We start from the raw sequence: 57,671 nt of genomic DNA, 5'->3' as shown, positions 1-57,671 counted from the left end.
CCGGCTGAGGTTGTATATCAACGGGGTTGATTAGAACTTCTGGGCGTAGTCGATGTAGTAGACGCGACCGTCGATGCCGTAGAGGTATTCATCGTAAGTGAAACCATCGTTGGACAGGGAAGGCCCGCGGTTGAACATGTTCTTCACACCGGTCTGGATCTTGGCATTCCAGCTGGTATCGACCGCTACGTTCAGGTTCCAGATGGTGTTGGAAGCGATATGGCCCTCTTCCTTGTCATCCACATAGTCCTGGCTCTGGGAGTCGATATAGTTGGTGCTCAGGTAGGTATCCAGATTCCACAGCTGCGGGAAGTTGGCACCGATCCCGGAGTTGAAACGGAAGTCGGGTTTGCCATTCCAGCCCTTCTTGTCGACCATTGGGCCGCCAGCGAACAGACCTTCCTCATATTTCAGGATGTAAGTACTGCCAAAGTCGTAACGCAGAGTGAAGGAGTTGAAGTCGTACTTGTAGTCCGCCTTGAAGTCGATACCGCTGGTCTTGAGTTGCCCTAGGTTGACCATGCCGGCATAGACCATCTCGACATCCCCGTTGGCGTCACGAATGACGTTCGGGTTACTGCCGGTGTTGAGCTCCTGGTAGAACTGGGTCTGGGTGGTGGCCAGCTGGATCACGTCATCAATCTTGATGTAGTAGTAATCGAGCGACAGGTTCAGGTTGTCCAGCGGGTTGTAAGCAGTACCGATAGTGAAGGTATTAGCCGTCTCTTCCTTCAGATTCTTGTTGGATTGACGGGTGGTCATGTACTGATCTTCGGAACAGTTGGCAACACCATTGGCCTGGCAGTAGACATAGTCCTTGGCAAAGTCCGCTGACTGGGCATCCGCTGCATAGAGATCATTAAGACCCGGCGCGCGGAACGATTGGGACCAGGAGGTGCGGAACATCAGCTGGTCGAGCGGCTGATAACGCAGGCTCGCTTTGGGCGAGAAGGCGCTGCCAAAGTCGCTGTACTTGTCGTAACGACCCGCCAGGTTCAGCTCGATCTGCTCGGTGATGGGGATCAGGCTCTCGATGTAGGTGGCAAACACATCGCGCACACCACCACCTGAGTTGCCAGATGAACCCAGCACGTTGCCCGCTTCGGACTGGCTGTCATAGGTATCGGAGTAAACCCAATCGTTATACTCGGCCCCCAGATACCAGCTGACCGGGCCAGCTGGCAGTTCGCCCATCTCCCAACCCACACCGCCGTACCACTGGAAGAAGTCCATCTTGGAGTTGCGGCTGGTGGTATAGGAGAGATCCTTGGTGGCCGCGTCAGAGAAACTGCCATTGACGAACTTGCCGTTGTTGACTTGAGTTTCCACGGCGGGTGCCAGAACATAACCATTACCGGTGCTCTGGTTGTCCGTTTTGGAATACATGTAACCGGCGTTCCACTCCAGATCGCCTACCGCTTCGGTCGGTACCACACCTTCAAAACCCAGGTTCAGGGTACCGGTCAAGTCAGTCACATCGTTGTCACGGGGACCCACGTTGTTGAAGCGGTAGTAAACGGTTGCGGCCTTGGCGGTGCTGAAGTTGTTAGCAGACAGGACTGCGGCACTGTCGGGAGTGGAACCATCCACGGTGAAGGCACCGGCAGCTGGCGCGAAGCGGCCAAAACTGGTGACGCGGGAACCAATCATCTGTGGCACGAAATCCACATTGTCATTGATATGGTAGCGACCATTCACATAGACGGTATCGCGAGTACGAGAGGCAGTCTTGGCGGCGACCTTGGCAAAGTCGAAGCGGCAAGCCGTGCCCTTGGTGACGAAACCGGTTCCGGTACTTTCACAGTCGACCCCATTCAGGGTACGGGTAACTGTCTTACCGGTGGTGGCATCCACCCCTTTGATATTGCGGCCATAGAGACTCGGCGCCGTGGCCCCCTCTTTCGCCAGATAGTCGCGATCCTTGTAGTAGATCTCGTCTTTCACATCGTGCTCATAAACCATCATCAGGGAGCCTTTCTCACCCGAGATGCCACTGACGATGGAACCACTCTGCTCGTCACCACCCTCCTCGGTCGGTGAACCGACGCGCCCCTGGAAGGTCAAGCCTTCAAAACCCTCTTTGAGGATCACGTTGATGACGCCGCCGATGGCATCAGAACCATAGAGGGCGGAGCCGCCATCCAGGTTCACTTCCACCCGCTCAACGGCTGCCATGGGGATGGTGTTGAGGTTGATGGCAGTACCGCCCATGGAGGGAGAACCGGCGATCCGCTTGCCATTGAGCAACACCAGGGTGCGATCTTCACCAAGGCCACGTAACCCTACAGTGGCCTGTGACTGGGCAGAGCTGCCCGAAGATGGGGAAAAACCACCAAAGGAGTTGTAGGAGGCCTGTTTCAGATAATCCGCCACAGTCTGCTGACCAGACTGTTCGATCTGAACCTTGCTGACAGAGACAACCGGAGTGGCCCCCTCAACTTCAACACGGGAGATACGGGAGCCAGTGACTTTGATTTTCTGCAGTTTTTCGACGTTCTGCCCTTCTTCGGCAGATACGGATGGGGCCGCCGCAAGGCTCGCCAAGGCGAACGCAATCGCAGCAGAGATTCTGCTCTTCCTAAGCATCGCTTATATCCTTCCTGGTTGTTTATTGTTTGCTTCCTGATACCGCCCTCTTTGGAGCGATGTGTAAGGCTTATCAATCTTTGACTAGCGACGTCAATGGAGCAGGGGGGTGGCGAGGTCAGGCGTAGAATAAGCGGAGTGTATTAATTTTGACCGACATAGTTAGTGAATAATTCTGCCAAAAACAACCAGCGCAATGTAAAAACATTGTTAAATGGCGTAAATGGCGCTGAATTAAAATTTGATGAACTTATTAGTTAACGTGCTGTCCGTTTATATCTTATTTTGATTTACCGGCATTAATAAGAATAAAACACTAACTTCATGAGGGTTGCACCTGACCGCTCTCATGGGGATAACAGATAAAATTGTCGAGATGACATCGTTTTCCCTCAATTTCACAGACCGAACAAAAATATTATAAATCAACAAGTTAAAGACATTCAAAACTCAAGCAAACAGCTGTTCATATTTTTTAAAATAATGTTGATCAGTAGCGTTTTGTTTTGATTTTCACTTTTCAGATAAAAAACGTCATTTTTCGGTGCTTTTGGTCTCAGCGGGTCATTTGTCCCAGTTTTCCATTTCCTTGTACTTGATTTTTGTTGCAGAGCTTTTACAGTGGCCAAGCGGATTGTCTGCTGTTTGGCAACCAATCCAGCGCGTAATGCCAGGAAGGACAGGCCCGTCACCGGATTTGACTGGCCGCAAAAAAGAACAACAAGGACGAGGTTCCACCATGCTGTCGTATTTCCTACGCCGGATGATTTTGATCATCCCGACGTTTCTCGGTATCACCCTGCTCGTCTTCACCATCACCCGTTTCGTGCCGGGCGGACCGGTCGAACGCATGCTGCTGCAAGCCCAGGTTTCCCAGAATGAATCTGGCCGCTCCAGCGGCAGCAAGGGGGCGCAGGCCCTCTCCGATGAACAGATCGAGGAGCTCAAGGCCTTCTATGGCCTCGACAAGCCGATGCTGATCGCCTATTGGGAGTGGCTGCAAAAACTGGCGGTGCTGGATCTCGGCGAATCGACCCGCTACTACGAACCGGTATGGGATCTCATCAAAGACAAGCTCCCCGTCACCGCCTTCTTCGGGCTGGCGACCTTTGTACTGAGCTATGCGGTCTCCATCCCGCTCGGGGTGGCCAAGGCGCTCAGGCACAACAGCCGCTTCGACTCGTTAAGCTCCATGCTTATCTACATGGCCTATGCCCTGCCCGCCTACGTGGTGGGGATCTTCCTCATCACCGTCTTCGCCTTCCATCTGGAGTGGCTGCCGATGGGCGGTTTTCCGGGAGACGACTTTGAGTACATGGAGAGCAGCTGGGATCAGATCCGCACAGTCTTTGCCCACGCCCTGCTGCCGCTTATCGCCTACGCCATCGGCGATTTCGCCGTCCTCACCATGACCATGAAAAACAGCCTGATGGAGAACCTGTCGGCCGATTACGTGCGTACCGCTGTGGCCAAGGGGTTGCCGTTTCGCAAGGCGGTCACCGACCATGCCATGCGCAACAGCCTGATCCCCATCGCCAGCCACCTGGGGTCTGTGCTCACCGTTTTCTTTGGCGGCTCCTTCCTCATCGAAACCATCTTCAACATCGACGGTATCGGCCTGCTCGGTTATGAGGCGATCGTCGAGCGGGATTACCCCACCGTCATGGGCATTCTGGCCATCACCTCCATGCTGATGCTGATTGGCAATATCGTCTCCGATATCTGCGTTGCCCTTGTTGATCCCCGCGTGCGGTTTGGAGAGTGAGCATGAACCAGACCTCTATTGCCATGCTGATGCTGATATCACGCCATATCGTCTCCGATATCTGCGTTGCACCTCCTGTTGATCCCCGCGTGCGGTTTGGAGAGTGACCATGAAGCTCAATCCGGTTACCTTGAAAAAACTCAAACGCTTCAAATCGATCAAGCGCGGCTACTACTCCTTCCTCATCTTCACCACCCTGGTGCTGCTCTCCCTGCTGGCAGAGCTGCTGGTCAACAGCCGGGCGCTGATGGTGAGCTATCAGGGCCAGCTGCACTTCCCCACCTATGGCGATGTGATCCCCGGTCAGCAGTTCGGGCTCGACTACGAATACGAAACCAACTATCGCCAGCTCAAGGCCAAATTTGCCGCAGAGGGCCAGGGTGACTGGGTGCTGCTGCCGCCGGTACCCTGGAACCCCTACGAGCAGGATTTCAAGGAGGATGCCTACCCGCCCTACGCCCCCAGTCTGGCTGAGCGCCACTTCCTCGGCACCGACACCAGTGGCCGCGACGTGCTGGCGCGGCTGGTCTACGGCTTTCGCATCGCCATCGGCTTTGCCTTTATCGCGCTGGCGGCCAGTTATGCCATCGGGGTCACCATCGGCTGCCTGATGGGCTTTCTTGGCGGCCGCTTTGACCTCATCCTGCAACGCTTTATCGAGATCTGGTCCCAGGTGCCGTTTCTCTACGTCATCATGATCCTGGTGTCGCTGGCCAAGCCCAACTTCGGCCTCTTTGTCGGCATCAACGTGCTGTTCGGCTGGATGGGGATCACCTGGTATATGCGCACCCTCACCTACAAGGAGCGGGCGCGGGACTATGTGATGGCAGCGCGGGCGCAAGGGGCGAGCACCAAACGGATCATCTTCAACCACATCCTGCCCAATACCCTGATGATGATCGTTACCCTGGCGCCGTTTGCCGTGGTGGGCAATATCTCCACCCTGACGGCGCTCGACTATCTGGGCTTCGGGCTGGCACCGCCGACCCCGAGCTGGGGGGAGCTGCTCTCCCAGGGCATCAACAATCTGGATGCCATCTGGATCGTCAGCTCGGTCGTCGCGGCGGTGAGCCTGGTGTTGATCATGGTCTCCTTCATCGGCGAGGCGATCCGCGAGGCGTTCGACCCGCGCAAATTTACCCGTTATCAGTGACACGCGGCATGCTTCATCGCCGTGTGTATCCAACCCTTAATTGAGAAGCCCCCAGTGCAGGGGCCAGACCTGGAAGTCAAACATGAAAAATAAAATCAAATGGATAGGTGCTCTCTTTGTGCTGGTGAACGGATCCTGGGTGTGGGCGGCCAGCCTGCCTGCGGATCTCAAATGGGAGACCAACGACACGGATCCCGTGTTCGCCTCCCCCAAAGCGCTGCCGGGCGGCAGCCTCAACATGTTTGTCGACAGCTTTCCGCTGACGTTCCGCACCGTGGGGCCCGACTCCAACGGTGCATTCCGCTCCTTTATTCAGGACAACCAGTTGCGGCTCATCAGCTTCCACCCCAATACCGGCAACCCCATACCCTCGCTGGCCACCCACTGGGCCATAGCGCCAGACAATCAGACCGTCTACTTCAAGCTGGATCCGCGGGCCAAATGGTCCGACGGCAAGCCGGTCAATGCCGACGACTACACCTTCGGCTACGAGATGATGCGCTCAAAAGAAATCCGCGCCCCTTGGTACAACAACTACTACACCACCGAAGTGGTGGCGGTAGAGAAGATCGATGACCACACCATTCTGGTCAAAACGGGCAACCGCAAGGCCAAGCTGGATCTGCTCAACACCACAGAGCTGTACCCTCAGCCCAAGCACTACTACAAGCTGACCCCCAACTGGGTGAAGCAGTACAACTGGGCTATAGCACCCACCACTGGCCCCTATGTGATCAGCGACGTCAAGAAGGGCAAGTCGGTCACCTTCAGCAAGCAGCAGGGTTGGTGGGCAAAGGACGATCGCTACAACCAGCACAGATTCAACCTCGACACCATCAAGGTGCAGGTGATCCGCGACCACAACATCGCCTTCCGTCACTTCCTGAAAGGGGAGCTCGATACCTTCGAGATGATACTGCCCAACTGGTGGCATGAAAAAGCGGTCACCCCGGAGTACAAGAAGGGGTACGTGCAGAAGGTGATGGCCATGACAGACACCAAGCAGGGAGGTCAGGGGCTGCACCTCAATGTGGCCAATCCCAAGCTGGCTGACCTCAACGTGCGGCTCGGCATCCAGCACGCCTTCAACATCGACAAGATGATCGAAACCGTGCTGCGTGGCGACTATGACAGAGCCACCACATTCGGCTCGGGTTTTGGCGAGTTCACCGACATCCAGCTGCCGGAGCGGGCCTATGACATCGGCAAGGCGCGGGAGTACTTTGCCAAGGGCGGCTACGCCAAGCCGGGGCCGGACGGCATTTTGCAAAATGACAAGGGCGAGCGACTGACGCTGGCGCTCACCTACACCAGTCAGGAGCACTCCAAGCGACTGACCGTGCTGAAAGAGGAGGCCAAGAAAGCGGGGCTGGATCTGGAGCTTAACCTAGTGGATGGCGCCACCGGCTTCAAGGTGATGCTGGAGAAGAAACACGAGGCGGCCTGGATGGGCTGGGCTGGCGGTGGTCTCTACCCACAGTATTGGGAGTCGTTCCACTCCGCCAACGCCAACAAGCCGCAGACCAACAACCTGTTCAACGTGGCGGACAAGGAGCTGGACGCGCTGATCGACGCCTACAACGTCGAATTCGACATGGACACGCGGGCCAAACTCTCACAACAGATCCAGCAGCGGATCTATGATCTCGCCATCTTCGTGCCCGGGGTGCAGCTCAACTACGTGCGGGCCAGCAGCTGGCGCCATGTGATGCTGCCCGAGGTGCCCGCCACCAAGAACACGCCGGATCTGCTCTACTGGCCCATGGATGGCTATCCCCACAGTAGCGGCGGTCTGCTCTGGCTCGATCCCAAGGTGAAGGAAGCGACCTTGAAAGCCAAGGACGCGGACGAGGCGCTGGCGCCCATCACCCTGCTCGACAAGACCTATGCACATCATTGATGCCATTGAGCAGGGAGCAGCAGTCATGTCCAACACACAGGCCCCCATTCTTGACGTACCGGATAACGGGGGGGAGTTCGCCGTTGATAACGGCCAGAACCAGGCCTCGATTCTTGAGGTAAGCGATCTCGAGGTGGAGTTTGCCGTTGACGACGGCAAGATCAAGGTGCTCGACGGGGTCAGCTTCAAGGTGGCCCCGGGCCAGACCCTGGGTATCGTCGGCGAGTCCGGCTGCGGCAAGAGCGTCACCTCGCTCGCCATCATGGGGCTGCTGCCCAAGCCCCACGGTCAGGTGGTGGCTGGCTCCATCCGCTTTCAGGGAGAGGATCTGCTCACCCTGGCGCCGGATCAGATGTACAAGGTGCGCGGCAACCGTATCTCCATGATCTTTCAGGAGCCGATGACGGCGCTCAACCCGGTGCAGACGGTGGGCGATCAGCTGATGGAGGTGTTTCGCCTCCATCGCCCCGAGTATGACAAGGCCCAACGCAAAGCCGCGGCCATCGCCATGCTGCAGAAGGTGGGGATCCCGGAACCGGCCCAGCGCTTTGCGGTCTATCCCCACAACCTCTCCGGCGGTATGCGCCAACGGGTGATGATCGCCATGGCGCTCTCCTGCGAGCCAGACCTGCTTATCTGCGACGAGCCGACCACGGCGCTGGATGTCACCATTCAGGCCCAGATCCTCGAACTGATGAAAGAGCTGCAGACCCAGACCGGGATGGCCATCATCTTCATCACTCACGACCTAGGTGTGGTGGCCGAACTCTGTGACGAGGTGGTGGTGATGTACGCCGGCCGGGCGGTGGAGCAGGCCGACGTGTTCGAGCTGTTTGACCACCCCCGTCACCCCTATACCCACGGCTTGATGAGCTCGATCCCGCGCCTTGAGGATGAGCCCAAGAGCCTGCTCAAGACCATCAAGGGACAGGTGCCAGCCCTGCACGAGATGCCCGCTGGCTGCCGCTTCTCCAACCGCTGCCCCCACGCGACCGATCTCTGTATCAGCGCCATTCCTGCGGTAGAGCAACTCAATCCGAGCCACCATGTCGCCTGTCACTACTGGAAGGAGTTGACCGTATGAGCACTCTGTTATCGGTCAGGGATCTGAAACAGCACTTCCGGCTGGGAGGCGGCTTCCTGCGCAAGCAATATACGGTTCACGCGGTGGATGGCATCAGCTTCGACCTGAAACAGGGAGAAACGCTGGGGCTGGTGGGTGAGTCGGGCTGCGGCAAGTCCACCCTCGGGCGCAGCCTGCTCAAGCTGTTCGAGCCGACCGCGGGTACCATCACCTTCGAGGGGCGCGATATCACCGCCCTCAGCCCGAAGGAGATGCGCTCCCTGCGCCAAGAGATGCAGATGGTGTTTCAGGATCCTGCAGAATCCCTCAACAGCCGCCACACCGTGGGCCAGATTTTGGAGGAGCCCTTTATCATCCACGGTAAAGGCAACACTGAGCAGCGCCGCAGCTGGGTGCAGGAGCTGCTGGCAAAAGTGGGCCTGCCAGGCAGTGCGGTGGATCGCTACCCCCACGAGTTTTCCGGCGGTCAGCGCCAGCGCATCGGCATCGCCCGCGCCATCGCCCTCAAGCCCAAGCTGCTGGTGTGCGACGAGGCGGTCTCGGCCCTCGATGTCTCGGTGCAGTCGCAAATCGTCAACCTGCTGCTCAGCCTGCAGCGGGAGATGAACCTCTCCATCATCTTCATCGCCCACGATCTGTCGGTAGTCAAACACATCTCGGATCGGATTGCGGTGATGTATCTGGGACGGATCGTCGAACTGGCGGATGCCCAGTCGCTCTATCTGGCACCGCGCCACCCCTATACCCTGGCGCTGATCTCCGCCATTCCGGTGCCGGATCCGCGCAGGCGCAGCCAGCGCATTCTGCTGACCGGCGATGTGCCCTCCCCCATCTCGCCGCCGAGCGGCTGCCACTTCCACCAGCGCTGCCCCTATGCTACCGAGCTGTGCAAGAGCAAGGTGCCGAGGCTTGAGGTGTGCGATGAGGCCCATCATCAGGTGGCCTGCCACACCCCGCTCGCCGTTAGCGGTCACGCCATCAGCGGCCGCGCCATCAGTAGCAACGCTATGAGTGGCGACAGCAGGCTGGAGCAGGCAAGCTAGGCGCAGCGAACAAACGCCAGGATAGAAACAGACGAGGCGGCCATCAGGCCGCCTCGTGCTATCGGGTCACTCTTGTCTTATCGAGTCACGGCTGCCGCTCGTCAGGCGGCAATACCCCCGAGAATTTCGGATGTTAATAAGTAGTTAAACACCGTATTTGTAATGCCATACTTATGACGCGCTCAAAAAACATGGTATTCAGATGCACAAAGTCATTGCGTTATTAGTACTGGTGTTCAGCCTGGCTCCGAGTGCAAAGCCGCTTCGCTTTGTTGTACAACACTTTCCCCCTTACACCTTCAGTGACAATAACAATCAGCTCACTGGCGCATATGTCGAAATGGTGGAAGCTGCCTGCAAAGAATGGCCAGACGGATGCGACATCATTCAGTTGCCCAATCTGCGCGCTCGCAAGATGCTGCAAAAAGGCTTGGTTGATGGCATGTTTCCCTTGGCCAAAAACCAAGAACGCGCTCAAGAACTCTGGTTTAGCCGTCCCCTGAGTAGGGCTGCCTGGGGATTTTTTTCCCATGCAGATAACCCACAGACAAACCTGACCTTCAACGCTCTTTCCGGTGCCCGCGTTGGCGTGACAAAAAACTCATTTAGCGAATATTTGCTGCTAAAGCTTGATGAGCAACTCCAACTAAACGGGTCCAAACCATTGCGCATCGACGGAAACGTCACTGACTCGATGCGCAGTCTGGAAAAATTGCTGCGAAGCTCACGCTACCAGTTCTATTTTTCCAATATCGATGTAGCCCTCCACTATATGGAGCAAAGCGGTAACCACCAGCTCAAGTTATTGAAAATAAGTCACGTTGGTAACTACTACATAGCTTTCAATAAGCAGATGGTTAACCAGGAACAGCTGATGGCATTTAACAAGATCCTGGAGCGACTGGAAAAAGAAGGTGTCTTGCTTACGTGTAGAGTGCGCTGGGGAATATCATCTCCAATTAAAGATGACCATATGTCCCCCCTGTTCCACTGATATAAAGCCCGTCAGGCAATCTGGTAGCGGCCCGGCTTGTGGTTGAGTGTCAACACCAGATTACAGATAACCGCCGCCACGATGGAGAGCGCCAGGATCCAGGGCTGCACCACGAAAAACGAGGCGACAACAATGGCACAATCGAGCCCCATCTGCAGCTTGCCCGCCCGAATGCCAAAGCGATCCTGAATAAATAGCGCCAGAATGTTGAAGCCCCCCAGACTCGACTTGTGACGGAACATGATGAGCAGACCCATGCCGATCAGGGTGCCGCCGATCAGCGCCGCATAGAGCGGCTCTATCTTGCCGATCTGCAGTACGCCGTTGAGGTGATCGGTCATGTAGGAGACCGCTGCCACCGAGACGAAGGTGTTGAAGGTAAAACGTGGCCCCATCCGCAGCCATGCCAGCGCATAGAAGGGCAGGTTGATGCCGAAAAACAGCAGGCCGAAGCTGATACCGGTCACCTTTTGCAGCAGCAGCGCCAGCCCGGCAGTACCGCCAGTGAGCAGGCCAACCTGATGAAACAGAAAGATGCCGAGGGAAACAAAGCCGGCCGCCGTCAGCAGGGCCAGCACATCCTCATAAATAGGATGGGCAGTGCGAATCGAGGTGTTGTCCATAACCTGTATCCAAGCGAAGTAAAGAGAGAGTGTCTGTCACCTGCCGTTGCGGGCGGGCTGCGAGCCCTGTCCACAGGGCTTCGTTATGGGGTCCAGTCTATTTTTTGTGAAAAGGATCACAACAGGCAGGCTGAACGCCCCATTCTGGTGCCTGTCATCTGGCATTGACACCCGCTGCACCAAGATGCAGCATGCCGCGGTTTAAGCGCGCCATCCTCCCATTCACAGCACGAGGCACTTTTCATGAAGGTCACCATTTTTGGCACAGGCTATGTCGGGCTGGTGCAGGCCGCCGTTCTGGCCGAGGTGGGCCATCAGGTCTGCTGCGTGGATGTGGATGACGAGCGGATCGCCGCCCTCAGGCAGGGGCTGATCCCCTTCTACGAACCGGGGCTGGCACCGCTGTTCGAGAGCCATCTGGCCAGCGGCCGCCTGAGCTTTACGGTCGATCCCGCCATTGCCGTGGCACACGCCGATCTGCTGCTGATCGCCGTCGGCACCCCGGCTGACGAGGATGGCTCAGCCGATCTGCAACATGTGCTGACGGTGGCCGACACCATAGGCCGACTGATGAGCAGCCCCAAGCTGGTGGTGACCAAGAGCACTGTGCCGGTCGGTACAACGCAGCAAGTAAGAGAACACATTGAGCAGCAGTTGGCTGAGCGTGGGCTGGACCTCGCCTGCGAGGTGGCGGCCAACCCCGAGTTTCTCAAGGAGGGGGCGGCGGTCAACGACTGCATGCGACCGGATCGCATCATCATCGGCTGTGACAGTGAGCGGGCACTTGAGCAGTTGCGCGCCCTCTACGCCCCCTTCAACCGCAATCACGACCGGATCGTGGTGATGGATCTGCGCAGTGCCGAGCTCACCAAGTACGCCGCCAACGCCATGCTGGCCACCAAGATCTCCTTTATGAACGAGATGGCTGCCCTCGCCGAGCAGTTGGGGGCCGATATCGAGGCGGTGCGGCAAGGGATGGGGGCAGATCCACGCATCGGCTACCACTTTATCTACCCGGGCTGCGGCTACGGCGGCTCATGCTTCCCCAAAGATATCAAGTCGTTGCGTCATACCGCGGCGAGTGTCGGGTGCGACGCCCCGCTGCTGGCGGCGGTCGAGCAGGTCAACCAGCGCCAGCAACAGAAGATGGCGCAAACCCTGCTGAACCGCTTCGGGCCGGATCTGCGCGGCCGTACCTTCGCCCTGTGGGGACTGGCGTTCAAACCCGGCACCGACGACATGCGCGATGCGCCTAGCCGCCCGCTGCTGGCCGCTATCTGGGCTGCCGGTGGCCGGGTGCAGTCCTTTGATCCCAAGGCGATGGAGCGTGCCCGCCAGATCTACGGCCAGCGGCCGGATCTACTGCTCTGCCCGACTCAGGAAGCGGCACTGGAAGGGGCCGATGCCCTGCTGATCTGCACCGAGTGGCAGGCGTTTCGCGCCCCCGATTTCCAACAGTTGAAGGCCCTGCTCAACCAGCCTGTCATCATCGATGGCCGCAACCTTTATGACCCGCGCCAGCTCAGCGAGATCGGGTTTGACTATCACGCCATCGGGCGACCACATCTTCCCGCCAAAAAGCAGCCTGCCAACACCAGCTGCAACCCGGAGACTCAACCGTGATCTATCTGGTCACCGGCGTCGCCGGTTTTATCGGTTTTCATGTAGCCAGCCAGCTCTGTGCCGCAGGTCATCGGGTGGTGGGCATCGACAACCTCAACGACTACTACGAGGTGAGCCTCAAAGAGGCGCGGCTGGCCCAGCTAGCCAGTTTCACCAATTTTCACTTCGAGCGGCTGGATCTGGCGGAGCGTGAGGCGATGGCAACCCTGTTTGCCAGCCACGGTTTCGAGCGGGTGATCCATCTGGGGGCGCAGGCGGGGGTACGTTACTCCATCGACAATCCGTTCGCCTATGCCGACAGCAACCTCACCGGCATGCTGACGGTGCTGGAGGGGTGCCGCCACCACGGTATCCAGCACCTCATCTACGCCTCCTCCAGCTCGGTCTATGGCATGGGGGATCAGATGCCCTACTCCACCGCGCAGCAGGTGGATCACCCGGTCTCCCTCTACGCCGCCACCAAGAAGAGCGGCGAGCTGATGGCCCACGCCTACTCGGCGCTCTATGGCCTGCCCACCACCGGGCTGCGCTTTTTCACCGTCTACGGCCCCTGGGGTCGGCCCGACATGGCCATCATCAAGTTCACCCGTGCCATTCTGGCGGGGGAGCCCATCGACGTGTACAACCACGGCGATCTCAGCCGCGACTTCACCTACATAGACGATATTGTCGCGGGGATCCTCGCCGTGGCCGATCAGCCTCCCCGCCCCAACCCTCACTGGCATGCCAGCGAGCAGAGCCCGGCCGAGAGCGCCGCCCCTTACCGCATCCTTAATATCGGCAACGGCCAGCCGGTACGGCTGCTCGATTTTATCGAGGCGCTGGAAGAGGCCATCGGCAAGCCCGCCATCAAGCGGATGCTGCCGATGCAGGCGGGCGATATGCACACCACCTGGGCCGACAGCGAGCCCCTCCACACCCTCACCGGTCTGCGCCCCGCCACGCCCCTCAAGCAGGGGGTTACCGAGTTCGTGCGCTGGTATCTCGACTACTACCGGCCAGCCTCCTGACGAGATCGGGGCCGCCCAAAGAACCGAAATGACGACGACAAGTGTGATGACACCACGGATCGGCAGTGGCGTTGCGCGATATACTCGCCTCGTGCCACCCGGGAGCGACGCCCGACATCAGGCAAGCGATTCGTAGCCACGCCCCCCCATGACCACAAGGAGCCACCCATGATCCGAACCCTGCTTTTGACCGGTGCCGCCATCGCAGCCTATGCCCTGCAACAGAGCCACGCTCTGCTGCCCCTGCTCAGCCTGCTGGCCCTGCTCTCGCTCTGGGTCGTGAGCGAAGTTGGCCAATTCTACCGTGACCTCCCCGATGCCAACACCGATGCCAACGCCGATGAGCAGGAGTATCACCACGACTTCTAACCGGATGAAAAAGGGTGTGAAACTATCGAGATGCCGTTAGTTCCATACCATTTTGCTCTCTGAAATCCCCGGGCTATAACAACAGGATCCACTGGGTTTGTGGCGATAGCAGCCATGTTCCTCTATATCTTCTGTACTCAAACAGGAGATAACCCATGCGGGACATCAGCGAAAACGGACTGTTTTTGCTGCTTTTTTTGTCGTTGTTACTGGCAGGTACGCCGCGGGCGATGGCACAAGGCAGGGATTTCAGACAGGCCCCCAAGGCGCTGACGGCGCTCAAGCAGGGCCAGAACGCCCAACACAACGGCAACCTGCAAAAGGCCATCGCCCTCTACTGTGTCGCCGCCAGCACCGGCAACCCTGAGGGGTATTTCCGGATCGGTCGCCTGCTCGCTACCGGCCCCGCCTCGGTGCGCAGTGCCAAACTGGCCAACAGCTACCTCGCCATGGCGATGCGCCTGGGCAACCAACAGGCCGCCCGTTACTACAATGCCCGTATCGGCAATGCGCCGATGGGGGATCAGTGCGGCATCGGGATCCGTGGCGGTCAGGGTGGTTATCTGGCACAGATCCCTTCCACCCCCTTCAATGTCGACTCCTGGGTTGCCCGCCAGCCCCCCGCCAAGCAAAAACTGGTCACCATGCTGCGCCACGCCGCCAAACACCATAAGGTGGATGCACGGCTGGTACTGGCGATTGCCATCGCCGAATCCAATCTCAACAGCCGCGCCGTTTCACCGAAGAATGCTCAGGGGCTGATGCAGCTTATTCCCGAAACCCAGCAACGGTTCGGCGTCACCCGGCCGTTCGATCCGGCCCAGAACATCAAGGGCGGCGTCACCTATCTCAAGTGGCTGGATCGCCGCTTCGATGGCGACTGGGTGCTGATCTCGGCGGCCTACAACGCAGGGGAAAAAGCGGTGGAGCGCTATGGCGGGATCCCGCCCTATGACGAAACCCGGCAGTATGTGAAACGGGTGCTCTATTTCGCCGGCCACAAGTAACCCTGATGCAGTTATCGCCACCGGGGGAGTCAGACAAATCACTCTAATCACAAAATGATTAATAAATTTGCGCAATCGTTTTCCCGCAAGTAGAATCCGGCGCTTTCCCGCAGCCCTGACAGGTAAAACATGAATTTCTTTAAATCCTTGGCGTGTCTGATCGCTCTGGTGAGCGCACCACTATTTGCCGCCAATACGCCAAACACCCCTGCCGCACCCATTCTGATCCAGGGGGCCATGGAGGTGGAAGTGGAAGTGGACACCATGATCGCCGCCCTGCAAGAGAAGCAGGAGCTGACTGTCGGCGCATGGACCTTCTGGCAGGGCACGCTGGCGGGCTATCCGGTGGTTATCTCCCGCACCGAAGTCGGTCTGGCCAATGCAGCGGCAGCCACTACGCTGGCCATCGAACGCTTCAAGCCGCGCCTCATCATCAATCAGGGCACCTCAGGCGGTCATGACCCGGCGCTCCATCGCGGCGATATCGTCATCGGTACCAAGAGCTTCAACATGGGGGCCTATCGCAGTGACTTTACCCCGGCAGATCAAGGGATTGACTCGCGTAAATGGCACAACTTCGATGTGACCATGCGGCTGCGCGACAACGGCAAACTGGTAGAACACACCTCGTTTGCTGGCGACCCCGAGCTGGTTGGCCGCGCCCTGGGTATGGCTGACCGTTATCAGCACGGTCGCGTGGTGGCAGGTATCATCGGCACTGCCGATGAGTGGAACCGCCAGGTGGCGCGAATCAACTGGCTGCACCAGACCTACAACACCGCCACAGAGGAGATGGAAACCTCTGCTGCCGCACTGGTCGCCGAAGCCTACAAGGTCCCCTTTGTCGGGATCCGGGTGCTCTCCAACACCGACCTCCATGGTGAGGAGTTCGATCCGAAAACGGCTATCCACTGCCAGCAATTCGTCATCGACTACACCAAGGCCCTGATCAACAGCTTTAACAAGGCTTGATAGTGCCAGAGAGGCCGCCGCAATGGCGGCCTCTCTCTCTTGTCCCTCCCAGCCTCAACCAGATCGCCATCCTCCATACGCCTCTCAAGTCAGTCAGCAACCATCATCAACAGACAGCCACCTTGCGCCCGTAGTGGCGGTAGTAACCCACCAGATTGCTGACCAGAAACAGCCCCTCCATCAGCGCTGCCACCGGTGAGCCCACCAGCAGGTTGTTGGCCAACCAACAGAGAGTGCCGAGCAGCATCCAGCGCCGCAGCAGGCGATCATCCTGGCAGAAAGCCGCCCGGGTTTGCAGCAGACTGCCCAACAGGCCAAGCAGCGCCAGCGGCCCCTGATAGGTCGCCAGCACGGCCGCACAGGCCAACCCCATGAAAAACCACATCAAAATGCTGCGAACCAACCAGATGCTGACCAGAAAGCGCACGCTGGCCAACAGCAACAGGCTGGCGGCTGACCACTGCCCGAGCAGGGCAAAGTGACCGGCATTGAGCACGCAGGAGAGGGCCAAACAGGCCAATATCCCCCGACGATCCCGCAATTGAAAAGAGGCCAGGTCAAGCAGCAGCGCCACACTCACCACCAGTTGCGACCACAGAAACAGCGACATCATCCACACCTCATCCTTCGTTTGGATGGCGCAGCATGAAGTGGCAACCAGCAGACGGCATTAACCCGTGTTAATGCGGCGGCGGATCCGCGACAGGGTGACCGGGCTGATACCGATGTAATTGGCGAGCTGCACCTGAGTGAGCCGCGCAGGCCAGTGGGGGAAGGTGTGGCAGAGCTCCCGATAGCGCTCCTCGGGGGAGTGGAGCAGCAAAAAAGCCTCCTTGCGCTCCTTGTAACCCAGCTGCTGGCGCAACAGGGCCATGCAGACCGGCTGCCAGGCGGGCTCATCCAGAAGGGCGAGCGGCACCCGCACCACTTGCAGTTCCGTCAGCGCCTCCAGCTGATAGCGAGCTGGCGACCCCGTGAGCCAGCTGTCATAGAGCAGGCAAAGCTCCCCTTCGAAGTAGAACTCCTTGCAGCGCTCCTGGCCATCCCGGGTGTAGTGGCAGGCACGGGCGATGCCCGCTTCGATATAGAAAGCCGCATCCTGCTCCGCCCCTTGCGCCAGTAAAACCTGACCGGCGCGCAACGTCAGCCGTGGCAAGCGCTGGCAGAGGGATGCGCTCAGCGCGGCATCCAATCCCATGGCACTGAGAAAGGTGGTCAGAGTGGGTACCTGAGGGGATGGGGTCATGATGGCTCCAGGACAAAACAGCAGGCCACATCATGCCAAGATTGTCCGGCTGATGCAGCAAGACGTGACCGCGGCGGCAAAGGGGAGCGCCAACCGGGCGCCGCCTTTGCCCACCCCTGTCCATTGGTTTACAATCGACGGGTTTTTTGGAACCGGGTTGACGGCGTGTCGACCTGGCCCCACCACGACATCAGTCTGTTAGTGCCAAGACATTAACCTGCTGAAAAGGAAGAGAATTAGCCAATGGCTCAATTTATTTACACCATGAACAGGGTTGGCAAGGTTGTGCCGCCCAAGCGTCATATCCTCAAGAACATCTCCTTGAGCTTCTTCCCGGGTGCCAAAATCGGCGTACTGGGTCTCAACGGTGCCGGTAAGTCCACCCTGCTGCGCATCATGGCGGGCATCGACACCGATATTGAAGGGGAAGCCCGTCCGCAACCCGGCATCAAGATCGGCTACCTGCCCCAGGAGCCCAAGCTGGATCCGGAGCAGACCGTGCGCGAAGCGGTCGAAGAGGCGATCGGCGAGGTGAAGCGCGCCATGGCCCGTCTCGACGAGGTCTATGCGGCCTACGCCGATCCGAATGCGGATTTTGACAAACTGGCCCGCGAACAGGGCGAGCTGGAAGCCATCATCCAGGCTCAGGGTGGCCATAACATGGAAAACCAGCTGGAGCGTGCGGCCGATGCCCTGCGCCTGCCAGCCTGGGACGCCAAGATCCAGCACCTCTCCGGTGGTGAGCGCCGCCGTGTGGCACTGTGCCGTCTGCTGCTGGAAAAGCCGGACATGCTGCTGCTGGACGAACCGACCAACCACCTGGATGCGGAATCCGTGGCCTGGCTGGAGCGCTTCCTGCACGACTACGAAGGCACTGTGGTCGCCATCACCCACGACCGTTACTTCCTCGACAACGTAGCGGGCTGGATCCTGGAGCTGGACCGCGGCGAGGGTATCCCGTGGGAAGGCAACTACTCCTCCTGGCTGGAGCAGAAGGACGCCCGTCTGGCGCAGGAAGCAAGTTCCGAAGCGGCCCGTCGCAAGTCCATCGAGAAAGAGCTGGAGTGGGTGCGTCAAAACCCGAAAGGCCGTCAGGCCAAGTCCAAGGCCCGTATGGCTCGCTTCGAAGAGCTCAACACCAACGACTACCAGAAGCGCAACGAGACCAACGAGCTGTTCATTCCGCCCGGACCGCGCCTCGGTGACAAGGTGCTGGAAGTGGCCAACCTGCGCAAATCCTACGGTGATCGGGTGCTGATCGACGATCTGTCGTTTGCCATTCCGAAAGGTGCCATCGTCGGCATCATCGGCCCGAACGGTGCCGGTAAATCGACCCTGTTCCGCATGATGTCAGGTCAGGAGCAGCCGGATTCCGGCGCCATCACCCTGGGTGAAACCGTGGTGCTGGCTTCCGTGGATCAGTTCCGCGACAGCATGGATGACAAGAAGACGGTATTCGAAGAGGTCGCTGACGGTCAGGATATCCTGCGCATCGGCAACTACGAGTTCCCGAGCCGGGCCTATATCGGCCGCTTCAACTTCAAGGGTTCCGACCAGCAGAAGCGGGTTGGCGAGCTCTCCGGTGGTGAACGTGGTCGTCTGCATCTGGCCAAGCTGCTGCAGACCGGCGGCAACGTACTGCTGCTGGATGAACCGACCAACGATCTGGATATCGAAACCCTGCGCGCCCTCGAGAACGCCCTGCTGGAGTTCCCGGGTTGCGCCATGGTCATCTCCCACGACCGCTGGTTCCTCGACCGTATTGCCACTCACATTCTGGATTATCAGGACGAGGGTAATATTGCCTTCTTCGAAGGTAACTTTACCGAATACGAAGAGTGGAAGAAGAAGACCTACGGCGCCGAGGCGATCCAGCCCCATCGCGCCAAGTACAAGCGCATCACCAAATAAGGCTGACTGCGTCGTGTTAAGGGGAGCTTCGGCTCCCCTTTCTATTTCCTTTTAGCTTACAATCCAAGACGGATGCCTTTGCATGGATGTAGCAAGATGACGACCCCAATAGAGAAAAAACTGACCATCCAGATCCGGGTTGAACCGGGTTGCCTCGGGCCGGATGGCAAGGAGCACATAGAGACCTTCTGTGCCGCTGCCGCCAAGATTTTTGCCGCCGTGGATCCCGAGCTGGTGAGCTGGGTGCTGATCCCCCGCTACGACAAGCAGCTGCCGGAGCAGGAGTTCTTTATCGAGGGGCGCAAGCTGACCGAAGAGCAGGCCAGCCTGTTTCTGCGCCGCTTCGGCCGCGAACTCGGTGAGGTACAAGACCGACTCGACTCGGTGCTGGCCCAACTGGTGGAGCGCTACTTCAAAACCCTCTAATTCCCGGCCTTGGCTTCCGATAAACATTCTCGATAGCAAGTTGTCGATAAAAGGTTCTCTGGTGAGAACCTTTTTTGCTGCTCAAAAAGCAAACGTTTTAATTTTTACCCTATTCATTGATCTGCCTCGCAGATCCAGGGTTTGTAAACGGCGCCGCCTGTGTAAAAATGTGCGCACTGTCACGGTATCAGGACGAGTTTGGTTACTTAACCACCAAGATCAGGGCAATTTACCCCGCATGGATGGAATAGCCCGGTCCCCTGCTGCTTATTTCACGTCACCTATTGGAATCCAACATGAACCAACAACACCAAGCTGCCAACCAGGCCGCCGGGCAAGGATTGCTTGAGCGCCTGTTTGCCCTGCAAGGCCATGGCACCAATGCCCGCACCGAAGTGATCGCCGGCATCACCACCTTTCTGACCATGGTCTACATAGTGTTCGTCAACCCGCAGATCCTCTCTGCTGCGGGCATGGACACCCAGGCGGTGTTCGTCACCACATGCCTGATCGCCGGTATCGGCAGCATCCTGATGGGCCTGTTGGCCAACCTGCCCATCGCCCTGGCCCCCGCCATGGGCCTCAACGCCTTCTTCGCCTTCGTGGTCGTCGCCGGTATGGGTTACTCCTGGCAAGTGGGCATGGGCACCATCTTCTGGGGTGCCATGGGTCTGCTGATCCTCACCCTGCTGCGGGTGCGCTACTGGCTGATCGGCAACATCCCGCTCACCCTGCGGGTCGGCATCACCGCCGGTATCGGTCTGCTGATCGCCCTGCTCGGCCTGCACAACGCCGGGATCGTGGTCGCTAGCCCCGCAACTATGGTGACCGTGGGCAACCTTACCTCCCTGCCCTGCCTGCTGGGGCTGCTTGGCTTCTTTATCATCTGTATCTTCTCCGCCCGTGGCGTCCACTCCGCCGTGTTGATCGCCATCGTGGTCACCACAGGTCTGGGCTGGCTGTTTGGCGATGTTACCTTCAAGGGCTTCGTCTCCATGCCCCCCAGCATAGAGCCGGTGTTCGGCCAGCTGGATCTGATGGGATCGCTGGATATCAGCCTCGCCGGGATCATCTTCTCCTTTATGCTGGTCAACCTGTTCGACTCCTCCGGCACTCTGATTGGCGTCACCAACCGCGCCAAGCTGGCCGATGATCGCGGCCACTTCCCGCGCATGAAGCAGGCATTGATGGTCGATAGCGTCAGCTCCGTCGGCGGCGCTTTCATGGGTACCTCCTCGGTCACTGCCTTTATCGAGAGCAGCTCCGGCGTCGCCGTCGGCGGTCGCACCGGCCTGACCGCTATCGTGGCTGGCGTCCTGTTCCTGCTGGCGATCTTCTTCTCCCCGGTTGCCGCCATGGTGCCGGCCTATGCCGCCGCTGGCGCCCTCATCTATGTGGGCGTGCTGATGTGCTCCGAGCTGACCCGGGTCAAGTGGGAAGATCTGACCGAAGCGGTACCGGCCTTCATGACCGCCGTGATGATGCCGTTCAGCTTCTCCATCACCGAGGGGATCGCCATCGGCTTTATCTCCTACTGCGTGATGAAGGCTGGCACCGGCCGCTGGCGCGAGATCAACCCCTGCGTGCTGGTGGTCGCCCTGCTGTTCGTGCTCAAGTTCGTCTGGGTCGACAGCCACTAAGCTGCTGTTCCACCAATAAAATGGGCCTCCGATATCGGGGGCCCATTTTTATAACCGGGGTTAAAAAGGGTGGCCGCGCAACGCTCACCCCGTCAGGCAAAACTGTTAACATGGCTGTCGATAGCCCGAAAATATCCATCACCATCCAGCAAGGAGCCAGGATGCAGAACAGAGAAGAGCAGTTTCAATTCGAGATCAGTGACGACAAGGGGCGGCTCGATGTGCCGCTGATCCACCGCTTTTTATCGGAAGAGGCCTACTGGTGCCGGGGTATTCCCCACAGCACTGTGGTGCGGGCCATCAACCACTCCCTCTGCGTTGGCGGCTATGTCGACGGTCAGCAGGTCGCCTTCGCCCGGGTCATCACCGACAAAGCCACCTTCGGCTATCTGGCCGATGTGTTTGTGCTGCCTGAGTATCGCGGCCGCGGCTACAGCAAGGCGCTGATGGCGGCCATTGTCGACCATCCCGAGCTGCAGGGATTGCGGCGTCTCACCCTCGCCACCTCCGATGCCCACGGCCTCTATGCCGGTTTTGGCTTTGCGCCGCCCGCCAACCCGGACAGTCTGATGGAGATCTACAACCCCGCCATCTACCAGCGCACCTGAATGACTGACCGCTGATAATTCCCGCCAGATCATGCTTCTCGCCCCTGCGCTGTGACGCGGGGGCCTGACAGTGCTAGATTGGCAGCCACCATTTTGAACCGGCAGTTTCGTTAACCCCGTGTCGTTAACCACCTGTCGTGAACCACAAGGACGGCAACCGTGGCCCAGCATTTTGCTTCTCCCTCAGCATCAATCTCCGCATCAATCTCCCCATCTATCACCGCTTTCCCGCCCTTGCTGCAAGATCAGGCCGAACGCCAGTGGCAGCGGCTGGTCGAGCTGGCACCCGACTATGGCGACCTGCCCGAATCGGTTCGCCACACCCTGCTGACCCTGCTTGGCCTCTCCGATTTTGTCGCCGACTCCCTCTTCAAGCAGCCCGAGCTGCTGACCCAGATCCTCGCCTCCGGGGATCTCCAGCAGGCCGAACGCTGGCCCGCCTACCAGCAGGATTTGACCGCCCTGCTCGCCGAGGTGAGTGATGAAGAGGCGCTCAAGCGCATCCTGCGCCAGTTCCGCCGCAGCCGCATGCTGGTGATCGCCTGGCGCGAGCTGCTGGGCCATTCCGCGGTGGAAGAGAGCTTTATCCACCTCACCAAGCTGGCGGATGCCCTCATCTGCTCTGCCCGCGACTGGCTCTACGCCAAACAGTGCAGCGAGCTGGGCACCCCGATGGATGGCGACGGCAACCCGCAGCCGCTGCTCATTCTCGGCATGGGCAAGCTCGGCGGTGGCGAGCTCAACTTCTCATCGGACATCGACCTTATCTTCACCTTCCCCGAGAACGGCTACACGGTCGGCGGACGGCGCGAGCTGGCCAACCAGCCCTTCTTTATCAAGCTGGGCCAGCGCATCATCAACGCCCTCCACCAGCCCACTCAGGATGGTCAGGTGTTCCGGGTCGATATGCGCTTACGCCCCTTTGGCGATGCGGGGCCGCTCGCCATCTCCTTTGCCGCCATGGAGGATTACTACCAGCACCACGGCCGCAACTGGGAGCGCTACGCCATGGTCAAGGCGCGGGTGCTGGGGCCCCAGTGCGAGCACGCAGTGGAGCTGGCCGAAATGCTGCGCCCCTTCGTGTTTCGCCGCTATATCGACTTCGGCGTTATCGACGGCCTGCGCCAGATGAAGGCGATGATCGCCGCCGAGGTGCGCCGCAAGGGGCTGGAGGGCAACATCAAGCTGGGCGCCGGTGGCATTCGCGAGGTAGAGTTTATCGCCCAGGCGCTGCAGCTCATTCGCGGCGGGCGCGAACCGGCGCTGCGGGTGCGCCACCTGCCGGAGGCGCTGGCCGCCATCGCCCATTGCGGCGCCCTCGAATCCGCCCATTGCGACCGCCTGCTGGCGGCCTATCGCTTCCTGCGCCGGGTGGAGAACATCCTGCAGGAGATCGGCGATCAACAGACCCAGACCCTGCCCACCGAGGAGCGGGATCGCCAGCGGCTGATCGCGGCTCTGGGTTTTGCCGACTGGGGCGCCTTTATGGCTCATCTGGATGAGGAGATGGCGGCCGTCCATCAGGAGTTCGCCGCCGTGGTGGGGGAAGAAAAAGAGGCCCCCGCCCATCTGGAGCAGCTCTGGCTCGATCTGTGGCGTACCGAGCTCGATGCCGCCGAGCTGGAAAAGCTGCTGACCGCACAGGGGGTGGCCGAGTCCGCCCCGCTCTGCGCCGCCCTGCTGCGCTTCAAAGAAGAGTACAAGCGCCGTCAGGTGGGCCCGCAGGGGCGCATCGCGCTGGACTGGCTGATGCCGGAGCTGCTGCGACTGGTGGTCGCCAGTGAGCAACCCGCCCGCCTGTTCGAGCGGGTCTGCGAACTGCTGACCCGCATCTTCACCCGCAGCGCCTATCTGCAACTGCTGGCGGAAAACCCGGCTGCATTGCGCCAACTGGTGCGGCTGTGTGACGCCAGCCATCTGGTGAGCGAACAGCTGGCCCGCTACCCCATCCTGCTGGATGAGCTGCTCGATCCCCAGCACCTCTATCACCCCACCCCGCTCGATCAGTACAAGCCCCAGCTGCGCCAGTTCCTGCTGCGCATCCCCGAAGAGGATGTGGAGCAGCAGATGGAGGCGCTGCGCCAGTTCAAGCAGGTGCAGCTGCTGCGCATCGTGGCGGCCGACATCGCCGGCGCCCTGCCGCTGATGAAGGTGAGCGACCACCTCACCTGGCTGGCGGAGGCGATCACCGAGGAGGTGGTCAATCAGGCCTGGGCCCAGATGAGCGAACGCTACGGGGTACCGCCCGAGGTGGCGGTGAGCGGCCAGCGCGGTTTCGCGGTGGTGGCCTATGGCAAGCTGGGCGGCATCGAGCTGGGCTACGGCTCGGATCTCGATCTGGTATTCCTGCACGGTGGCGACCCCAACAGCTACACCGACGGCCGCAAGCCCATCGACAGCCGCCAGTTCTACCTGCGTCTGGCCCAGCGGATCCTGCACCTGTTCAGCACCCGCACCCCCTCCGGTATCCTCTACGAGATCGATATGCGGCTGCGTCCCTCCGGCGACTCCGGCCTGCTGGTGTCGTCGCTGTCGGCCTACGAGTTGTATCAGCAAAACGAGGCGTGGACCTGGGAGCATCAGGCGCTGGTGCGGGCCCGCCCCATCTATGGCGACGATGCCATCGTTGCCGAATTTTCCCGTATCCGCCGCGATGTGCTGGCCAAGGAGCGGGAGCTGCCGACCCTGGCCCGCGAGGTGCGCGAGATGCGCCACAAGATGCGGGATCACCTGCTGAAAGCGGGGGCTGGCGAGTTCGACCTCAAGCAGTCCCCCGGCGGCATGGTGGATATCGAGTTTATCGCCCAGTATCTGGTGCTGGCCCACGCCTGCGGCGAGCCCGATGCCCTCACCCGCTGGTCCGATAACGTGCGCATCTTCGATGAGTGCGTCATGGCGGGGGTGCTCACCCTGGAGCAGGCGGAGGGGCTGAAACAGGCCTATCTGGAGATCCGCAACCGGGGCCATCGCCTCAACCTCTCGGAGATCTCCCGCAAGGTGGGTGACGACCAGCTGCTGCCCGAGCGCGGCCATGTGCTGGCGGTCTGGCAACGGCTGTTAGCGGAGTGAAGCAAGGCTTGGCCGTAGCAATGAAAAGGGGCACTTCAGCGCCCCTTTTCAATATGAATGTCAGCCCCTGGCCCAGTTTTCTTTCATATAACACTCAATAGCGGTGAGCTGGATCCTGTTTCAGGCATGCCAACCTTGGCATCGTATGGCACTTTGCTGAATATAAGCAGAGATAACCTGTGTCTATGTCATCACCCTGTTTCTGCCCCGATATGACGGGGATGAATATCGACTCAACAGTGCCAGCCCCAGTCTCCATGCAGAGAGGAAAAAATGGATTTTTCAGAACAGCTACAGAGTCTCGCCAAAAAGATTGCTCAACAGTCATCGATGATCACCACTGAAGAAGCAACCAAGAACGCGTTTGTCATGCCATTTCTCAACCGTGTACTCGGTTATGATGTGTTTGATCCCACGGAAGTGATTCCGGAATTCACCGCAGATACGGGAATCAAAAAAGGGGAGAAAGTTGACTACGCCATTCTCAAAGATGGACAGGTGCAAATACTGGTTGAGTGCAAAAAATATAGTGAAAAGCTGTCAGCCAAGCACTCGGGTCAACTCTTTCGCTATTTTTCAGTCACCAATGCTCGGATCGGCATTCTGACCAATGGTGCACAATATGAGTTCTATACCGATCTTGATGCGCCAAACAAAATGGATGAAAAACCATTTTTAACGCTGGATCTGGAAGATATCGATGAACACATAGTGCCTGAGGTATTGAAGCTGACGAAGACCTCCTTCGATGTGGAATCTGTGGTCGATGCAGCAGGAGAGCTAAAATATCTCAGCCAGATCAAGAGACTGCTAGCCGAGCAGTTTGGCTCGCCAGAAGAGGATTTTGTTAAGTTCTTTGCATCCCGGATCTATGACGGCGTACTTACCGCAAGGGTAAAACAGTCCTTTACCGATATCACCAAGAAGGCTCTTAGCCAATTCCTCAATGACAGCATCAATGCCAGATTGAAATCTGCGATTGGTAGCAGTGTCAGTGCCTCGGCCATTCAACCTGCATTTGATAGTGCCACATCAAGCGATAACAATGAGCCTGAGACGAATAATGAAGAAAAATCGAAGATAGATACCAGCATTGAGGAAGTAGAAGGCTTCAACGTCGTCAAAGCTATCCTGAGACAACAATTTGATGTAACCAGGATCGCGGCAAGAGACACCCAGAGCTATTTTGGCATCCTGCTCGACGATAATAACCGCAAGCCGCTTTGCCGGTTACATTTCAATTCGAAGCAGAAATATCTTGGATTATTTGATGCCGATAAAAAAGAAACCCGGCATCCCATCGGCTCAATCGATGAAATATTCACCTTTGCCGACCAGTTACTGACGGCCACTGCCGTCTACGAATAATCTTGGTTTGGGGGCGGATTAATTCCGCCCCCCTCAACCAAGTCTGCACCAGATGCTTATCGCCCTCCGGCAAGATCGATAAAGGTGCCGGTGGCGTAGGAGGCTTCATCCGACAGCAGCCAGGCAATGGCGGCGGCCACCTCGGCTGGTTGACCGCCCCGCTGCAGCGGGATCTGGTTTTTCACCCTCTCCACCCGGTCGGGTTCACCGCCGTCGGCATGCATCTCCGTGTAGATAAAACCCGGACGCACCCCGTTAACCCGGATCCCTTGCGCCGCCACCTCCAGCGACAAGCCTTTGGTCAGCACGTCTATGGCCCCCTTGGAGGCGGCATAGTCCACGTATTCACCCGCCGAGCCGAGGCGAGCGGCGGCCGAGGAGACGTTGACGATGGCGCAGCCCACCGTCATGCGGCGCACCGCCTCACGGCAGCAGAGAAAATAGCCGGTCACATTGGTGGTCAGTGTCTTGTTGATGCGCTCGGCGCTCATCTCCAGCACCTTCATCTGGGGCTGCAAGATGCCGGCGTTGTTGACCAGATGGGTGATCACCCCGAGCCGCGCGTCCATCTCCTCGAACAGGCGCACCACCTCGGCCTCGACGCTGATATCTGCCTGCACCGCTATGCAGGCGACTGGATAGCGGGCCCGGATCTGCGCCACCAGCGCCTCGGCAGCCTGCCGATCACGCCGATAGTTGATGCAGAGGTGATAACCCTGCCCCGCCAGATGGCGGGCTGTGGCTGCCCCAATCCCCCGGCTGCCACCCGTGATCAGCACATTCCTGTTCATTGAACCTCCTTGTTCTTCACCCTGGTTGCCGGTCTCCGATACTAGCCGATAGCGGGCAAGCCAGGATGCCGGTCAGGCAGTCACGCCATGATCCATCACCCACGCCACCAGCATCCGGTTGAACTGCTGGTACTCAGCGGGGTTGATGGGATTTGGGTAGCTCAACACCCTTAGCGCATGACCTTGATAGTCGGGCTGATAGGGCGGGTGCACATGAGCATAATCGTTGAGGCAAAAGCCCAACCCCTGATAGAAACGCAAGCGGCGAATGGCAATCTCATCCTCTGGCGGATCGATCTCGAGAATGACGGTTTTTCCCGCCCGTTCGCAAAATTCGGCCAGCAGACGGCTGCCGTAGTTGCGGCCACGCAGCGCCGGGTTGATGGCCAGATGTTCGATATAGATCTGCTCACCGCAGGCCCACCAGAAGATGAAGCCGAGCAGCTGGCCGTCCTGATAAAAGATCTGGCAGTGATAGCGAGGATCCCGCATCTTCTGCGACTGATGCTGTGACTGGCGCTGCTCGTAGCGGGGAAAACTCTCCCCATAGATCTGCCAGACCAGCGACCACGCCGGATGGTTTATCTCCCTAATCACTTCACTTTCAATCATCAGAACTACCTCTTGTTCATTTATCGGAATCTTCATCTATACATGAAAAGTTATGCCACATCATCCTCTGAGTAAATAACAGCCAGGATCCCGGATTAACGGGCGCCATCAGCTTGCGAAACAAACTGCAGCTGCGTGCCATCGGGTAGCAGTGCCAGCACGCTATGAGCGGTCAGTTTTATCCCTGCCAACTCGGTGGCCGGGCCGAAGTTGGCTATCAGCCGGGTGCCATCGGCAAATTCGCTCTGCTGCACCTCTCCCTTCTTGTCGAGCCAGCGAAAACCGGTGAGCGGCTGGTTGTAGAGCCGTTGGTGTAGCGGGCGGAAGAAGGCATCGAGCCCCTTGAGGTAGGGAATGCGTGCACTGACACTATCCAGACTGAGGTTGAGCAGGGGCGGCACGTTGTAGAGCTGCTGCAACAGCTCGGTGACCTGACGGCTCTCCTTGAACTTGAGGCTGTCCATCGTCCAGTGGTGGGTGGTCACTATGCTGTCGTGAAAGACGCTCTGGAACAGCGGCAGCCGCAGCGCCGGATCGAAGTAGAGCGCCTGATACCCGGGCTTGAGGCGGCTCTGGCGAAAGAAGTAATCGGGCTGAAACTCGGGATACCAGGCCCCCAGATAGTAGGGGGAGCGCTTGTTGCGGCGCATATCGGGATCCTGCCAGCCAAAGCCGCTGGTCTGGGGGCCGTGGGCAAAGGCCGCGGTGCGGTTGGCTACCGCGCCGCCCTCCTCGGAGCCCACCAGCACACCCTGACTCTTGGCAATCCACGCCATCCCGGCCATCCGGTTTTGCGCATCCTGCGCCTGAGTGGTCGACTTGGCCGGGTCGAAGTCGTCAAACACCATGCCGGTCGCCGCCACATCGAGGAACCAGCTGTTGTAGTGACTCGCCTGCTGCAATTTGGGCACTCGCTGCTCCATCACCGGGCGCACGCAGGCCTGATTGGTGTAGACGCCGCGGTTTTGAAAGCCGCTCTTGCGCCGTCCGTTCTCCTGCATGATGCCGCAGCGCAGGTAGATATCCTGCCCCATCTGGGCGGTGAGCCAGCTCTGCTGACGATTCCCCTCCGGCAGCGCGGTATCGTAGGAGTCGTAAGGTGCGATGAGATAGCCCGCCGCTTTGGCAAGTTCAATCCCCTCTGGCGCAGCAAAACCGGCGGTCCACTGGGGCAGCCCCAGCCAGAGTTTTGGTAGTCCAGCCTGCTTGAGAGCGGCGATTATCTTGGCCGAGCTGCCATCGCCCCAGCTTTGCGGCTCGTTGAGCGCAGCCCCCAGTTGCCTGGCCGCCAGTGCGCGCCGGGCAGTGAAATCGGCCGGTTGCTGACCCGGATGGCGCACCGCCAACGCCTGTTCCACCCCGGCCAGCACCCGGTTTTGCAGATAGCGGTTGCGCTCGAGATCCGCAGCTTGCAGCGCGGCCTTCACCTCCCCTTTGAGCCAGTCGGCGGGGATCAGACGGCGCAGCGCGGGCCAGCTTTTCACATCCTGTGGCACCAGCAGTCGCTCGCCCCAGAGATAGAGGTGAGAGGCGCCGATCAGCCGCTTGCCATCCGGTACCGCCGCCAGCTTGCTCTCGAGCGAGACCAGCTCGCCCCGTGCCTGCAACCAGCAGCGATAGGCCTTGGCCGCCGCCAGCCAGTCATTGCCCGGTTGCAGCGACACCGCCACCTCATAGGGGTCAGCCAGATTGAGGCGGTTGACGCTGTGGGTCGCCGTGAAGGCAATGCCATCTTGCCTTGGCGTGAAGGTGAGCCGGTTGTTGAAAGGGTTGGCAAAGAGGATCGCCAACTGTTGATCCCCATGATCCAGCCCAACCAGCGGCAGGGTCAGATTATCCGTGGTGTTGCTTCCCTGATACTCCTCAACCAGCGCCTTGCGCCACGCAATGTGAGTAGCCGGAATGCGAAAGCCCTCGTGGATCGGCAACATCAGCGCTTGTGCCCCTGCTGGCACCCGCGGCCACACCAGCTCGCCAGCACTCGCACGGCTCAGGGTGAGGATCAGACGGTTGCCCTCAAGGCGAGCCAAGGCCCGCACCTCGCCATCGGCACGGATCAGCCAGCTGGCGCGCTCCCCCTCCTGCTGCAGGGCAGTGACCGGTTGGCGCGGACCGGGGGAAGAGATAGCAAGGTGCTGGCCTGATGGCAGGATAGCCTCGGCCGCCAGAGTCGCGGGATCCAGCTCGATGCGCCACTGCTCGTTGGCCAGGGTCAGCGCCTCCGCAGGCAGTGAGAGCAGGGAGAACAGCGGCGCCAACAGCAGCAGCGGGCGGATCCGGCTCGCTAATTCAGGGGGAAAAGTCATGGTCGGTGATTCCTGATAAGACACGGGAATCGCCATTTCAGCAGATCGGCAGCCTGCGATTGTCAGGCCAATGTCAGGATTGCGTGCACCTGACCATCACGACGTCCATTAGTCCACTGGCCCCGCCTGACTGTGGCTTAGCTGCAACACCAGCTGGCCACGCTGGCTGGTCTGCACCAGCGAGAGGGTACGCCAGCTGTCGGGGGTAACGGCTGGCCACTTCACCGGCTCATCAGGCGCAATCCGGTGCCACCAGAGCAGTGAGTATTGCGGGCGGGCCAGCACCGCCTGCTCGAGCCAGATCGGCGTACAGGAAGCGGGATTGGCGGGGGGATTGGCTACCGCCTGCGGCGAGCGGGAGAGCCAGTCCAGATCCTGCACCGCAGGCAGCGGCAACGCCATCTGCCACTCCTTGCCCGCCACCGCCAGCCGCAGTTGATAAAGTCCGGCTGGTAAAGGCGTCGGCAGATCCGCCCCCACGACCCTGACTCCGGAGTTATCTTCCGCCTCCCACTGGGCGCCTGCCAGCCGGTTGTGGCCAGCAGGATCGATAAGTTCCGCGGCGGTGATGGCCCCCTCCCCGGTCAGCTGAACCCGATAGTCCCGCAGCAGCGGCGCATCGCGCTGGATCAGCTCAAGCGTCAATTCGCTCACCCCATCAGGCAGAGTGAGCGGGAAATCCTTGCCGCAGTGCTGGGCACTCAGCGCAGCCAGCATCCCCTGCCAGCTACGGCGCTCGGCATCGCTGTTAAGCGCAGGCCATGCCTGCTGCAAAGATTGCCAGGCGTGCCGGTTATCCCCCTGCAACAGCGCCAGGGTGGCCGGTTGCAGCGGGTCGACGTGTGCTGTTATCGCACTATTCTCCGTTGCCATCACGCTGCTTACATTTATAAGGCCAACCCCCAGAACCAACAGCAGCGCAGCCAGCGTTGTGCGCTTCACGCTGTCACCTCCAGCCGGTAGCCGATGCCACGCACCGTCTCGATGGCCAACCCGGGCAGCTTCTGGCGCAGTTGCAGAATATGGGTATCGACGGTGCGGGTGGAAGGAAACGCCTGATAGCCCCACACCCGGTTGAGGATCTCCTCCCGACTAAGCACCCGCCCCGCCATTCGCACCAGCAGGGTGAGCAGGGCAAACTCGGTGGGGGTGAAGCTCACCTCCGCATCCTGCCAACTCGCCTGCATCCGGGCGGGATGAAGCTGCAAGCCGCCCACCGCCTGAGTGCCATCCCCCAGCTGGCGCAGCTGGGCCCGGATCCGCGCCAGCAGCTCGTCGTGGGAGAAGGGCTTGGTCAGGTAGTCGCGCGCCCCCGCATCGAGTCCGGCCACCCGATCGCTCACCTCCACCCGGGCGGTCAGCACGATCACCGGCAGCGCCTTGCGGGCCAGCCACTGGGGCAGCCAGTTGAGGGCATCCCCCTCCGGCATGGTGCGATCCAGCAGCACCAGATCCGCCGCCAGCCACTGCTGCTCCGCCGCAGCTAGGGTGTCGCACCAGAGGCAGCGATACCCCTCGCGGGTCAGATAGCGTTGCAGGTTCTCCGCCAGCAACGCCTCGTCTTCGACAAGCAGGATGGTCTTCATGATTCGGTGTCGCTCCAGAGTTGGCAGGGCAGCGTCAGGGTGAAGGTGGTGGGCGGGCCGGATAGGGCGAGGCGCCCGCCAAGACGGCGCAGCAGATGGCGCACGATGGTAAGCCCCAACCCCAGACCATCGGCACTGGCACCACGACGCAGCAGGGTGGCGAGCCGGTAACTCGGCAACTCGCCGCCATCGCTAACGGCGAGAATCAAGCGCCCCGCCTGCCAGCTGGCACAGATCCGAACCGGTGCGCGGCCATGCTGGCTGGCATTGCGCAGCAGATTGTCGAGGGCGAGATCGAGCCAGTAGAAGGGGAGCGCCAGAGTCAACTCCCGCTCAAGGCAGAAGGTTGCGCCATGCCGCTCGCAGGCCAGGGTGAGCCACTCGGCCAGACTGACCGCCACCCGCTCATCCTCGAGGGTCTCTGCTGCCAGATAGTGGTGACTGGCCTGCGCCAGCTGATGCAGACGGGCGACACTGCCCAGCAGTTGACCCACGCTCTGCTGGGCGGAAGGGGGCAGCCGATAGAAGTCGTGGCGCAGCTCCTCGCTGATGCCGGAGAGCGCCATGATGGGGGTGCGCAGCTCATGAGTCAGCATCTGCAACGCGACGCGCCGCTCCCGCAGCAGGCGCCAGCGCTGCCAGCTGGCCCACCCCAGCAGCAGGATAAAACCAAGAGAGCTGGCCAGCGCCAGCCACTGCCAATGCAGCGTGGGGCGCTCGTTGATGCAGAGCGCGCCGACCCGCTCCTGACAGGGGCCATCGACCCGGCTATCCAGCATCAGGCCGAGCCGCTCGGCCAGCGGTTGCCACCGCCCGGCGCCATAGCGACGCCACTGCCCATCGACAAGCAGCCAGAGCTGGCCGGATTGCAGCAGCCAGCGCTCCCCCCGCAGCAGGGCGTCGAGGTTGTCATCATCAAGATCCCCAAGCCGCCCCAACTGATCATGCCGCTCCCGCACATGGAGCAGATCGTCGAACCCAGCCGCCGGATGGCGAGCCAGCCAGCGGGCGGCGCTGGAGCCGCCCAGCGGATAGATGGGGTGAGCGGCAAACCAGCTGGCGGAGGGCATAGGCCCCTCTTGGCAAAGCGCCCGCAGCAGCGGCAACCACTCGGCGGGCAAGGCGTTATCTGCCCCGCACTCCTGCTGATAGCGATAGATGGCCTGCAACTGGCGCAACGGGTAGCGCTGCCAGCCGGGATGAAGGGAGTCGGGAGCAATCAGGCGGCGGTCGAGCCGCTGCACCTCGTCAAGAGGCAGCGCCTGTTCGGGAGTCTGTCTGGCCAGCTCGCCAGCCAGACGATCCGCCAGCGGCCCGGCCAGCACGGGATAGGCTCTGCCGTAGCAGATCAGGGAGCAGAGCAGCAGGATCAGGCGCATGGGTTCAACTCGGCATGGCTCCGGATTGGGAGGGGCAATGGGTGGCGACGGCGCAATAGCGCGCGTCACCCCAAGAAAAAATGTCAGCGCCATTTTTCAATGGCACTGACATCCGGTCAACCGCTAACGGCCTTGGCGCCGTTCCCGCCACATCATTTGAACCGTGACTCACATTGAGCCGGCACCAGTGCCGTCTACCCCTCGCCGTTGACCCGCAAGGCGGGCTCAAAGAGCGGGATATCCTTGCTGCAGGCGACACCGATAGCTCTGCTATCGTAGACAGTCGGTCGCCCCGTTCGATCCTTGTTAGCGCCTCGTCAGCCTCACTGGACAAAGTGCCACTGACGCAGTGCCAGTGTCGGGGGTGGCCCCTGATCGTCCCCCATATCCGCCATGCCCAGCGCCTCGTCATAGTGCACCCCGCCCGCTCCGCTCTCGGTCAAATGCTTGGCTCGCACCGCCCCGTACAGACCGCCGCTACCGCTGATCTTCATCTCGGTGAGGGGGCATAGAGGGCGGCATAGAGCGGCGTATTGCCCGACAGCTTGACCCCATCCTTGCCGCTGTATGCCGAATAGATGGAAATCGCCGGATTACCTGCAGGGGTCAGTCCCTGTTTGGCTGCCGTGACCTCTGCTCCGGCCCCGAGATCGATCTTGCCGCTGACGATCAGGGTCAGGCTGCTGCCGGGCGCGACCGTCAACTGGTTGCTGCCACCCATGGTGAAATCCTTGCCGATCAGCAGCACCACATCCCCCTTGATGGTGAGCTTGGCGTCCGACCCCATATTAAGGCTGTCGAGCTTGTAAACGATCTGCTCCTTGCCAAACAGCTCCCCCTTGCCGGGCAGCGGCAGCCCGGGCTTGTTCTGGTTGCTGCTGGTGACCGAGCCGGTGGCGGGATCCGTCGTCAGCACCATCTGCTGGGTCGCCCCCAGCGTCAGCGGGCCATTGATGGGCAGCGTTGCAGGGGGGAATGATTTGGCCAGCGCTGCCACATTGAGCGGATCACACACCTGCCCGGCCACCGGTGGCAGCTGGGGGTGGGTGCGGTATTGGGGATCCAGATACTTCTGGTTCGCCTGATCGTTGAAACTGCCCGCGCCGCCATAACTGAGCTTGCCGCTGTCGATACTGGTGCCCCAATCCATGGAGACATTGCCATTGACCGCCACCTGGCCACCGATACGTCCCCCTTTCAGAGTCAAACTGCCGCCCCCTTTCACATTGCCGGAGACCCGGACAATCTTGTCCGACGAGGGGGAGATAATGACGTCGCTCCCGGCATTCACGTTGCCGGAGATGGGTGAGGAGCCGTTTAGGGTCACGGCCCCGGTCGCCCGCACATCGCCCCAAATTGGCGAATTGCCGTCGAGCACCACATTGGCCTTGTCACTGACGGTCGCCACCTTGGCATTCTGGTTGATGTTGCTGCCGCCATATTTGCCCTTGCGCGAATCATAGCTGTCGATAAAACCGCTGCCGGAGAGGCTCAACCCTTCGCACACCACCACCGAATCCTGAAAGATCAGATTGCCCGGCTCACGCTTGAGGGCAAACAGCGCGTTGAGGCTGGCATTGCCCTCCAGATAGCGGCCATTGCTCTGCAACGCCAGTTTGCTGCCTGCGGAGGCATCCAGCCGGTCGATGCTGAAGCGGCTACCCGCCATGGCCCCTTCCCCCTTGCCCGGCACCTTCTGCACCAGTTGCTCCCACTCGATCCGCGGCTCGGCGCCGAGCGCCTGATGCAGGGAGCGATAGCTCTCGTTCATCCCCTGCTCGGCACTGAGCTGCGCATTGATCTTCTTGTGAAAATTGCCGCTCAGGCGAGTCTGCAACTGGTTCTCCTGAATGCTGGTAAACACCAGCAGACTCGACAGCAGGCTCACCACCAGCACTACCAGCAATACGGCTCCCCGCTGTCCCTGCAATCCCTTGTTCATTCCGCTCCCCCTGCTGTCGCGTTGGCACCGGATGTGGCCAGTGCTGCCGCCCAGACCGCCTTGCGGCGGGCCACCTGCACCTCGACCCCCGGTGCCAGATAGCTCGGCAGCCCTTCGGGCAAGATGCGGATATTGACCAGCGCACCCTGCTGGCCGAATTCAAGATCCTGAAGATCCGCCAGCAACAGGCGCGGGCCGTCCCCGTCATCGCAACTGAGTACCGGCGGCGTGAAGCGGTATTGCTCGGTAAAATTGGCGGTTTTCTGGTTGCCAAGGCAGGAGAGCACCTGGCTGCCCCCCTCTACCTTGAAGGCCAGCGTCAGGCGATCAGGGGTGACGGCAATCAGCTGATCCGCCTGCTTGATGCTGTTGGTAAAGGTGAGGGTGGCAAAGCGCAGCACCTCGTTCGCCTGCTCCAGCGCCTTGCTCTGCTCGACCGTGCTCTTGATTGGGGCGTAACCGGCAAAAATCGCCAGCATCAGCATCAGACCGAGCACCATGGAGATCATCAGCTCGACCAGACTGACGCCTCGCTGTCGGGAAGGGACGCTCAGCATAGGGGCGGAAATCCTGCGTTCAACTCAACCCGCTTGGCACCGGATACCCGCTCATCCTGCCACTCGATGGCGACCACAAAGTTGTCGCTGTAACGGTTCGGCAGCACCAGCCGGTGGCCATCCTGCAGGGTGAAACGCTTGAGAAAATCGGCCTGGGTAAACCGCTCCGGCTTGCGCTGCACCTCACACAGCGAACTCCAGATCTGCTCCACGCTGTTGCTCGCCTCGATAGTGGCCAGCGTGCTCTGCAAGCTGTAGTGCGCCTGCTGCAACGAGACCACCTGACCCTTGGCGAGACCGAGAAACACCATCACCGCCAGCACCATGGAGACCATGATCTCCACCAGATTGAAGCCCTGCTGGCGGGCAAGTGCGGCGTGTCTCATGAGCAGCTCCCTTGCAGCAGCTGACCGCTCGGGGCCACGCAGAGCACCCGCTGATCACCAATACGATTGGCCAGGATGATCTCGGCGTGACTGCTGCTGCCGGTTGGCGCGATCTGGATGGGCTTAAACGGCTTGATCACCACGCCGCCACCGGGGGCCGCCGCCTGACGCAACAGCTGGCTGTCAGCCATCACCTCCCAGCCACCGTTTTCGGTGCCCTGCAGCACCACCGGCAGGGTCAGCTTGACCGCTTCGCTGCGGGCAAAACGGTAGGCGGAAGCGAGTTCGGTCGCACTGCGATCGAGCCGCTCGGCCGCGAGGCGCTGGCTCATGGAGGGCACCCCGACCAGCAGCAAAATGGCGGCAATGCCAACCGTGATCATCAACTCAATCAGGGTAAATCCGCGCACGTTCATCTTATGATCCCCAGCAGTCATGACGATTGGCCGCGCGATAACCGGTCTGATCGAGGGTCAGAGTGCCGCACTCATCCTGTTGTCGCGTCGTTGGAATGGCTTTGAGCAGGTAGTCACCAGCGTCTTGCTGGCTGTAGTTGAATTGGTAGAAATCCGTGTTGGAAGGGGTGGCAAACTTGTCGGGATAACGGCCCTGCTGGGTATAAATACGCTCGAGGGCGAGTGCCTGCTCAAGCAGTTGCTGCTGCGCGTCGTAGCGACGTCCCTGTTGCAGATAACCCTGATACGCAGGCAGCGCGATGGCCGCGAGAATGCTGACAACCGTCATGGCGATCAGCAACTCGATCAGACTAAAGCCCCGGCAATGGGGCCATGCCGTACAGTCGCTCACTTATCATCCTTGGCAAGTGTTGTTATTGGTCGGCCTTGGGCCGCGAAACAGCTAACTTAATAATCATAAAAAATTAACTGTCTCGATTGAACAATACAACGCCACCTCACTCAACGACAAAAAGATAATTATGTGATCTGTTATTAGTTTTTAAGCCGCTTGCACCACCACTAATCTCGCCAAACAAATAAAGTTGAGCCAATAGTGCCCCCAACCCATCCGCTCTACGCTTCCCTGCCAGAGAACCGCGCCAAATGGATAAAAGTGAGACGGATAGTTAGGCGGATAGTGAAACGAAAGCGTGAAAAGAGAGAGTGAAAAAAGAGGGTAAAAAGAAAAGTGCGGCCGATTTTTGCTATCCCTGTCCGTTTCTGGTTAGTCACCCCCCTTACTCTCTTGCCATCTATTCCAGCAAAGTATCCCGGCAAAACCGCCACGCCATGAATGCCAAGCCAAGCCCAGAGATGTCAGCACATGAGGTGATCAACACCCTCAGCCGCGCAGCTCGCCCGCGATGGCCGCTTCTTTACTGACGGGCGACACGGCCCGGCAGCTGACCCACGCTCTGCTGGGCGAAAGAGAGCTGCCGGTCGAAACCGTGGTGCAGCTCCCGCCAGCCCATGTGAACCGTCACCTATTTGAACAGTCCCTTGAGCAGCTGATCGGCCACCCCTTTGACGGCATCATTATCGGCCTTGTCGCCGAGCAACTTCTTGAGACCGCGCTCGGCCTCCTTGCGCGCCTTCTCCTCCAGCAGCTTGTTGTTGCTAAGCAGCGCCTTCACGTCGAGCTGATAGCTGGGCGCCTGCCAGTGGCCACCAATCCGCACCGGAATGGTGATCTCTTGCAGTTCATCCAGATCCTTCCCCCCCTGCCCCTTGCTGCTCTCGACGATGGAGGTGAGAAACAGGAAGTCGAGGGTCTGTGGCACCAGCGCCGTCTGCCCTTCGCCCTTGACCCGCAAGGCCGGTGCAAAGAGCTGGATATCCTTGCTGCGAGCGATGCCATCGGCAATCTGGAAGCTGGCGGTCAGGGCGCTGAAGTCGGTCTTGCGCGCCTCTTTCACCTGCTCGGCCCCCTTGCCGGTGAGGGTAGCCCGCGCTTCACGGATCATCTCCGGCAGGTTGATGCCGTGCAGGGCGCCATCGCTCAACTTCAATGTGACCTTGCCCTGCATCTGGTTGCGCAGCGCCAGCGCGGAGAGACCACGTCCCTGCACCTGCACATCGAGATCGCCTTTACCCTCCAGCAGATCGCTGTGAGCCAAGATCTGCAGTAAGGGACGAATGTTCACTCCGGCCACCTGCTTGTGCACCTTGTAGGTGGCGGGCTGCTGGCGCGCGTCGAGTACCCCGTTCGCGTTTACCTGACCGCCAGCCACGGTCGCGCTGAACTGTTTGAGCGTCAGCAGTCCCTTGGCCAGAGCCACCTGCAGATCGACAGCACCGAGATCCAGCCCTTTCAGGCGCAGGCTGCCGAGTTGCAAGCGACCATCCAGATCCACACCTTTGAGCGCACTCAGATCAGGTTCGACTGCGGACAGAGCTTCGCTCTTGCCAGTTGCCGCTTTATTGCCACTTGCCGCGGCGTTGGGGGCATTGGCCGCCGGTTTGGCCTCTTTCGGCTGTGCGGTCGTGGCCGGAGTCGGCTTGGCGAGCCAGCTGTCGAGATCCAGCTTATCCCCATGGAGATCAAAGGTGATCGCGGGAACAGCACCAAGCTGCACGGTTCCATCACCACTCAGCAATGCCTCATCGGCACTCATCACCAGCTTGCTCAGGGTGATCAGCTGCTTGTCGAGTTCTGCGCGGGCAAAACCGGCCAGTTTCAGCTTCATCTGCGGGCGCGGCAGCGCATCCCCCTCCAGCGCGGCGGTCAGCAGCACATCGGAGAGTTCTGCCAGCTTCAGCTCCTTGTCGAGCCGCCCCTTGAGTGTCCCCTCAAGCGAGCCAGCCAGCGCAGACTGTGTGCCCTCGCCTTTGGCCCCTTTGAGCGCCAGAGTGAGGTTGCTCCACTCACCCAAAGCCAGCCGATCTCCCTTGATGGAGAAGTTATCGAGCCGCAAGGCTGGTGCACTCAGGCTACCGCCGAGATCCAGATCTTTCAGTTCACTGGCCATCACCTCTTGCGCCAGCTTGATTTGGGTCTGCCCTTTCACGTCAAAAGCGAGCTTGTCGGCACTCCCCTTGGCGGCCAGGGTCACGGGAACCCACTGCCCCGTAATCAGCTGCCCGATATCGAGATCGAGACGCGCTAGCCGCAATGAAGTACCACGGCGATCGTCCTGCACCAATGCACTGGCCTGGGAGAGCGCAACACCCTGCAAGCTGATCTGCCAGGGCTGACTCTCGCTAGCCGCAGCCGGTGCGGCAGCAGGCTGAGCTGGCTCGCTCGTTGCTGTCGCTGTTGAGGCAGCAGCGTCTTTGATCAGCCCACTCAGATTGGAGCTGCCATCAGCTTTGGTCTGGATAAAGAGATGGGCGCCACTCAAGGTCACCTTGCCGATTTCCAACCGATGGGAGAGCAGTGGTAACAGGGCCACCGATGCCTCCCCCTGCTCGAAGCGGACGAGATCCGGCTCGGCAAAACCGGCCGGATTGCGCAGGGCGACCTGCTCCAGCGAGAGGCCGAAGCTCGGCCAGAAACGCCAGCCAATCTCTCCCGTCATCACCAGCTCGCGTCCCGTGCTGTTGCGCACCTGCTCTGCCAGCTGGGGTTTGAATTGATTCGGGTCGATCAGGCTGACCAGGGCAGCTATAGCAACCACGGCGGCGACTGCCACTCCCAACACTATGTAGATGATCTTCTTCACAACAAGCTCCTTGAATGCGGATCCTGACAGTGACTATATCATCCGGAACACACTGATGAGCGCGGCGATGAAAGCGGTACTCGTCAGTGGGGATGCGCGGTGGCAATGCTGTCGCAGTGGCTGTAGCCGACCAACTCGATAGATGTGTTGCACATGACCTACCGAGCTGCCCTGCTAAATTGCCCTGCCGAGCCACACAAGGTGAAAGGAAAGGGTGCGACCGATTTTTGCTATCCCTGTCCGTTTCTGGCTAGTCACAGCCCCCTCGCCCCCTTACTCTCTTTGCCATGTTCCCAAGCAAAGCCGCCATGCAATGAATGCAACGCCAAGCCCAGAGTCGTCACCGGATGAGGTGATCAACACCCTCAACCGCGAACAGTGCCATGCCGCGCGGCTCGCCCGCGATGCCCGCTTCGATGGCCGCTTTTTTACCGGCGTGCTCTCGACCGGCATCTACTGCCGGCCAGTCTGCCCGGCACGGCCACCCCACGAGCACAATGTGCTCTACTTCCAAAGCGCCGCAGCTGCCGAGCAGTATGGGCTGCGACCCTGTTTGCGCTGCCGCCCGGAGCTGGCCCCCACCGCCCGTGGCGATCTGCCTGCTGAACTGGCACGCCTGCTGGCCCGCATCGATCGCGGCGAGCTGGCTGACGGCACGCTCGCCGAACTGGCCGCAGAGGCCGGGATCAGCGAACGCACTCTGCGCCGCCAGTTCGAGCAGCACCTTGGCGCCTCGCCAAAACAGGTGGAACAGACGCGCCGGCTGCTGCTGGCTAAACGGCTGCTGACCGAAACCCGACTGCCCATCACCGACATCGCGTTTGCCGCGGGCTTTGCCAGCATCCGCCGCTTCAACGACGCCTGGCTCAACGCCTACCGGCTGGCCCCGCGCCCCCTGCGCCAACAAGAGGCACACGATGACACGACAGCACACATGCACTCGGAGCCGCGCGGCGCAACCCTGACCCTGCAACTGCCCTATCGCCCCCCGTATGACGTGGCGGCCATGCTGGCGTTCTACCGGCTGCGGGCGATCCCGGGTCTGGAGCAGGTAGATGGTGAGGTGTATGAGCGGCGCTACCGGGTCGGCGATCAGGTCGCACTGGTGCGCATCGCGCAGGGCAAGGGGCACAGCTTGCAGCTCACCGTCCATGATCTGCCGCTCGCGGCGCTGCCCGACCTGCTCTATCGGGTGCGCCGGATGTGGGATCTCGATGCCGATATGCAGCGGATCGGCGATCTGCTCGGTCAGGATCCACTGCTCGCCCGTTTGCAGGCGCACTGGCCCGGCGTACGGCTGCCGGGTGGCTGGGACGAGTACGAGGTGATGCTGCGCGCCATCGTCGGCCAGCAGGTGTCGGTCAAGGGGGCCATCACCCTGCTCGGGCGACTGGTAGCCCGCACCGAGGCGCAATGCGGGGTGGCGCAACTGCCGACCCCCGCCCAGCTGTGCGAGCTCGATCTCGACGGTATCGGCATGCCCGGCAGCCGCATTCGCACCCTGCGGGGAGTAGCACAAGCACTGGCCAGCGGTGAGCTGACCCTCACTACGGCCAGTGACGAGCAGTTGCTGGCGCTACCGGGCATAGGCCCCTGGACGGTCTCGTACTGGCGGCTGCGCTGCGGGCTGGACACCGATGCCTTCCCCGCCTCCGATCTGGTGCTGCAAAAGGCGCTCGGAGGTGGCACCAAGCTGCCGGTGAAGGAGGTGTTGGCGCAGAGTGCGGCGTGGCAGCCGTGGCGCAGCTATGCGGCCAGCTGGCTGTGGCACGCCATGAGTGAAGCGCCCAATTTGCTGCGCCATGCCACCGGCAACGAACAACAGCCAGATAACCAACCACAGGAGATAACCCCATGATCCGCTACGATATCCTGCCGACCCGCTGCGGCGATCTGCTGGTCGCCATCAATGAATCTGGTCTGGTACACGTGGACTTTGTGGCGGGCCTGCGGGCACTGCCCGATATGAGTTGCTGGCAGCAAGACCATGGGGCGTTGGCCCCCTTCCTCGCCGAGTTTGACGCCTATTTTACTGGTCGCTTGCAGCGGTTCTCCCTGCCCCTTGCCGCCCGTGGTACCGCCTTTCAACAAGCGGTGTGGCAAGCGCTGTGTGATATTCCCTACGGCGAAACCCGCAGCTACAGCGATATTGCCCGCGCCATCGGCAAACCCGATGCGGTACGGGCAGTGGGCGCAGCAAACGGCCGCAATCCGCTCTCGATCATCGTTCCCTGCCATCGGGTGATCGGCCAAAACGGCAGCCTGACCGGCTATGCGGGGGGATTGGAGATTAAACAGGCGCTGCTGGCGCTGGAGGGGGGCAATTAAAGGAGTGAGGGCAGAGAGCCTGCGGTAAAAAATTGCCCCTTTTCCGGACGGAGAAAGGGGCAATTGGATCAGCGTTTCAGGCTGCCCATCACCTGCATTTCACAGCGGTTGCAGTCAAAACGCAGGCGGAAGGTGTCTTTACCCATCTTGAGCTCCAGCGGCTCGGCCTTGAGACCGGGAACCTCTTTCGGGCAGAGGTTCTGGCTGTAACGGATGCAGTGCTTGGTGATCATCAGCACCACTTCCCCCTCCTCCTTGTTCGCCTCATAGGCGGGGGCGATGCGCTCGACCCCATGCTCGCGGAAGAACTGCTCGGCCGCGCTGTTAAGCACATTGCCAAGGTAGGAGAGGCGGTGCTGGGGATAGCTGATATCCCGCAGAGCGATGCGGCGCTCGGGGCGCTGGTAGCTGGCCACCCGCGCCGCCTCCAGCGCAGCGATGCCATCCCGGCGCAGCCCGTTGAGCTGTGATGCAGCGATGAATAGCGGGTAAGTGAATGCCAACTCAATCTTGCGTGCCACAAACAGGGTATTGCCGAGTTTGCCAAGCTGGTCGCGCGCCTGTTGCAGCGCCCGCTCCGGATTGTCGGCCGGCTGCTTGTCGCACGGCAGGGTCACCGCGGCGCTGATGCCCTGCTCATCGGTGAGATCGAGCCGGATCCCTTCGTCGCACTCACCAAGTTGCATATCGATCCGGATGCGGCGATCCGCGCTCGCCTTCTCCAGCATCTTGCTGAACGCCTGATCATGGTTTCGGTAGAGCTCGGTGCCAACCTTCAGCCCCGGCATACGCTCGGAGAGAAGTAACTGCTTGCCCTCGACTTTGTTGAGGCGCATCCCCACCAGCTCGTTGTTCGGCTTGAAGAAGCCCAGACCGTCGCCGTTGTTGAGGGTGACCTGCTTGCCGTCGATCTCGATGCCATCCTTGGTCACCTTGGTAACGCGCCCCAGCGGCTCACCCACATATTTCGGGCTCTTGGTGGAGTCGATCCCCTGCTGGCGGCCATTGAGGAAGTAGTCGGTAGAGCCACGGTTGAAGCTCTTTTTCGGATCCGGCTCGAAGCTGTAGCTGCAACGACCCGCCGAAGCGGCCACCAGATCGCTGCGACTGTCGAGAATAGCGTCGAGCTTTTTGCGATACCAGGCGGTGACGTTCTTGACGTAGTCGAGCCCCTTGAGGCGCCCTTCAATCTTGAACGAGCGAATGCCTGCCGCAACCAGCGCCTCCAGATTGTCGGTTTGGTCCATGTCCTTGAGTGACAGCAGGTGGCTGTCGGCCACCAGTACTTCACCATCCGGCTTTTGCAACGAGCAGGGCAGACGGCAGAGCTGGGCACATTCACCACGGTTGGCGCTGCGGCCGGTACGGGCGTGGCTGATGTTGCACTGGCCGCTGTAGGAGACACAGAGCGCGCCGTGGATAAAGAACTCCAGCTGCACATTGGTGGCCGCGCTGATCTCGCGGATCTGCGCCAGTGACAATTCGCGCGCCAGCACCACCTGAGAGAAGCCCACATCCTGCAGAAACTTCACCTTCTGTGGCGTACGGTTGTCGGTCTGGGTACTGGCATGAAGCGCGATGGGAGGCAAATCTAGCGCCAATAAGCCCATATCCTGCACGATAAGCGCATCGGCACCGGCTTCGTAAATCTGGTGGGTCAAGCGCTGGGCCTGCTCCAGCTCGTGATCGTGCAGCAAGGTATTGAAGGCAACAAAGACCTGGGCACCGAAACGGTGGGCGTGACGCGCCAGCGCTTCGATATCTTCGAGGGAGTTGCCCGCCGCACTGCGGGCGCCAAAGGCAGGGCCGCCCATGTAGACGGCATCGGCGCCATGGTTGATGGCTTCGATACCGTAGGCGAGGTTCTTGGCCGGAGCCAGCAGCTCCAACCGGTTGTTGTAGCTTAAAGGGTGCTTGTTCTGGTGCATGGTCTCGGGATCAGGGCGGACAGCAAATGGCCGCTACTCTAGCCCATTCACCACCCGCCTGCCTTGATCCTGCTTAAGGTATCCGTAAAATACAGGATTAGATAACCACCTTGAGTGCCAGCAGCAAATCGTCCACAAGAGGACTAAAGCACCACCGTCAAGGCCAACCCAAGCAGCACCAGGCCGCTCACCTTGTCGATCACGAAGGATTTGGCTTTAAGCCACGCCAGTACGGGGCCACGAGAGAGCACCAGCGCCACCAGCACATACCAGACGGCATCGATCCCGCCAGCGGTAAGCATCATGATGCCCCCCTCACTCCAGCCGGTATCGGCCCGCACAAACTGGCTGAACAGGGCGATAAAGAACACCGCCAGCTGGGGATTGAGGAAGGCCACCATAAAGCCTTCAAAGGCCCCCTGCCGACCGCGCAGCTGGTGTACCTCTTCATTCGCTTCACTACTGGCTGGTTTTGCCAACAGGGCTTTCACCCCGAGCCAGGCAAGAAATGCGGCGCCGCCGTAGCGAATCACGTCAAACAGGATCGGGGTCTGGGTGATCAGGATCGAGAGGCCGAGCGCGGTGACCAGCGCATAGATACCAACCCCGAGGCCGTGACCGAGCGCAGTGGCGACGCCGTGCCCCTGCCCGCCCTGCATCGTGTTGCGGATGATCAGCGCCAGACTCGGCCCCGGGCTGATGGCGCCCATCACGCAGATTGCGGCCAGTGCCAGCCAACTCGTCAGTTCCATGCTTTCCCTCTTTTTTGCTCGATATGATGACCTGCACTCAGGGTACGGGCTGAGCCATTATGCCAGTAGTGAAAGTTATGAATAGATTCCATAGCTAATGGCTATAGCGACACATAACTGACTGGGGCTAACCGCCGAGATCGAGCAGCTTGCGACTCTCGCCGACGGTGCGTTGCAGGTGATCCCGCAGGAAGGGGTAAGCCAGCTCGCGAAACCAGCGGTGGGCCGGATCCTGGTGGTGGCGCTGGTGCCATAGCAGATGATACTGCTGGTCACGGGTAGCAAAGGGTAGATCGACAAAGGTGAGCTCATGTCCGCAAGAGAGCTGCCAGGCGATATGGGCCGGGGTGGTCATCAGGCAATCGGTGCGCAGCAACACCTCCACCGCCGCCTGAAAGAAGGGAACTCTGGCAAACCAGCGCCGACTCAGCCCCTGCGGCGCCAACACCTGCTCTACCGGGCTGTCCTTGTCGCCACCGCCGCTTACCTGCAGGTGAGGCCAGGCGAGATAGTCATCAAGACTCAGCGCCTTGCCTGCCAACGGGTGGTGGCTTCCCATCAGCACCGCCAGCCGATCTTCCCCCTGATGCAGACCACGGATCTGATCCGGAACCTGTTCGGTGATGGTGGAGACCAGATCCAGCTCGGACTGCCACAGCTGCGGCAGCTGCCGCTTGTCCCACAGGCTGTACTCCAGCGCCGCCAACGGCGCCTCTTTGGCGAGCGCGGCGCAGATATCGGGCAGGATATGCTGGGCCACATAATCAGAGGAAGCGAGTCGAAATACCCGCTCGCAACGGCTCGGGTCAAACCCGGGCGCCTCGTAGAGCCGCTCCAGCGCCCCGAGAGAATCCGCCAGCTGGGCGGCCAGTAGTTCGGCACGTGGCGTCAGCAGCCAGCGTTGCCCCTCCCGCACCAGCAGCTCGTCGTCGAACTCGCTGCGCAGTTGGGCAAGCTGCTTGCTGATGGAGGGCTGGCTCAGGTGCAACAGCTCGGCAGCACGGCTGATATTGCGGGTCTCCAGCAGCACCTTGAGGGTGGGCAGCAAGTTGAGATTGGCTCTGAGCAAGGGATACCCTCATCGGTGGGGAAACGCCTATCTTAGGGCAGACGAGTCCCGCATTTTAAGCAAAATTTCCTACCATGTTCAGCACCTTGCAGCCCTTTCTGGCCAGATGGCGCCACCGCTCGCCCTGCGCATAGCCATGACCACAAGATGACAGTGGTTGTCTCGTACGGCATAATTGCACGATTTCCCGCCCGCGGGCGATCCACTTTGAGAAGCGGTAACAAGATGAAATACGCCAATATCACCGGCTGGGGCAAATGCCTGCCTCCCTCCGTGCTGACCAACGATGACCTCAGCACCATCATGGATACGTCAGACGAGTGGATCTATCCGCGTACCGGCATCAAGGCCCGCCGGATCTCCCACGTCAGCACCTCGGATCTCGCCACCCTGGCAAGCCGCCGGGCTTTGGCCTGTGCCGGACTTGAGGCCACCGATATCGACTGCATCATACTGGCGACAGCAACCCCGGATACCCTCGCGCCCAACGCAGCCTCTGCGGTGCAGCAGAAACTGGGGGCCGTCAACGCCGCCGTGTTCGACCTCAATGCCGCCTGTACCGGATTTGTCTACGCGCTGTCGGTCGGCACATCCCTGGTACAAAGCGGCATGATGAAGAAGGTGCTGGTGATCGGTGCCGAGCGTCTGACTTACCTGCTGGACTGGACCCGCCGCGATACCGCAGTGCTGTTTGGTGATGGCGCGGGGGCAGTGGTGATCGAGGCAAGCGAGCAGGAGTGTGGCCTGATTGCCAACAAACTCGGCTGTGACAGCGAAGCAAGGGAGATCCTGCACGTACCGAACTTTGGTACCGATCGGGTGCGTTTTGCCGATATCGACGGTCTATTTACCTTCAACTTTGAAGGCCAGGAGATTTTCAAGCGCGCGGTGCGCGGGATGGGCGAAGCTACCACAAGCGCACTCACCCAGGCCGGTATTACCCCTGAGCAGATCGATCTCATCGTGCCCCATCAGGCCAATGTTCGCATCATTGAGACCCTGGCCAAGCGGATGAATGCCCCGATGGACAAGGTGATGGTCAACATCGAAAACTACGGCAACACCTCCGCCGCCACTGTCCCTATCGCCCTGTGCGAGGCGCTGGAGCAGGGCCGCGTCACGCCGAACTCCTATCTGCTGACCGCAGCCTTCGGAGCAGGCCTGACCTGGGGCGCAGCCATCATCAAATGGGGTGAGCGCGTCACCCCCATCAACCAGTGCGATGCCGAGCTCCCCCCCTGCGACAAGAGCGCGCTGGAGCTGATTGCCCATGCCGTTGAAGGATGCAAGAAGGCCCACATCAACCAGGCCTGATCCTCATCAGGAGCCTGAACTTTCAGGCTCCTTCTCTCCTCACTTGCCCGCGGCTCTCTGACCACGTCCCTGTCATCCCCTTCGCTCCCCCCGATACCGCTATCGCTGATACAAACAAATCCGATTTGCAGCCAATTTATTTTTTTCCGCTAACCTTACTGAGCCAACTATAAATAAAGAAAAGAGCTTCAAGGGACACCATGACTCTCGCAGTCCCGCTCCTTGACCTCTTACCAGATACTTGCACAGGGATAAGCTACGTATGGCACAACACAAAAGTGGCGTGAACACACCGCTTTGGGAACCGGTTTGCTGGATTTGCTGCATCGGGCTTGCTCTGCTGAGCTGCCTGTTACTGCAACTCGCCGATGCGCTGTCACCTCTTTATCTGCTGATCAATGTGCTGGTTGCCATTGCAGCCGCCCTCTGGGCATCCAGCCACTTCCACCGGCACTTGCAACGAAACAGTACCGAGCGGGAAGAGCCCGTCACAACCAATACCCTCGCCCGCTCCATCGTCGGGCTCGAACAGGTGTGCGAGAAAGCACTGCCCATCTGGTCACAACAGATTGAAAACTCTCGCCAACAGACCGAAGCGGCAATGATTGACCTGACCCAACGCTTCAGTGGATTGGCCAGCAAGCTGGAAGAGGCGGTCAGTGCCTCCCATCTGGCAGCAGGTGAGCTGGGGGACGCCAATTCCCGTGGCATGGCCGGGGTCTTGAGCGAGAGCCAACAACAGCTCAATGAGGTGGTTGCCATCCTGCACTCTGCCCAGGCAAACCGTGATGCCATGCTGGCCGAAATCAAGAGCCTGACCACCTACACCATAGAGCTCAACACCATGGCCATGGATGTGGCCAAAATCGCCTCCCAGACCAACCTGCTGGCCCTCAACGCCGCCATTGAAGCCGCTCGCGCTGGCGAAGCCGGTCGTGGCTTTGCCGTCGTCGCCGATGAGGTACGCAACCTCTCGCGCCTCTCCAGCGAGACCGCCCAAAAAATGACCGAAAAGGTCGATACCATCAACACTGCTATCGGCCGTGCTTTCCAGATTGCCGAAAATGCGGCGGCTCGGGATCACGCCTCGGCGCTCAATTCGGAACAGACCATAGAGCAAGTGCTGACGCGTTTTCGTCATGCTACCGATAGCCTGGCGGAATCCGCCTCCCTGCTGCAAAACGAAAGCACGGAGATCCACCTCGAAATCTCCAATGTCATTGTCTCGCTGCAATTTCAAGACAGAGTCAGCCAGATCCTTAGCCATGTCAGACAAAACATGGAGAGCCTCTCCAGCCACCTGGTTACTTCCGAGCAGAACAGCCAGACAGGGGGGCCAATCCAGATCGATGCCAATCGCTGGCTGGCAGAGATGGAGCTCTCATACGCCACCGACGAACAACGCAATATTCACCATGGTCGCACCACCCGTTCTGTCAAAGCGCAGCCAAGCAGCGCCGACATCACATTTTTCTAGGAGAGAGATATGGGCAAAACGATCCTGATCGTGGATGACTCGGCAACCATTCGCCAAGTCGTAGGCATGACCCTCAAGGGAGCAGGTTATGAAGTAATGGAGGCGAACGACGGCAAAGATGCGCTCAAGAAGCTTGATGGCAAGAAGATCAACCTGATCATCAGTGACGTCAACATGCCGAACATGGATGGCATCACCTTCGTCAAAGAGGCCAAAAAGCTGGCCAGCTACAAATTCACCCCGGTCATCATGCTGACCACCGAGTCGCAAGACAGCAAGAAGCAGGAAGGACAAGCCGCAGGAGCCAAAGCCTGGGTGGTCAAGCCCTTCCAGCCCGAGCAGATGCTGGCCGCCGTCGCCAAGCTCATCATGCCCTGATCCGGAGCGCATCATGCAACTACAGAGTGAGCTACTCGACAACAAGGTGGTGGTGACCATGCCGGACGAGATCACCATCTATACGGTCAGCGAACTGAAAGATGCCCTCTCGCCCTTGCTGCATCAGGGGCGCGAACTGGAGCTGAATCTGGCCGCGGTATCCGAGATAGACAGCGCTGGGCTGCAATTGCTGCTGGCCACCAAGAAAACCGCTCTGCAGCAGGGTTCATCGCTGGCACTGATCTGGCACAGCAATGTTGTGCTTGAACTTCTGGAACTGTGCCAGCTATCGGCCTTTTTTGGCGACCCTACCCTCATCACCCATGGCGAACGGCCTTGAGCCACCATGACAAGGAGTCACCGTGAGCATCGATCTTGATCAGGCTTTACAGACCTATATCGCCGAGGCACGGGAGTTGCTCGAAGAGATGGAGTCAGCTCTGCTCTCACTGGAGGCTGACCCTGACAATAGCGAGCTGATTGGCGCTATCTTCCGTGCAGCCCATACCATCAAGGGATCGGCAGGCCTGTTTGGTCTGCAGCCAATCGTCGGGTTTACCCATATCGTCGAGGATCTGCTCGACCAGATCCGCAATCAACAGCTCACCGTCACCTCCGTCCTGATCAAGGACTTGCTGGAAAGCTGCGACCACATCCAGATGCTGATCAGCGTCGTTGCAGAGCAGGGCGACGCGCTGAGCGAAAACGATGCCAGCCAGGACGAACGACTGAGGCTCGCCCTCACCCGTCACCAGTGTGTCCCCCATGCCACGCTGCCAGATACGGTACATACGCAGGAACCCAAGATCGAAAAAGAGGGAGGCATTACCAGCTCAGCCTCCTTGTGGCATATCTCCCTGCGTTTTGGCCCCGATGTGCTGCGCAACGGCATGGATCCGGCCGCGTTTCTGCGCTATCTCGGCACCCTAGGTAGCATCTGCTCGATGGAGACCATCCATCAGGCGCTACCGGATTGGGAGCAGTTCGATCCGGAAAATTGCTACCTTGGCTACGAGATAGACTTCGACTCGCAGGCAGACAAGACGGCCATCAGCGATGTTTTTGAATTTGTCAGAGATGACTGCCAAATCACCATTTTGCCGCCCCACAGCAAGATCGCCGAGTTCATCAACCTGATCGAGTCACTGCCGGAAGATAACGCCATGCTGGGGCAATTGCTGGTCAACACCGGCGCCCTGACAGCAGAGGAGCTGGCCAACGGTCTGCAGGCACAACAAGCAACACCGGCAGAGCAAGCGCCCAAACTCGGGGAGATCCTGATTGCGCAGGGTGCCGTCAACGAAGCCGTGGTCGATGCCGCCCTGAAAAAACAGAACCAGACCAAGGAGAACAAGAGCAAAGAGGGTCGTTACGTCAGGGTGCATGCCGACAAGCTGGATGATCTGATCAATCTGGTCGGAGAGCTGGTGGTCGCCAGTTCAGGGGCCAACCTGTTAGCCCAGCGCACCCGAGAGAGCCAGCTGCAGGAAGCCACCTCGGTCATCGCAATGCTGGTTGAAGAGATCCGTGACAGTGCGCTGCGTCTGCGCATGGTGCCTATCGGCGATACCTTCAACCGCTTCCAGCGGGTGGTGCGCGATGTCAGTCAGGAGCTGAACAAGGATATCACGCTAGTGATCTCCGGAGCCGAGACCGAACTGGACAAGTCGGTGGTAGAGAAGATCGGTGACCCACTGATGCATCTGGTCAGAAACTCGATGGATCACGGTATCGAATCGGCAGAACAACGGCTGCTGGCAGGCAAATCCCCCCGTGGCACCCTGAATCTCAATGCCTATCACGACTCCAACAGTATCGTCATCGAAATTCGGGATGACGGCGCAGGTCTCAACAAAGCCAGGATCCAGCATAAAGCCATCGAGCGCGGTCTGATCAATGCCACCACCACGCTGACGGATCAGGAGATATACAACCTGATCTTCGAGCCGGGGTTCTCTACCGCAGAGGCAGTCACCAACCTCTCTGGTCGCGGGGTAGGCATGGATGTCGTCAAACGCAACATAACTGCCCTGCGCGGCACGGTCGATCTGGACAGCATCCCGGGAAAAGGAACTCGCGTACAGATCCGCCTGCCGCTTACCCTCGCCATCATCGACGGCTTTTTGGTGCGGGTCTGCGACACCCACTATGTCATTCCGCTTGATATGGTGATCGAATGCGTTGAATTGACCCAGAGTGCACTGGCCGATACCCAGGGGCGCAATTACATCAATTTGCGTGGCGAGGTGCTGCCCTTTATCCGCCTGCAACACTACTTCGATACCAATGGCAGCAAGGGGCGGCGCGAGAACATTGTCGTGGTCAGCCATGCAGGCAAAAAATCCGGACTGGTGGTGGATGAACTGCTGGGAGAATTCCAGACCGTCATCAAGCCGTTGGGGAAATTATTCCAGCGCCTGCAGGGCATCAGTGGTTCAACCATTCTGGGGGGAGGAGAGGTCGCCCTGATCCTCGACATTCCCTCGCTGATCCAACACGCGATAACTCAAGAATCCAGTCAGCTCAACAGGTTGACAGTATCGCGCAACCTGCCTCAATCCAGCATCAACTGAGGGGACCATCATGTTCAAAAACTCCACCATCAAATTGCGTCTCATCGTGCTGCTCTGCATGCTCTGCCTGCTGCTGCTGGCCGTTGGCAGCCTCGGGTTATACAACATGCAGAGCAGCAATAACGGGTTGCAGCGTGTTTACAACGACAGGGTGGTTCCTCTCAAGCAACTGAAGACCATCTCCGACAGCTATGCCGTGTCAATCATCGACAACCTCAACAAGGCCAATGCGGGGCTGATCCCGGCAGAAGAGGCCCTGACCCAGATTAAACAGGCCCAACAGACGATCAAGAACGAGTGGCATAACTACCAGTCCACCACCCTCACCCCGGATGAGCAGCGCTTGTCAGCCGAGGCGACCACACTGTTCAACTCGGCCGATACCGATATTGGCAAACTGGAGAAATTCCTCGCCACCCAGCACGGCAGGAATGCCGGCATGCTGAGTAATTTTGACGGCACTCTGTATGGTTCCATCGACCCGATAGGCAACAAAATCACCGAGCTGGTCAACCTGCAGCTCAACGTGGCCAAGTCGGAATATACCGCAGCGCAATCCTGGTATGACGTGATGCTGATAACCATGGCGGTGGTTATCGCGGTCGGCATCATGTTCGCAGCCTGGTTTGGCGCCATGTTGATCAAGAGCATCATCACCCCGATCGAACAGGCCCTGCGCGTGGCCAATAGCCTGGCCGAGGGCAATCTGGATGTATCAATCAAGATCGAATCTAACGACGAGGCAGGTCAGCTCCTGATGGCGATGGACAACATGGTCAAAAAACTGGGGGCCTTGATCACGGATATCGAGACCTTGGTCACTGCCGCCGTCGAGCAGGGAGACTTCAGCCACAAGATTGCACTGGAGGATCGCCAGGGCTATATCAAGCGGGTATCCGAGCTACTGAATCGCCTCTCCCATGTGACAGATACCAGCCTGGAAGATGTGATGCGCATCGCCACCGCGCTCTCCAAGGGGGATCTGACCCAGCGGATCGATGAGCCCTACCCCGGTATTTTTGGCCAGACCAAAGATGGTCTCAACCAGACCATCACTGCGCTCACCAATATCATCGAAGAGGTACGTAATGCCGCCGACAACCTGACCAACGCCTCCAATCAGGTGAGCAATACGGCGCAGGCATTGAGTCAGGCCACCAGCGAGCAAGCAGCCAGTGTCGAGGAGACCAGCGCCTCTATCGAGCAGATGAGCGCCAGCATCAACCAGAACACCGAGAACGCCAAGATCACCGACAGCATGGCCAGCAACTCGGTACTGGAGGCCACCGAAGGGGGCCAATCCGTACAACAGACAGTGACCGCCATGCAGCAGATCGCCAAGAAAGTCAGCATCATCGATGACATCGCCTACCAGACCAACCTGCTTGCGCTCAATGCGGCTATCGAGGCAGCTCGCGCCGGAGAACATGGCAAAGGCTTCGCGGTGGTTGCCGCCGAGGTGAGAAAACTGGCAGAACGCAGCCAGATCGCGGCGCAAGAGATTGGCGAGCTCTCCTCCGACAGCGTCAGCAAGGCAGAGCGAGCCGGCAACCTGCTGGAGAGGATCGTCCCCTCCATTCGCAAGACCTCTGATCTGGTACAAGAGATCAATGCCGCTTCGGGCGAGCAGGCCAGTGCAGCCAACCAGATCAGTCTGGCTATGAGCCAACTCAATCAGGTGACACAACAGAATGCGGCCAGTAGCGAGGAGCTGGCGGCCACCGCCGAAGAGATGAGCTCGCAAGCCAGCGAACTGCAGCAAACCATGGCCTTCTTCGCTCTGGAAAAAAGTGTGCAGCTCAACTCCAGGCCCCATGAAACCAGCCACAAGGGGATTCCTCCCAGAGGCAGTTTCATCGCACCGCCACAACGGGCCAGTCAGCCCAATCAACCATCATCCCATTCCATTGCTGAAGCGGATTTTGTCCGTTTCTAACCGGAGGCGACCATGCATACATCCACCGACATCACGCTGCCATTATTGGCCGCTGGCGAGAGCAGCGGCGATGCCCAGTACCTGACGTTTCTGATCAACAACGAGATGTTCGCCATCAATATTCTGGGGGTCAAAGAGATCATTGAATACGGCAATATCACTCCAATCCCGATGATGCCGAGCTTTATTCGTGGCGTCATCAATCTGCGAGGAGCTGTTGTCTCAGTCGTTGACCTCAGTGCGCGCTTTGGCAATACCCCTTCAAATATTACCCGCCGCAGTTGCATCATCATCATTGAGGGAATGGCGCAGCAGGGTGATGAGCCTGTCAGCCAGGATATAGGTGTCGTAGTGGATTCCGTGTCGGAGGTGTTAGGTATTCCACAAGCTGATATTGAACCACCGCCAAGTTTTGGCGCCCGCATCAGGGCTGACTTTATCAGCGGCATGGGCAAAGTCAGCGGTAAATTCGTCATCCTCATCGATACCGCAAAAGTGTTGTCACTCGATGAGATGGCACAACTCAACGAACTGGCCCAGCCACAGGCAAGGTTACCGCAAGGCAATCTGCAGCACTCCTGAACAGGCCCCCATACTCCATGACATGCAGCATAAGGAAACGCTCATGACCCAGTCACTCTTAGGCAAACTCTTCGGGAACGATGCCGCAGAAGCAAGACAACAGGCCCTGTTACTCGACGCTATCGGACAAGTCCAGCGTGCCATCGTGGAAGATCGCCCCCCAGCCCCACTCGACCTTTCCGGACTGGATAATGCCCTGCGCACGATAGGAAATGCCGTCAACGACGTGGTGACCTCGCTCAGCGACAAGCTGGAGCAGAGCCGGGATGAAGTCAGGAACAGCCAGGCGTTGCTCCATGAGAACAGACTGGTGCGCAAGGCACTGGACTGCGCCAGCACCAACGTGATGATCGCCGACACCAATCTCGACATTATCTATATGAACGAGGCCGTGACCGGCATGCTTAATCAGGCTGAAACTGATATCAAAAAAGAGCTCTACAACTTCAATGCCAATCAGCTGATGGGCGCCAATATCGACAGTTTTCATAAAAATCCCAGCCATCAACGGGCGATGCTGGCCAAACTCAACAATACATTTCGAACCCAGATCCAGCTGGGAGGACGAACCTTCTCCCTGATTGCCAATCCGGTCTTCAGCGATAGTGGCGAGCGCATGGGCTCAGTCGTCGAATGGGCAGACAGAACCAAGGAGGTAATGATAGAGAAAGAGATGTCCGACATCGTGCAGGCAGTGATCAATGGTGAACTGCACCGCCGGATGGAACTTGCTGGCAAGAGCGGCTTCTTTCAGGCGATGGGTGAAGGGATCAACCAGATTGCCGAAGTGATCGACCGCACCCTCAACGAGGTTATCCGGGTCGTGCAATGTCTGGCTAAAGGGGATCTGACCCAACAGATAGAGGCTGACTATCCCGGTATTTTTGGTACAACCAAGGATTCACTCAACATCACAATCACCTCGCTGACCAAAATCGTCACCGAAGTTCGCGGCGCCTCTGACAACCTCTCCAGCGCCGCCGAGCAGGTAAGCGCCACCGCCCAGTCCATCAGTCAATCCAGCAGTGAACAGGCCTCCAGCATGGAGGAGACCAGCGCCTCTATCGAGCAGATGAGCGCCAGCATCAATCAGAATACCGACAACGCTCAAGTCACCGATGGCATGGCCAGCAAGGCCGCCAAAGAGGCCGTCGAGGGAGGGGAAGCCGTCAAGCTCACCGTCGATGCGATGAAACAGATCGCCAAACGAATTGGCATCATCGATGACATCGCCTACCAGACCAATCTGCTGGCACTCAACGCGGCTATTGAAGCGGCTCGGGCAGGTGACCACGGCAAAGGCTTTGCGGTCGTAGCCGCAGAGGTGCGCAAACTGGCAGAGCGCAGCCAAATTGCGGCACAGGAGATTGGTGAGCTCGCCTCCAGTAGTGTGGAGATGGCAGAAAAAGCAGGTCGCTTGCTGGATCAGATGGTGCCGTCCATTAACAAAACCTCTGACCTGGTACAGGAGATCAGTGCAGCCTCCAATGAGCAATCGACAGGGGTCAGCCAAATCAACCTGGCTATGAATCAGCTAAGCCAGGTCACCCAACAGAATGCCTCTTGCAGCGAAGAGCTTGCAGCCACTGCCGAGGAGATGAGCAGTCAGGCCGAGCAGCTACAGCTGGCCATGGAGTTTTTCACTTTGGAGGAAGTGCGCAAGGATAACCGGGCCCACGCAACGACACGCAATGCGATAACCAAGGGGCGTTTCATCAACGAGGGCAACGCCCCTGGTAATGAACGACCATCAAATCACTCGCGACCACCACTCAACGACGCCGATTTTGTCCGATTCTAGCTACGGGAGAGGCTTTGCCTCTCCCACATCCGACGTCACTGGTAGAGGGGCAGGATTTTGTATCAAACCCAGTTGCATGATGATGAGTTCTCCCGTTTCCAGCACTGGCTTCATCAAACGGCGGGAATAGAGCTGTCTCCAGCCAAAAAGGCTTTGGTTGCCAGCCGGCTGGCGAAACGACTCTGCCACTACGAGCTGGATAGTTATGACGACTACTTCCAGCTCATCATGAGCGACCGTAGCAGCGAACTACAGCTGGCGCTCGATCTGCTCACCACCAATGAAACCTACTTTTTCAGGGAGCCCAAACACTTCGAGTTTCTGACCAGGCAAGTACTTGCGCACTTCCCGACAGAACGCACCTTGCGGATCTGGAGTGCCGCCAGCTCATCGGGAGAAGAGCCTTACAGTCTGGCCATGACGCTGGCAGAGAAACGCGGCACCCTCAACTGGGAAATCGTGGCATCTGACATCTCGTCACGGGTACTGGAACAGGCCATGAGCGGGCGCTATCTGATCGAACGGGCACACAACATTCCGCTGCCATTCTTGATGAAGTACTGCCTAAAGGGCATCGGCCTGCAGGAGGGTATCTTCATCATCGACCGCAAGTTACGGGACAAAGTCAATTTCATGCAGATCAACCTCAATCAGGAGCTGCCGGATCTGGGGATGTTCGACGTGATCTTCATCAGGAACGTGATGATCTATTTCAACAAGGAGACCAAAGGGCAAGTATTGCAACGACTGGTACCCCGGCTCAAACCCGGTGGCTATCTGCTGGTCAGCCACGCTGAAAGCCTGCACGGCTTGCCTCACGGCCTGCAGTTGGTGTCCCCTTCCATTTATCAGAAGAGATGAACCATGGCACGGGAGGTAATCCTGCAACCGGGCGAACTCTTTTTTGGCAAGGAGGATGTGGTGGTCAAAACCCTGCTGGGGTCCTGTATCGCCATCACCCTGTGGCATCCCGAGCAAAAACAGGGGGGCATGTGTCACTACATGTTGCCCACCCGAGGCAACCCCTCGACCGGGCTTGATGGTCGCTATGCAGATGAGGCCCTCGCCTTGCTAGTGCAGGCAGCAGGTCTCTATCCCGCCCCCATTCATGAGTACGAAGCCAAGCTGTTCGGGGGAGGCAACATGTTCACCGAGCAGCAATACGCACAGAGCGACAATAATGTCGCCACCAAAAATATTCAGGCAGCCTGGCAGCTGACCAGAGACCTTGGCCTTGATATCAGGGCTCATCATCTTGGCCATAGCGGCCACCGAAGCTTGCTCTTTGAGCTCAGCAACGGCAGTGTCTGGCTCCGCCATCATCGTCTGCCACATCAACGGGAGTCGCGAGAATGAAGCAGATCCGGGTCATGCTGGTGGATGATTCCGCCGTGGTCAGACAGGTATTGCAAGCGGTGCTGGAGCAGGAGCCTGACATCAAGGTGATCGCCACGGCCTCGGATCCCCTGTTTGCTCAGGAAAAACTGAAGAAAGAGTGGCCTGACGTCATCGTGCTCGATGTGGAAATGCCACGCATGGACGGCATCACATTTCTCACCAAAATCATGGCCGAGCACCCGACACCGGTGGTGATCTGCTCATCTCTCACCGAAAAGGGAGCGGAAACTACACTGCAAGCGATGGCTGCGGGTGCAGTGGATATCATCACCAAGCCAACCATGGGATTAAAAAGCTTTCTGCAAGAATCCGCCCACGATCTGGCCATGGCGGTGCGGGCTGCCGCCCAGGCCAATCTCAAACGTGTTGGCAAGCCTGCCCCCTCAACGATCAGCACCAAACTCAATGCGGATGTCATGCTGTCCCCCAACCAACATGCCATGGCACAAACCACTGAACGGCTCATTGCCATCGGCACCTCAACTGGCGGCACCCAGGCGCTGGAAGTGGTGCTGACTGCCCTGCCCCGGGTCAGTCCCGGCATTGTCATTGTGCAGCAC

General features: G+C 59.4%; 50 protein-coding genes (1 of these 50 only partly in view). 30 read left to right on the top strand and 20 right to left on the bottom strand.

All coding sequences use genetic code 11. From position 1 onward, the window contains the following. Window positions 1-30: 30 nt before the first annotated feature. On the bottom strand, window positions 31-2,586 hold the full coding sequence (locus tag CK911_RS00545) for a TonB-dependent receptor (protein WP_098968628.1): 2,556 nt from the start codon (window positions 2,584-2,586) through the stop codon (window positions 31-33). A 739-nt stretch (window positions 2,587-3,325) separates the two neighbouring features. Between CK911_RS00545 and CK911_RS00540 the strand changes: the two genes are divergently transcribed. The 6 genes from CK911_RS00540 to CK911_RS00515 all read left to right on the top strand — a co-directional run bounded on the left by CK911_RS00540 (window position 3,326) and on the right by CK911_RS00515 (window position 10,525). Continuing rightward, complete coding sequence (locus CK911_RS00540; protein ID WP_098968627.1) at window positions 3,326-4,351, top strand: ABC transporter permease subunit; 1,026 nt, start codon at window positions 3,326-3,328, stop codon at window positions 4,349-4,351. A 109-nt stretch (window positions 4,352-4,460) separates the two neighbouring features. Next, window positions 4,461-5,504, top strand: coding sequence for an ABC transporter permease (locus CK911_RS00535; RefSeq protein WP_098968626.1), 1,044 nt, complete (start codon window positions 4,461-4,463; stop codon window positions 5,502-5,504). 82 nt (window positions 5,505-5,586) lie between these two features. After that, window positions 5,587-7,404: an extracellular solute-binding protein gene (locus tag CK911_RS00530; RefSeq protein WP_098968625.1), complete on the top strand. Its 1,818-nt coding sequence runs from the start codon at window positions 5,587-5,589 to the stop codon at window positions 7,402-7,404. A gap of 25 nt (window positions 7,405-7,429) precedes the next feature. Next, complete coding sequence (locus tag CK911_RS00525) at window positions 7,430-8,488, top strand: ABC transporter ATP-binding protein (RefSeq protein ID WP_098968624.1); 1,059 nt, start codon at window positions 7,430-7,432, stop codon at window positions 8,486-8,488. Further along, window positions 8,485-9,531: an ABC transporter ATP-binding protein gene (locus tag CK911_RS00520; RefSeq protein ID WP_098968623.1), complete on the top strand. Its 1,047-nt coding sequence runs from the start codon at window positions 8,485-8,487 to the stop codon at window positions 9,529-9,531. The genes CK911_RS00525 and CK911_RS00520 overlap by 4 nt, the downstream gene beginning before the upstream one ends. Before the next feature lie 202 nt (window positions 9,532-9,733). After that, a complete protein-coding gene (locus CK911_RS00515; protein ID WP_042018098.1) occupies window positions 9,734-10,525 on the top strand; it encodes an ABC transporter substrate-binding protein in 792 nt (263 codons plus the stop codon). A gap of 11 nt (window positions 10,526-10,536) precedes the next feature. Here CK911_RS00515 and CK911_RS00510 read toward each other — a convergent pair whose 3' ends face one another. Further along, window positions 10,537-11,148: a YitT family protein gene (locus CK911_RS00510; RefSeq protein ID WP_005349421.1), complete on the bottom strand. Its 612-nt coding sequence runs from the start codon at window positions 11,146-11,148 to the stop codon at window positions 10,537-10,539. 243 nt (window positions 11,149-11,391) lie between these two features. On the opposite strand from CK911_RS00510, the gene CK911_RS00505 reads away from it, so the two are divergent. The 5 genes from CK911_RS00505 (at window position 11,392) to mtnN (ending at window position 16,129) form a co-directional block, all read left to right on the top strand. Continuing rightward, window positions 11,392-12,771 (top strand): UDP-glucose/GDP-mannose dehydrogenase family protein, encoded by a 1,380-nt coding sequence (locus tag CK911_RS00505; RefSeq protein ID WP_098968622.1) that lies wholly within the window; start codon window positions 11,392-11,394, stop codon window positions 12,769-12,771. Next, window positions 12,768-13,781 (top strand): NAD-dependent epimerase, encoded by a 1,014-nt coding sequence (locus tag CK911_RS00500; RefSeq protein WP_098968621.1) that lies wholly within the window; start codon window positions 12,768-12,770, stop codon window positions 13,779-13,781. The genes CK911_RS00505 and CK911_RS00500 overlap by 4 nt, the downstream gene beginning before the upstream one ends. Before the next feature lie 168 nt (window positions 13,782-13,949). Then, window positions 13,950-14,150 carry a hypothetical protein gene (locus tag CK911_RS00495; protein ID WP_098968620.1) on the top strand — a complete coding sequence of 67 codons (201 nt, stop codon included), beginning with the start codon at window positions 13,950-13,952 and terminating at the stop codon, window positions 14,148-14,150. Between the two features lie 155 nt (window positions 14,151-14,305). Then, window positions 14,306-15,157: a lytic transglycosylase domain-containing protein gene (locus CK911_RS00490; RefSeq protein ID WP_098968619.1), complete on the top strand. Its 852-nt coding sequence runs from the start codon at window positions 14,306-14,308 to the stop codon at window positions 15,155-15,157. Between the two features lie 129 nt (window positions 15,158-15,286). Then, entirely contained in the window at window positions 15,287-16,129 is an 843-nt protein-coding gene (gene mtnN / locus CK911_RS00485) for a 5'-methylthioadenosine/S-adenosylhomocysteine nucleosidase (RefSeq protein ID WP_098968618.1), read from the top strand. A 106-nt stretch (window positions 16,130-16,235) separates the two neighbouring features. Here the strand turns inward: mtnN and CK911_RS00480 are convergent, their stop codons facing one another. Together CK911_RS00480 and CK911_RS00475 are read right to left on the bottom strand one after the other, a co-directional pair. Beyond that, window positions 16,236-16,742: a YgjV family protein gene (locus CK911_RS00480; RefSeq protein WP_042018105.1), complete on the bottom strand. Its 507-nt coding sequence runs from the start codon at window positions 16,740-16,742 to the stop codon at window positions 16,236-16,238. Between the two features lie 57 nt (window positions 16,743-16,799). Beyond that, window positions 16,800-17,375, bottom strand: coding sequence for a Crp/Fnr family transcriptional regulator (locus CK911_RS00475; protein ID WP_098968617.1), 576 nt, complete (start codon window positions 17,373-17,375; stop codon window positions 16,800-16,802). A 243-nt stretch (window positions 17,376-17,618) separates the two neighbouring features. On the opposite strand from CK911_RS00475, the gene ettA reads away from it, so the two are divergent. The 6 genes from ettA (at window position 17,619) to CK911_RS00445 (ending at window position 26,397) form a co-directional block, all read left to right on the top strand. Next, complete coding sequence (gene ettA, locus CK911_RS00470) at window positions 17,619-19,286, top strand: energy-dependent translational throttle protein EttA (protein WP_098968616.1); 1,668 nt, start codon at window positions 17,619-17,621, stop codon at window positions 19,284-19,286. Between the two features lie 96 nt (window positions 19,287-19,382). Continuing rightward, the gene (locus tag CK911_RS00465) at window positions 19,383-19,712 is read left to right on the top strand and encodes a hypothetical protein (RefSeq protein ID WP_068979207.1); all 330 of its coding nucleotides are present in this window, start codon (window positions 19,383-19,385) and stop codon (window positions 19,710-19,712) included. Between the two features lie 296 nt (window positions 19,713-20,008). Then, window positions 20,009-21,352 (top strand): NCS2 family permease, encoded by a 1,344-nt coding sequence (locus CK911_RS00460; RefSeq protein WP_042018111.1) that lies wholly within the window; start codon window positions 20,009-20,011, stop codon window positions 21,350-21,352. A 161-nt stretch (window positions 21,353-21,513) separates the two neighbouring features. Next, window positions 21,514-21,960: a GNAT family N-acetyltransferase gene (locus CK911_RS00455; RefSeq protein WP_098968615.1), complete on the top strand. Its 447-nt coding sequence runs from the start codon at window positions 21,514-21,516 to the stop codon at window positions 21,958-21,960. A gap of 159 nt (window positions 21,961-22,119) precedes the next feature. After that, on the top strand, window positions 22,120-25,029 hold the full coding sequence (gene glnE, locus CK911_RS00450; protein WP_098968614.1) for a bifunctional [glutamate--ammonia ligase]-adenylyl-L-tyrosine phosphorylase/[glutamate--ammonia-ligase] adenylyltransferase: 2,910 nt from the start codon (window positions 22,120-22,122) through the stop codon (window positions 25,027-25,029). A 273-nt stretch (window positions 25,030-25,302) separates the two neighbouring features. Beyond that, window positions 25,303-26,397, top strand: coding sequence for a type I restriction endonuclease (locus tag CK911_RS00445; RefSeq protein ID WP_042872771.1), 1,095 nt, complete (start codon window positions 25,303-25,305; stop codon window positions 26,395-26,397). A gap of 56 nt (window positions 26,398-26,453) precedes the next feature. Here CK911_RS00445 and CK911_RS00440 read toward each other — a convergent pair whose 3' ends face one another. The 13 genes from CK911_RS00440 to CK911_RS00385 form a co-directional block, all read right to left on the bottom strand. Next, window positions 26,454-27,188, bottom strand: a complete 735-nt coding sequence (locus tag CK911_RS00440; protein ID WP_098968613.1) for an SDR family oxidoreductase — start codon at window positions 27,186-27,188, stop codon at window positions 26,454-26,456. 72 nt (window positions 27,189-27,260) lie between these two features. Then, window positions 27,261-27,800, bottom strand: coding sequence for a GNAT family N-acetyltransferase (locus CK911_RS00435; protein ID WP_098968612.1), 540 nt, complete (start codon window positions 27,798-27,800; stop codon window positions 27,261-27,263). Window positions 27,801-27,895: 95 nt separating this feature from the next. Beyond that, window positions 27,896-30,106: a glycoside hydrolase gene (locus tag CK911_RS00430; protein ID WP_098968611.1), complete on the bottom strand. Its 2,211-nt coding sequence runs from the start codon at window positions 30,104-30,106 to the stop codon at window positions 27,896-27,898. A 108-nt stretch (window positions 30,107-30,214) separates the two neighbouring features. Then, a complete protein-coding gene (locus CK911_RS00425; RefSeq protein WP_253860357.1) occupies window positions 30,215-30,979 on the bottom strand; it encodes a DUF2861 family protein in 765 nt (254 codons plus the stop codon). A gap of 65 nt (window positions 30,980-31,044) precedes the next feature. Beyond that, window positions 31,045-31,692: a response regulator transcription factor gene (locus tag CK911_RS00420; protein ID WP_098968609.1), complete on the bottom strand. Its 648-nt coding sequence runs from the start codon at window positions 31,690-31,692 to the stop codon at window positions 31,045-31,047. Then, the gene (locus tag CK911_RS00415) at window positions 31,689-33,071 is read right to left on the bottom strand and encodes a DUF3404 domain-containing protein (RefSeq protein WP_098968608.1); all 1,383 of its coding nucleotides are present in this window, start codon (window positions 33,069-33,071) and stop codon (window positions 31,689-31,691) included. The genes CK911_RS00420 and CK911_RS00415 overlap by 4 nt, the downstream gene beginning before the upstream one ends. 323 nt (window positions 33,072-33,394) lie before the next feature. Next, window positions 33,395-33,565 carry a hypothetical protein gene (locus CK911_RS21450; protein WP_253860356.1) on the bottom strand — a complete coding sequence of 57 codons (171 nt, stop codon included), beginning with the start codon at window positions 33,563-33,565 and terminating at the stop codon, window positions 33,395-33,397. Next, a complete protein-coding gene (locus CK911_RS00410; RefSeq protein ID WP_253860355.1) occupies window positions 33,562-35,013 on the bottom strand; it encodes a polymer-forming cytoskeletal protein in 1,452 nt (483 codons plus the stop codon). Before CK911_RS00410 ends, CK911_RS21450 begins: the two co-directional genes overlap by 4 nt. Next, a complete protein-coding gene (locus tag CK911_RS00405; protein WP_098968607.1) occupies window positions 35,010-35,570 on the bottom strand; it encodes a PilW family protein in 561 nt (186 codons plus the stop codon). Before CK911_RS00405 ends, CK911_RS00410 begins: the two co-directional genes overlap by 4 nt. Further along, window positions 35,564-35,956 (bottom strand): prepilin-type N-terminal cleavage/methylation domain-containing protein, encoded by a 393-nt coding sequence (locus CK911_RS00400; protein ID WP_098968606.1) that lies wholly within the window; start codon window positions 35,954-35,956, stop codon window positions 35,564-35,566. The genes CK911_RS00405 and CK911_RS00400 overlap by 7 nt, the downstream gene beginning before the upstream one ends. After that, window positions 35,953-36,372 carry a GspH/FimT family pseudopilin gene (locus CK911_RS00395; RefSeq protein WP_098968605.1) on the bottom strand — a complete coding sequence of 140 codons (420 nt, stop codon included), beginning with the start codon at window positions 36,370-36,372 and terminating at the stop codon, window positions 35,953-35,955. Before CK911_RS00395 ends, CK911_RS00400 begins: the two co-directional genes overlap by 4 nt. A 1-nt stretch (window position 36,373) precedes the next feature. Beyond that, the gene (locus tag CK911_RS00390; RefSeq protein WP_098968604.1) at window positions 36,374-36,763 is read right to left on the bottom strand and encodes a type IV pilin protein; all 390 of its coding nucleotides are present in this window, start codon (window positions 36,761-36,763) and stop codon (window positions 36,374-36,376) included. A 634-nt stretch (window positions 36,764-37,397) separates the two neighbouring features. Then, window positions 37,398-39,575 carry an AsmA family protein gene (locus CK911_RS00385; RefSeq protein ID WP_098968603.1) on the bottom strand — a complete coding sequence of 726 codons (2,178 nt, stop codon included), beginning with the start codon at window positions 39,573-39,575 and terminating at the stop codon, window positions 37,398-37,400. 313 nt (window positions 39,576-39,888) lie between these two features. On the opposite strand from CK911_RS00385, the gene CK911_RS00380 reads away from it, so the two are divergent. Continuing rightward, window positions 39,889-41,433 (top strand): DNA-3-methyladenine glycosylase 2, encoded by a 1,545-nt coding sequence (locus CK911_RS00380; RefSeq protein ID WP_098968602.1) that lies wholly within the window; start codon window positions 39,889-39,891, stop codon window positions 41,431-41,433. After that, the gene (locus CK911_RS00375; RefSeq protein WP_098968601.1) at window positions 41,430-41,903 is read left to right on the top strand and encodes a methylated-DNA--[protein]-cysteine S-methyltransferase; all 474 of its coding nucleotides are present in this window, start codon (window positions 41,430-41,432) and stop codon (window positions 41,901-41,903) included. Before CK911_RS00380 ends, CK911_RS00375 begins: the two co-directional genes overlap by 4 nt. A gap of 68 nt (window positions 41,904-41,971) precedes the next feature. On the opposite strand, the gene CK911_RS00370 is transcribed toward CK911_RS00375, so the two are convergent. The 3 genes from CK911_RS00370 to CK911_RS00360 form a co-directional block, all read right to left on the bottom strand. After that, complete coding sequence (locus CK911_RS00370) at window positions 41,972-43,831, bottom strand: U32 family peptidase (protein ID WP_098968600.1); 1,860 nt, start codon at window positions 43,829-43,831, stop codon at window positions 41,972-41,974. Between the two features lie 143 nt (window positions 43,832-43,974). Further along, complete coding sequence (locus CK911_RS00365) at window positions 43,975-44,583, bottom strand: LysE family translocator (RefSeq protein WP_098968599.1); 609 nt, start codon at window positions 44,581-44,583, stop codon at window positions 43,975-43,977. A 127-nt stretch (window positions 44,584-44,710) separates the two neighbouring features. Beyond that, on the bottom strand, window positions 44,711-45,652 hold the full coding sequence (locus CK911_RS00360; RefSeq protein ID WP_098968598.1) for a LysR family transcriptional regulator: 942 nt from the start codon (window positions 45,650-45,652) through the stop codon (window positions 44,711-44,713). Window positions 45,653-45,877: 225 nt separating this feature from the next. On the opposite strand from CK911_RS00360, the gene CK911_RS00355 reads away from it, so the two are divergent. The 11 genes from CK911_RS00355 to CK911_RS00305 form a co-directional block, all read left to right on the top strand. Next, window positions 45,878-46,966, top strand: a complete 1,089-nt coding sequence (locus CK911_RS00355; protein ID WP_042018144.1) for a ketoacyl-ACP synthase III — start codon at window positions 45,878-45,880, stop codon at window positions 46,964-46,966. Between the two features lie 262 nt (window positions 46,967-47,228). Further along, window positions 47,229-48,443, top strand: a complete 1,215-nt coding sequence (locus CK911_RS00350; protein WP_098968597.1) for a methyl-accepting chemotaxis protein — start codon at window positions 47,229-47,231, stop codon at window positions 48,441-48,443. 9 nt (window positions 48,444-48,452) lie between these two features. Beyond that, on the top strand, window positions 48,453-48,821 hold the full coding sequence (locus CK911_RS00345) for a response regulator (protein WP_068977849.1): 369 nt from the start codon (window positions 48,453-48,455) through the stop codon (window positions 48,819-48,821). 13 nt (window positions 48,822-48,834) lie between these two features. Continuing rightward, window positions 48,835-49,161 (top strand): STAS domain-containing protein, encoded by a 327-nt coding sequence (locus CK911_RS00340; RefSeq protein WP_042018147.1) that lies wholly within the window; start codon window positions 48,835-48,837, stop codon window positions 49,159-49,161. Window positions 49,162-49,183: 22 nt separating this feature from the next. Next, the gene (locus tag CK911_RS00335) at window positions 49,184-51,394 is read left to right on the top strand and encodes a chemotaxis protein CheA (protein WP_098968596.1); all 2,211 of its coding nucleotides are present in this window, start codon (window positions 49,184-49,186) and stop codon (window positions 51,392-51,394) included. Window positions 51,395-51,404: 10 nt separating this feature from the next. Beyond that, window positions 51,405-53,330 carry a methyl-accepting chemotaxis protein gene (locus CK911_RS00330; RefSeq protein ID WP_098968595.1) on the top strand — a complete coding sequence of 642 codons (1,926 nt, stop codon included), beginning with the start codon at window positions 51,405-51,407 and terminating at the stop codon, window positions 53,328-53,330. A gap of 12 nt (window positions 53,331-53,342) precedes the next feature. Next, the gene (locus tag CK911_RS00325) at window positions 53,343-53,912 is read left to right on the top strand and encodes a chemotaxis protein CheW (RefSeq protein WP_042018150.1); all 570 of its coding nucleotides are present in this window, start codon (window positions 53,343-53,345) and stop codon (window positions 53,910-53,912) included. Between the two features lie 43 nt (window positions 53,913-53,955). Next, window positions 53,956-55,713, top strand: a complete 1,758-nt coding sequence (locus CK911_RS00320) for a methyl-accepting chemotaxis protein (protein ID WP_098968594.1) — start codon at window positions 53,956-53,958, stop codon at window positions 55,711-55,713. A 57-nt stretch (window positions 55,714-55,770) separates the two neighbouring features. Further along, window positions 55,771-56,574 (top strand): protein-glutamate O-methyltransferase CheR, encoded by an 804-nt coding sequence (locus CK911_RS00315; protein ID WP_098968593.1) that lies wholly within the window; start codon window positions 55,771-55,773, stop codon window positions 56,572-56,574. A gap of 3 nt (window positions 56,575-56,577) precedes the next feature. Then, window positions 56,578-57,069 carry a chemoreceptor glutamine deamidase CheD gene (gene cheD, locus CK911_RS00310; RefSeq protein ID WP_098968592.1) on the top strand — a complete coding sequence of 164 codons (492 nt, stop codon included), beginning with the start codon at window positions 56,578-56,580 and terminating at the stop codon, window positions 57,067-57,069. Then, window positions 57,066-57,671 carry the 5' portion of a chemotaxis response regulator protein-glutamate methylesterase gene (locus tag CK911_RS00305; RefSeq protein ID WP_098968591.1) on the top strand. 453 nt of this gene lie beyond the right edge of the window, so only the first 606 of its 1,059 coding nucleotides appear in the window; it begins with the start codon at window positions 57,066-57,068; the stop codon falls past the right edge of the window. The genes cheD and CK911_RS00305 overlap by 4 nt, the downstream gene beginning before the upstream one ends.

It is taken from the genome of Aeromonas sp. CU5 (assembly GCF_002586745.1).
In the GTDB taxonomy this organism is placed as follows: domain Bacteria; phylum Pseudomonadota; class Gammaproteobacteria; order Enterobacterales; family Aeromonadaceae; genus Aeromonas; species Aeromonas sobria.
The sequence above is the reverse complement of the archived record's forward strand: the minus strand, read 5'-3'. Positions and strand labels throughout refer to the sequence as shown.

What these genes read in the sequence shown, in the direction of transcription:
- CK911_RS00545 (WP_098968628.1), bottom strand. Translation starts at nt 2,586, where the DNA reads ATGCTTAGGAAGAGCAGAATCTCTGCTGCGATTGCGTTCGCCTTGGCG.
- CK911_RS00540 (WP_098968627.1), top strand. Translation starts at nt 3,326, where the DNA reads ATGCTGTCGTATTTCCTACGCCGGATGATTTTGATCATCCCGACGTTT.
- CK911_RS00535 (WP_098968626.1), top strand. Translation starts at nt 4,461, where the DNA reads ATGAAGCTCAATCCGGTTACCTTGAAAAAACTCAAACGCTTCAAATCG.
- CK911_RS00530 (WP_098968625.1), top strand. Translation starts at nt 5,587, where the DNA reads ATGAAAAATAAAATCAAATGGATAGGTGCTCTCTTTGTGCTGGTGAAC.
- CK911_RS00525 (WP_098968624.1), top strand. Translation starts at nt 7,430, where the DNA reads ATGTCCAACACACAGGCCCCCATTCTTGACGTACCGGATAACGGGGGG.
- CK911_RS00520 (WP_098968623.1), top strand. Translation starts at nt 8,485, where the DNA reads ATGAGCACTCTGTTATCGGTCAGGGATCTGAAACAGCACTTCCGGCTG.
- CK911_RS00515 (WP_042018098.1), top strand. Translation starts at nt 9,734, where the DNA reads ATGCACAAAGTCATTGCGTTATTAGTACTGGTGTTCAGCCTGGCTCCG.
- CK911_RS00510 (WP_005349421.1), bottom strand. Translation starts at nt 11,148, where the DNA reads ATGGACAACACCTCGATTCGCACTGCCCATCCTATTTATGAGGATGTG.
- CK911_RS00505 (WP_098968622.1), top strand. Translation starts at nt 11,392, where the DNA reads ATGAAGGTCACCATTTTTGGCACAGGCTATGTCGGGCTGGTGCAGGCC.
- CK911_RS00495 (WP_098968620.1), top strand. Translation starts at nt 13,950, where the DNA reads ATGATCCGAACCCTGCTTTTGACCGGTGCCGCCATCGCAGCCTATGCC.
- CK911_RS00490 (WP_098968619.1), top strand. Translation starts at nt 14,306, where the DNA reads ATGCGGGACATCAGCGAAAACGGACTGTTTTTGCTGCTTTTTTTGTCG.
- mtnN (WP_098968618.1), top strand. Translation starts at nt 15,287, where the DNA reads ATGAATTTCTTTAAATCCTTGGCGTGTCTGATCGCTCTGGTGAGCGCA.
- CK911_RS00480 (WP_042018105.1), bottom strand. Translation starts at nt 16,742, where the DNA reads ATGATGTCGCTGTTTCTGTGGTCGCAACTGGTGGTGAGTGTGGCGCTG.
- CK911_RS00475 (WP_098968617.1), bottom strand. Translation starts at nt 17,375, where the DNA reads ATGACCCCATCCCCTCAGGTACCCACTCTGACCACCTTTCTCAGTGCC.
- ettA (WP_098968616.1), top strand. Translation starts at nt 17,619, where the DNA reads ATGGCTCAATTTATTTACACCATGAACAGGGTTGGCAAGGTTGTGCCG.
- CK911_RS00465 (WP_068979207.1), top strand. Translation starts at nt 19,383, where the DNA reads ATGACGACCCCAATAGAGAAAAAACTGACCATCCAGATCCGGGTTGAA.
- CK911_RS00460 (WP_042018111.1), top strand. Translation starts at nt 20,009, where the DNA reads ATGAACCAACAACACCAAGCTGCCAACCAGGCCGCCGGGCAAGGATTG.
- CK911_RS00455 (WP_098968615.1), top strand. Translation starts at nt 21,514, where the DNA reads ATGCAGAACAGAGAAGAGCAGTTTCAATTCGAGATCAGTGACGACAAG.
- CK911_RS00445 (WP_042872771.1), top strand. Translation starts at nt 25,303, where the DNA reads ATGGATTTTTCAGAACAGCTACAGAGTCTCGCCAAAAAGATTGCTCAA.
- CK911_RS00440 (WP_098968613.1), bottom strand. Translation starts at nt 27,188, where the DNA reads ATGAACAGGAATGTGCTGATCACGGGTGGCAGCCGGGGGATTGGGGCA.
- CK911_RS00435 (WP_098968612.1), bottom strand. Translation starts at nt 27,800, where the DNA reads ATGATTGAAAGTGAAGTGATTAGGGAGATAAACCATCCGGCGTGGTCG.
- CK911_RS00430 (WP_098968611.1), bottom strand. Translation starts at nt 30,106, where the DNA reads ATGACTTTTCCCCCTGAATTAGCGAGCCGGATCCGCCCGCTGCTGCTG.
- CK911_RS00425 (WP_253860357.1), bottom strand. Translation starts at nt 30,979, where the DNA reads ATGGCAACGGAGAATAGTGCGATAACAGCACACGTCGACCCGCTGCAA.
- CK911_RS00420 (WP_098968609.1), bottom strand. Translation starts at nt 31,692, where the DNA reads ATGAAGACCATCCTGCTTGTCGAAGACGAGGCGTTGCTGGCGGAGAAC.
- CK911_RS00415 (WP_098968608.1), bottom strand. Translation starts at nt 33,071, where the DNA reads ATGCGCCTGATCCTGCTGCTCTGCTCCCTGATCTGCTACGGCAGAGCC.
- CK911_RS21450 (WP_253860356.1), bottom strand. Translation starts at nt 33,565, where the DNA reads ATGAAGATCAGCGGTAGCGGCGGTCTGTACGGGGCGGTGCGAGCCAAG.
- CK911_RS00410 (WP_253860355.1), bottom strand. Translation starts at nt 35,013, where the DNA reads ATGAACAAGGGATTGCAGGGACAGCGGGGAGCCGTATTGCTGGTAGTG.
- CK911_RS00405 (WP_098968607.1), bottom strand. Translation starts at nt 35,570, where the DNA reads ATGCTGAGCGTCCCTTCCCGACAGCGAGGCGTCAGTCTGGTCGAGCTG.
- CK911_RS00400 (WP_098968606.1), bottom strand. Translation starts at nt 35,956, where the DNA reads ATGAGACACGCCGCACTTGCCCGCCAGCAGGGCTTCAATCTGGTGGAG.
- CK911_RS00395 (WP_098968605.1), bottom strand. Translation starts at nt 36,372, where the DNA reads ATGAACGTGCGCGGATTTACCCTGATTGAGTTGATGATCACGGTTGGC.
- CK911_RS00380 (WP_098968602.1), top strand. Translation starts at nt 39,889, where the DNA reads ATGAATGCAACGCCAAGCCCAGAGTCGTCACCGGATGAGGTGATCAAC.
- CK911_RS00375 (WP_098968601.1), top strand. Translation starts at nt 41,430, where the DNA reads ATGATCCGCTACGATATCCTGCCGACCCGCTGCGGCGATCTGCTGGTC.
- CK911_RS00370 (WP_098968600.1), bottom strand. Translation starts at nt 43,831, where the DNA reads ATGCACCAGAACAAGCACCCTTTAAGCTACAACAACCGGTTGGAGCTG.
- CK911_RS00365 (WP_098968599.1), bottom strand. Translation starts at nt 44,583, where the DNA reads ATGGAACTGACGAGTTGGCTGGCACTGGCCGCAATCTGCGTGATGGGC.
- CK911_RS00355 (WP_042018144.1), top strand. Translation starts at nt 45,878, where the DNA reads ATGAAATACGCCAATATCACCGGCTGGGGCAAATGCCTGCCTCCCTCC.
- CK911_RS00350 (WP_098968597.1), top strand. Translation starts at nt 47,229, where the DNA reads ATGGCACAACACAAAAGTGGCGTGAACACACCGCTTTGGGAACCGGTT.
- CK911_RS00345 (WP_068977849.1), top strand. Translation starts at nt 48,453, where the DNA reads ATGGGCAAAACGATCCTGATCGTGGATGACTCGGCAACCATTCGCCAA.
- CK911_RS00340 (WP_042018147.1), top strand. Translation starts at nt 48,835, where the DNA reads ATGCAACTACAGAGTGAGCTACTCGACAACAAGGTGGTGGTGACCATG.
- CK911_RS00330 (WP_098968595.1), top strand. Translation starts at nt 51,405, where the DNA reads ATGTTCAAAAACTCCACCATCAAATTGCGTCTCATCGTGCTGCTCTGC.
- CK911_RS00325 (WP_042018150.1), top strand. Translation starts at nt 53,343, where the DNA reads ATGCATACATCCACCGACATCACGCTGCCATTATTGGCCGCTGGCGAG.
- CK911_RS00320 (WP_098968594.1), top strand. Translation starts at nt 53,956, where the DNA reads ATGACCCAGTCACTCTTAGGCAAACTCTTCGGGAACGATGCCGCAGAA.
- cheD (WP_098968592.1), top strand. Translation starts at nt 56,578, where the DNA reads ATGGCACGGGAGGTAATCCTGCAACCGGGCGAACTCTTTTTTGGCAAG.